Raw genomic sequence first — 56,502 nt, forward strand, 5'->3', positions numbered from 1 at the left:
GCACTCGGTCGCCTACGTGACCTTCCAGGAACTCGCCACCCGCGTCTCGCACCGCAACACCGGCAAGGTCTGCGACGATCCGATCGCCGACCGCATGCTTCAGCGCATCGCCGCCGACGAGAACCTGCACATGATCTTCTACCGCAACATCACCGGCGCGGCGATGGACATCTCGCCCGATCAGACGTTGCAGGCGGTCTCCGACATCGTGATGAACTTCGTCATGCCCGGTGCCGGTATGCCGAACTTCCGCCGCAACGGTGTCCTGATGGCCAAGCACGGCATCTACGACCTGCGTCAGCACCTCGAGGACGTCGTCTGGCCGGTGCTGCGCAAGTGGAGCGTCTTCGAGCGCAACGACTTCACCGGCCGCGGTGAGAACAAGCGCGAGGAACTCGCCGCGTTCCTCGAAGACCTCGAGCGTCAGGCCACCAAGTTCGAGGAGATGCGCGATCGCTCCTTCGCCCGCGAACGCGCGAAGGCCGAAGCCCGCGCGTCCTAGTGCCTGCGGCAGTGGTGCGGTTATGTGCCCCCAGCGGCACGTAACCCCGCCACTGCGGCGAAGCCGCATACTGGGGTGTGAACGAATTCTGGGACCGCATCTCCGCGGTGAGTCCTGATCCACCGGTGTGGATCGTCCAAGTTGCTGCTCTGGCCGCTCTCGTCATCGTGGTGCTTCCGCAGACCTGGCGGATCGCGCGCAACGTCGTGACCATCGCGCACGAGGGCGCGCACCTGTTCGTTGCGCTGATCACCGGCCGACAGTTGATGGGCCTGCGACTGCACTCCGATACCTCGGGCGTCGCGATCTCCAAGGGCAAGCCCACCGGCCTCGGCGTCATCGCGATGACCTTCGCCGGCTACGTGGGGCCGTCGCTGCTCGGTCTGGGTGCCGCGTTCGTGCTCGGCACCCAACATGCAGTCGCGGTGCTGTGGATCGGCGTCGTGTCGATTGCGTTGATGCTGTTGATGATTCGCAACATCTACGGGCTGCTCTCACTTGTCGTCGTCGGCGCCGCCCTGTTCGTCGTGTCCTGGTGGGGCGCCGGAGAGCAACAGGTCGCTGCGGCGTACTTCATCACGTTCTTCCTGCTGATCGCCGGTCCGCGTCCCGTGCTCGAACTGCAGAAATCGCGCAGCGCAGGACGGGCTCGGGACTCCGACGCCGATCAGCTGGCTCGGTTGACCTTCCTCCCCGGTATCGCCTGGGTCGGCCTGTTCCTGCTCGTCACCGTCGGCTCACTGGCATTGGGGGCGTGGAGAATTCTCGTTCCGGTGCAGTGACGGCGGGCGGCCTGGGCACCTCGACTGTCCGGTCATGGATTTTCCGTCAACATCCCGACCAGTCGCGCTACGCGGTCTGCGCGGGTCTGCTCTCGCGCAGCGTTGTCGATGGGCATCAACAACTGACGACGCTCGCTCGGCCGCTTCCGCTCCCACGCGGATGTGCAGTGCGCCGTCTCCATTGCCTCCGCGACATCCTGCGGGACAGGTACCAGATCAGGGTCGGCCGGTTCGAATTCACACGACACCAGATCACCGGGGTGGACGCCCAATCGGCGCTGAAGGCCTGCACCGATGTAGACGAACGACCCGGGCATCACATTCGAATCTGCTTTGTTGAGACCGAGATTGAGACTCAGCCCGTCGATCGAACCGTCGATCCGGCGAGTCGGCCACCGCTCCGCCGCCTCGACCAATCGAGTCGGAACACGGATGATCGTGTACGTGTTCTTGCCCCACGTCATCGGCTCCAGCACTCCGTCGAATCGAATGCTGTCACTCACAATTGCCTCGCACCGTCGATACACCGCTGAAGGAAATGTCGCCTGAGACTGCAGCATATCGAGTGATCTCCGCGGAAAGGAGACCCGTATCGAACCCCCTCGCCGATCGAGACCCATTAGGTTCGAGTCGTGAACCTCACCGCGGTATGGACCGCGTACATGGTGACGCTTCGTGAACGTGCGCCCATCACTGCTGCGTCGATTCGGCCGCCGCGGACCGCGGGCGAGCGAGAGTCTGCGGAACGTGCGACAACGCCGTGGACCGAGGAACTGCGCGAGTTCTACGGACTGCACGACGGGCAGCACGTTCCGCAGGGTGAGGACTACGTCCCGGTCGGTTCGGTGTTTCCGGACGCGAATCTTCTCTCGCTCGACGAGGTTGTCCGTCAGCACAGGAACAATCTCGCGAACCGGCACCGCATCGATTACTTGGGCGATGATTGGCCGGCCGTCGTCCGCGCTCAGGATGCAGGTGAGACGGCCGAAATGTTTCTCCCCGCCTATGTTCCGTTCGCCGAGGGCCTCTTCGGACTGACCTACACCGACACACGCCCGGGTCGACGGCGCGGCTGCATACGGATGTTCTCGGCCGAGGCGGCGGACGGGGGCGCACCGTGGTTCGACTCCCTGACCGAATACATCGCAGCGGTCCACCGCAGCATCGAGACCGGATCGGCGATCTACGACGATCTGACTCCCACGTTCGCGGACGGTGTGCTCGAATGGCGTGACCCCGAGTTTTTCGACGGATCGATGGCAAATGCGGCGACGCTCCCCGTCATCCGAATACCTTTCGCACTCATCGACTTTCGTCCGTCGCAACTGTCGGATGACGACGACCTGATCGATCTCGACCATGTTCGTCGCACCGTCATCGAGACCGCTCGGAGGCTGCATCCGCAGGCCGTGGTCGAGGACGCCCGAGCGGTGTATCGGCAGGTGCCGCGTGTGCGTGGTGCGAACATGAATTGGTGGGTGGGGATCGACGGTGCGGAGGTCATCTTCACCGCGATCGTGACCGGAGAGGACCACGACGTCATCGTCCTGGAGCTTCCATCCGGTGGATGCGTGTTCGAAGCCGACGAGTGAGACGAGCGCTGTACTGGTGCCGACGAACGAAGGGGTACGCATGGCCGTCATGGACGACGCACCGAGGGTGCATGCCGAGACACGTGCGCAGTGGCGGACATGGCTGATCGCACATCACGATAGAGCGAAATCGGTGTGGCTGGTGTCGTGGAAGAAGGCCACCGGAAAGCCGGCGATCGGCTACGACGACGCCGTGACGGAAGCGCTCGCGGTGGGGTGGGTCGACAGCCGACCCCGCAAGCTCGACGACGAGCGCACCATGTTGTACTTCTCGCCTCGAAAACCCACGAGCGCGTGGTCCCGTCCGAACAAGATCCGTATCGAGGCCCTTCGTGAAGCGGGCCTGATGCTTCCGGCGGGGGAGCGAGCCGTCGAGGCCGCCGTCGCCAATGGAGCATGGACCGTACTCGACGAGGTCGAGGAGCTGATCGTTCCCGAGGACCTTGCGGCTGCATTCGCCGAACACGTTGATGCGGAGGACAACTGGAACCAGTTTCCACCGTCCGCGCGTCGAGGGATTCTGGAGTGGATCGTGACCGCCAAGCGGCCCGAGACCCGCGCCGCTCGAGTGCACGAGACTGCGCGGCTCGCATCGATCGGCGAGCGCGCAGCTCGCTGGCAACCCAAGCGCGATCGACAGTGACAGAGCGCGCCACCGATGACTGGGTCGAGTGTCGATCATCGGGTCACGTCTCGCCCCGCTAGAACACCACCCACAGCAGCGACGCGAGGGCGAATATCGCAAGTCCCAGTGTCGTTTCCATGACGGTCCAGGTTTTCAGTGTCGTCTTCTCGTCCATGCCGAAGAAGCGGCTGACGAGCCAGAATCCGGAATCGTTGACGTGGGAGAGAACGGTCGCTCCGGCGGCCAGTGCGAACACCAACAGCGCGATCTTGAAGTTGCTCAGATCCAACTCGGCCACCTGCACCGAGATCAGCCCGGCGGTGGTGGTGAGAGCCACGGTGGCCGAACCCTGCGCGACGCGTAGCGCGGTGGCGATCAGGAAGGCCTGGAGCAGAATCGGCAGCCCGATGTCGGACAGCGAGGAGGTGAGCGACTGCCCGATGCCGCTGGCCCGCAGCACTCCACCGAACATGCCTCCGGCACCGGTGATCAGGATGATCGAGCAGATGGGTCCGAGGGCTTGATCCATGTACTTGGCACCGTCGGCGACGGGGAAGCGTCCCGGCGCGAGAATGAACAGAGCCAGGAGCAGGGTGATGAGCAGCGCGATGGGCGTCTGACCGACGAGTGTCAGCGCTGCTGCCCAGGTCTCGTCTCCGGTCAGCACACCCGAGGTGGTCAGAGTGTTGACCACGGTGTTGAGGGAGATCAGTACCAGCGGCGTCAGCAGGATGAGCAGCACCGCACCGAACTTCGGCGCAGGGTCTCGGAGGCCTGCCATCTCCTTGTCGTGTTCTTCGGAGCTGGCTGCGCCGTCGGCGAAGAGATCGGCAGGCATGGTGACGAATCGTTTGCCGAGCTGGGTACCGACGAGGTAGGAGCCGACGAACCAGGAGACGATGGCGACGGGAACGCCGACGAGAAGGACCGATCCGATGTCGCCGCCGAGCAGTTCGGTGGCAGCGACCGGGCCGGGGTGCGGCGGGACGATGGCGTGCATCGCGGCGAATGCGCCTGCCGTCGGAAGGGCGTACAGCAGCACCGATCCGCCGAATCGCTTGGCGACGGTGAAGATGATCGGCAGGAAGACGACGAGGCCGGCGTCGAAGAAGATCGGAAAGCCGAAGATGAGCGCGGCGACACCGAGCGCGAGCGGCGCGCGTTTGGCACCGAAGCGGTTGATCAGAGTATCCGCCAATACCTGAGCGCCACCGGTGATTTCGAGCAGTCTGCCGACCATCACGCCCAAGGCGACGAGTAGTGCAACCGATCCGAGCGTGGAACTGAAGCCCGAGAGCAGGGCCGACGGCACGTCTGCCAGCGGGATTCCCGCCGCGACAGCGGTGACCGCGCTGACCAGGACGAGTGAGACGAAGGCGTGCAGCTTCACCTTCATGATGAGGAACAGCAAGATTGCTACGGCGGCGGCTGCGATCAGCAGCAATGCAGTCGTTCCGTATGCCGGTTCGATCGGATCCATGGGGGTTACCTCGTTCGTTCGGCTCGAATTTCGACCATATCGGACAGTCTGCAAGCCGCGTGGGGTTACGAGCTCCGGTCGTCGGTCGACTCGGGTGCGGTGGAGTACGGTGCGAGTATGAGTGATGGGGATCACGTAGTGGGTGGGGACGGCGCCGGAGGTTCGACGGGGGAACCGACGAAGGAACAGTTGCGCGAGCAAGCGCAGCGGTACGCCGCCGCTGCGCGCATGAAGATGAAGGAGCGACGGGCGAACGCGTCCGGTGGTCTCGGAGCCGTTGTTGCCGAACGCGCGGGCGGCTGGGACCTCGACGATCAGAACACCGTCGCGATGGACCGTCAGCAGCGGCTGTGGAACGGGGTGATGGATCGGTACTTCCGAATGGAGATCGACGGTTGGGAGACCATCCCCGAGTCTCCGGTGCTGGTCGTGGGCGTTCACTCGGGTGCGCCGTTCGTGTGGGACGCGTGGACCGTCGGCGCGCAATGGTGGCGACACTTCGGCGAGAAGCGGATTCTCCACGGCACCGCGCACGATGCACTGATGGCGTTCCCCCTGATCGGCAAAGTCTTTCGATCCATGGGCGTGCTGCCCGCGGCACCGGACTCGATGTCGACGGCGTTGGCCGAGGGACGGGACGTCATCGTGTGGCCGGGCGGCGAGGTCGATTCGTTGCGGCCCTGGAGCAAGCGAGACGAGGCGACGCTGGGTGGTCGAACCGGTTTCATCAAGCTCGCGATTCGGACGGGCGTACCCATCGTGCCGGTGGCGACCGTGGGTGGGGCCGACGCGATGCCGGTGCTGATCCGCGGTGACAAGCTGGCGAAGGTGCTCAAGCTCGACAAGATTGCACGGTTGAAGGTTTTTCCGATCGCGATCTCGCTTCCGTGGATCATCGCGCCCGCAGCGCTGCCACAGATTCCGTTGCCCGCCAAGATCCGTACCCGATTCATGCCGCCGGTCGAACTGGACCACGACCCGGCTCGGTGCGAGGACGAGGCGTACGTCGAAGCAAAATACGACGAGGTGCGCGCGAGCATTCAGTCCGGGATGGACGCCCTCGCCAGCAAGAGAAAGTTTCCCGTCTTCGGCTGATTTCTCGTTGCCTCGGTAACACGGACCGAAGCTGACCGCGATCGTTTCTACCGTCTCCGTCGTAGGGATTCACCGCTACGACGAGGGGCGTCACAGATGATCGAAACATCGGGACTGACAAAGACATTTCGGCAAGGCAAGAAGACCGTGGAGGCGGTGCGCGGCATCGATCTGACGATCGGTGAGGGAGAACTGGTGGCGCTGCTGGGGCCCAACGGGGCAGGCAAGTCGACCACGCTGCGCATGCTGACCACCCTGCTGTCACCGACGGCCGGCTCGGCGCGAATCGCCGGATTCGACGTGACCAAGGACCGGGATCGCGTCCGGCGCAGCCTCGGCTACGTGGGACAGGGCAACGGCGCGGGCCACAATCAACGCGTCCGTGACGAGCTCGTCGTGCAAGGCCTGTGCTACGGCATGACGCGTCCCCGATCACGCAGTCGCGCAGACGAATTGATCGAGGCGCTCGAGCTCGGCGAGCTCGCTGCCCGTACGGTCTCGACTCTCTCCGGAGGGCAGCGTCGACGGCTCGACATCGCACTGGGACTGGTGCATCGGCCGCCCCTGCTGTTTCTCGACGAGCCGACCACCGGCATGGATCCGCAGAGTCGTGCGAACCTGTGGGACCACATTCTCCGGCTCAGGCGGGAGATGGGCACCACCATCGTGCTCACCACGCACTATCTCGACGAGGCCGATTCCATGGCCGAGCGGGTGATCGTCGTCGACCGCGGCACCGTCATCGCCGACGACACCGCCACCGCGCTCAAGTCCGAACTGGCAGGCGATCTGGTGGTCCTCACCGTGTCCGACGCGTCGGCGCTGGCTCCGCTCCTGGCCGGGGTTGCCGGCATCAGGGACGTGACCGTTGCGGGTTCGAGGCTGAACATTCGGGTCGAGCGTGCCGCGTCGGTGTTACCGGAGTTGTTGCGACTCAGTGAATCTCACGGCATACGGGTACTCACGGCGGACATGACGAGACCGACTCTCGACGACGTGTTTCTCGGATTGACCGGCCGCAGTCTGCGCGAGAGCGCGGCACTCGACAGCAACCCCGATCTCGAAAATGCAGGCATGGCAGGAGAAATCCGATGAACGTTCTCTCGGGAAGCACATTGGTGATGGGTCGAGAGCTGCGGCCGATGGTCCGCGATCCGTTCACCGTCATCTTCAGTCTCGTCCAACCATTGATCCTGCTCGCACTGTTCGGCCCACTGCTCACCGATGTTCCCGGTCTCGGCGACGGAAGTGTGTGGGACTGGTTCGTTCCCGGTGTGCTCGCCATGATCACCATCTTCGGAACGTCCATGACGGGCTCGAATCTGTTGGCCGAGTTGCAGCAGGGGTCTCACGAGAGAATGTTGGTGACACCGCTGCCGCGATCTGCACTGCTCGTCGGGCGCGCGTTCAAGGAAATGGTGCCGCTGGCCGCTCAGGCCGTGCTGATCGTTCTGGTGGCATTGCCGCTCGGACTGTCCGTGAATCCGATCGGTGCCGCCGTGGGAATCGTGCTGCTCGGTGTGTTCGGCGTCGGACTCGGCGCACTGTCCTATGCATTGGCTCTGGCTGTGCGCGGGCAGGATTGGGTGTTCTGGTCCATCCAGCAGACATTGATGTTCCCGCTGCTCATCCTTTCGGGCACGATGCTGCCGCTGACGGCCGCCCCGGGGTGGATGCAGTTCCTGGTGAACATCAATCCCCTCGGATATCTCGTCGACGCCGAACGTGCACTGTTCGCCGGCGACTTCGCGAGTTCGACGGTGACGGCCGGTGTCGTCGCGGCCGCGGCCACTGCGGTGGTCGGACTTGCCGTCGGGATCCGGGCTATGGGTTCGACGCGGGTGTGAGGCTAAGCTCGCGTCATGGATCGGCCTGCGGTAATTCTCGAAAACGATGTGACCGTGTACGACTTCTACCTGCGTCACCAGCAGAATCGTCAGGTCGCGAGGTTGGCGTATGCCACCCTGGCCCGACGCTTCCGCCCGCGGGTGTCGTATCCCGACGGTGCCCGTGAGGAGCTGCGTCGTCTCGTCTACGACAACACGCGTCTGCTCATCGCTGTCAATCATCTGACCGAGAACGATCCGTACACGCTCGCAGCGGCGGCATGGGCGTCGCCGCTGCGTCCGGTCATCGGCCGCACGCGGGTACTGGCCAAGGACGAGCTGTTCCAGGAACCCAAGCAGCGCAAGCGAATCGACATGATGGGTGGTATCCCCGTCTTTCGCGGGAAGAATCACGGTATGCGGGCCGTCAGCGCGGCAGGCAGCCGCATGATGGACGTCAGCGCGGAGCGAATGAAGCGGGGCGACGACCTCGCGGTCTTCCCCGAGGGCACCTGCAATCTCGAGGATCCGACGACGGTGCAGCACGTCGGCAGCGGTATCGGACACATCGCGATGCGGGCGCGCAAGCTCGGGGTCGAGCCGGTGCTGATCTGCATCGGTCTGAGCTACGGCCCCGGTGCGCCGAAGGTCAAGCAGGCGAGCGTCTACATCGATTCACCCATCACCGAACTGCCCGAGAAGCCGATCGACATCACGCGTGTGGTGGCGCAGGGAATGCAGAAGGCGCTCGACGGTGCGGTGGCTGCGTACTGACTGCGCCGCCGGGGTTGGTAGAAACAGATGACAGGTAATTCGATTCGGCGTTCGTCAGGAGATATTCGTGAGTGATCAGATCAAGACGGCCATAGTCACCGGTAGTGCACGTGGAATCGGCGCTGCGGTTGCGAAGCGGCTGGCCAAGGACGGTTTCGGAGTCGCCGTGGTGGACCTCGACGAGGCCGCGTGCAGCGACACCGTCGGCGCAATCCAGGCTGCCGGTGGGCAGGCAGTGGCCATCGGTGCCAACGTCGCCGACGAGGAATCGGTTCAGACTGCGGTCGATCGCATCGCGAGCGAGTTCGGTGCGCCGACCGTACTGATCAACAACGCCGGCATCACCCGCGACAACCTGCTGTTCAAGATGACCGTGCAGGACTGGGATTCCGTTCTCGGCGTACACCTGCGTGGATCGTTCCTGATGACCCGCGCGGTCCAGAAGCACATGATCGACGCCAAGTGGGGCCGCATCGTCAACCTGTCGAGCACGTCCGCCCTCGGCAACCGCGGCCAGGCCAACTACTCCGCCGCAAAGGCCGGAATGCAGGGTTTCACCAAGACCCTCGCCATCGAACTGGGCAAGTTCGGTGTCACCGCCAACGCCATCGCCCCCGGGTTCATCGAGACGGAGATGACGGCGGCCACCGCAGAACGTGTCGGCATGCCGTTCGAGGACTTCAAAGCTGCTGCGGCGTCGCAGATTCCGGTCAATCGCGTCGGACATCCCGATGACATCGCGCACCTGGCGTCGTTCTTCGTCAGCGAAGGAGCGGGCTTCATCTCGGGCCAGGTCGTCTACGCCGCCGGTGGGCCGAAGGACTGACCTCTCGCGAAGGTGTGAATGGACCATTCACGAGCCCGGACGGGTGTGAATGGTCCATTCACGCCGAGCGGATGCGGACTACGGCGTCGGCATGCCGCCGTTGACGTTCAGCGTGTCTCCGGTGACGTAACCCGATTCGGCCGACGACAGGTAGACGTACGCACCGGCGATCTCGGCGGGCTGCCCAGCGCGTCCGAGCGGTGTTTCCTTGCCGAATTCCGGCAGTGCCGAGGTCGGCTGACCGCCGGCTGCCTGTAGCGGAGTCCAGAACGGTCCCGGCGCAACGACATTGACGCGAATTCCCTTGGGTGCCAGCTGCTGCGCGAGGGCCTTGCTGATGGTGTTGATGGCCATCTTCGTGGTCGCGTAATCCACCAGACCGGGTGACGGTGTGTACGCCTGGATCGAACTCGTGTTGACGATGGTGGAGCCGGCGGGCATGTGCGGCACCGCTTCCTGGATGATCCAGAACAGTGCGTAGACGTTGGTTTTGAACGTCTGATCGAATTGCTCGGACGTCAGGTCGGCCAGGTCCTCGACGAACTGCTGTTTACCGGCAACGTTGATCAGCAGGTCGAGGCCACCGAGTTCGTCGACGGTGGTGCGTACGATTCCTCGCGCGGCCTGCTCGTCGGTGATGTCTGCCGGTGCCAGGACCGCAGTTCGGCCGGCGTCGCGGATCAACTGCGCAACCTCCTGCGCGTCTTTTTCCTCCGACGGCAGGTAGTTGAGCACCACGTCGGCACCCTCGCGTGCAACGGCAATCGCTGCTGCACGTCCGATTCCGGAATCGGCACCGGTGATCAAGGCCTTGCGGCCGGTCAGGCGGCCGGATCCACGGTACGTCTGCTCACCGTGGTCGGCGAGGGGCCGAAGATCTGCCGCGAGACCGGGCGGATCCTGGTGTTGCTCGGGGAAACCGTCCTGGCTGTACTGCGTGACGGGGTTGGTGAAGGTGTACTGATCGCTCACTGGGGGAATCGTCCTTCGAGTGCAACGTACTGCGTGAGGAACCTCTGCTCGATTCCGTGTGCTCGACGCATGCCCCGATGCGGTCGGCCACAAACTGTGACCGACCGGACAGGGTTCGGAGGAAGAGCGTGTCCGGTCTCAGGGCAGGATCGAGTCGACGTAGCCGCCGTCGACTCGCAGTGCGCCGCCTGTGGTTGCGGAAGCCTGCTCCGAGCTCAGGTACACGATCATGTTGCCGATTTCCTTCGGCTCGATCAGGCGTCCGATGAGCGATTGCGGCCGGTGCTCCTTCATGAATTGTGCCTGTGCCTCGTCCCAGGGAAGTTCGTCGCCGACGAGTTCGCCGACGAACTTCTCGACACCCTCGGTGTGGGTGGGTCCGACGATGACGGAATTGACCGTAACGCCGGTTCCTGCAGCCGCTTTCGCGAATCCACGGGTCACCGCGAGCAGGGCGGTCTTGGTCATTCCGTAATGGATCATCTCCTCGGGAATGACGACCGCGGAATCGCTGCAGATGTTCTGAATTCGGCCCCAGCCTGCCTCGGTCATCGCAGGCAGATACGTGCGGATGAGTCGAATGGCCGAGAGCACATTGACCTCGAAATAACGTCGCCATTCGTCGTCGTCGATGTCGAGGGCTGGTTTGGCTCCGAAGATGCCGAGGTTGTTCACGAGAATGTCGACAACGGGGACCTTCTCGACCAGCGTCTCCACCCCGTCGGCCGTCGCCAGATCGGCAGGCACGACGATCACCCGCGCACCGGGCACGTCCTTCAGCAACCGTTCCTCGGCCGAATCGAGCGCCGACGCGCTGCGACCGTTGAGGACGACGCGTGCACCTGCGCGGGCCAATTCGGTGGCAATGGCCAGACCGATGCCTTGGCTGGAGCCGGAGATCAATGCGGTGCGGCCGTCGAGATCGATGTTCATGAAGCCTCCCAGTGTCGTGGAACGACTCCAGTGTGCGCCTTTCGGAAGACGTGAATGGTCCATTCACCGGCCCTGACGGGGGTGAATGGACCATTCACGCAGACGCGTGGGGCCTACTACGAATACGTGTAGAAACCCTTACCGGTCTTGCGACCCAGCATTCCGGCGTCCACCATGCGTTGCAGCAGCGGCGGCGGAGCGTAGTGCGGCTCGCGGAATTCCGCGTAGAGCGACTCGGCGACCGCGAGGGTGACGTCGAGGCCGACGGTGTCCGTCAGGCGCAACGGGCCCATGGGGTGTGCACAACCGTTGACCATGCCCTCGTCGATGTCCTCCGCGCTGGCGAAGCCGGACTCGAGCATGCGGATGGCCGAGACCATGTACGGGATGAGCAAGGCGTTGACGATGAATCCGGCACGATCGCCTGCGCGAATCGTCTTCTTGCCCAGCGTGTTTCCGGCGTAGTCCGTCACCGCTGCAACGGTTTCTTCGCTGGTGAGCAGGCTGACGACGATCTCGACCAACGGCAGCACCGGCACGGGGTTGAAGAAGTGCACTCCGACGACCTTGTCGGGACGCTTCGTCGCGTTGGCCATCTTGATGACCGGGATCGACGAGGTGTTGGTCGCCAGGATTCCCTCGGGCTTGACGATGGAATCGAGCTTGCCGAACAGATCGAGCTTGAGCGATTCGATCTCCGGTGCCGCCTCCACCACGAGGTCGCGGTCGGCGAAGTCGTTGATGTCGAGCGTCAATGTGATTGCCGCTCGGGCCTTCTCGGCTGCGTCGGCGTCGATACGGCCGGATTTGACGGCGCGGGCGAACGACTTGTCCAGGCGGGCCTCGGCGGCGTCGGCCGTCGCCTGGCTCGTTTCCAGAATCAGTACCGAACTGCCGGAGCGCGCGCCCATCTCGGCGATGCCGGCTCCCATGGTGCCGCCGCCGATGACGCCTACGAGGCTGATGTCGCTCATTTGAGCAGCGCCCGCGACATGACGACACGCTGAATCTGGTTGGTGCCCTCGTAGATCTGGGTGATCTTGGCGTCGCGCATCATGCGCTCGACCGGGAAGTCGGTGGTGTAGCCGGCACCGCCGAAGAGCTGCACGGCGTCGGTGGTGACCTCCATGGCCACGTCCGAGGCGAAGCACTTCGCTGCCGCGGAGATGAACCCGAGGTTCTTCTCGCCGCGCTCGGCGCGGGCTGCGGAGCTGTAGACCATCAGTCGAGCCGCTTCGACCTTCATCGCCATGTCGGCGAGCATGAACTGCACTGCCTGGAAGCTCGAGATCGAGGTACCGAACTGCTTGCGGTCCTTGGTGTACGCGATGGCCGCATCGAGGGCACCCTGTGCCAGGCCGACGGCCTGTGCGCCGATGGTGGGGCGGGTGTGATCGAGTGTCTCCAGCGCGGTCTTGAAGCCGGTACCGGGCTCGCCGATGATGCGATCGCCGGGAATCTTGCAGTTCTCGAAGTACAGCTCGGCGGTGGGTGAGCCCTTGATGCCGAGCTTCTTCTCCTTGGGTCCGACGACGAATCCCTCGTCGTCCTTGTGCACGATGAACGAGGAGATGCCGTTGGCACCCTTGTCGGGATCGGTCACGGCCATGACGGTGTACCACTCGGACTTGCCGCCGTTGGTGATCCAACACTTGGAGCCGTTGAGGATCCAGTCGTCACCGTCCGCCTTGGCGCGGGTGCGCATGCTCGCCGCGTCGGATCCCGCTTCGCGCTCGGACAGGGCGTACGACGCCATCGCGCCACCGGCCAGGGACGGAAGGACCTGCTTCTTGAGCTCCTCGGAGCCCTTGAGGATCAGCCCCATCGTGCCGAGCTTGTTGACCGCGGGGATCAGCGAGGACGAGCCGCAGACGCGGGCGACCTCTTCGATGACGATGCAGGCGGCGACGGAATCGGCACCCTGGCCGTCGTACTCCTCGGGAACGTGGATGGCGTTGAAGCCCGAGGCGTTCAGCGCTTTGAGTGCTTCCTCGGGGAAGCGGGAGTCCTCGTCGACCTCTTTGGCGTACGGAGCGATCTCCTTCTCCGAGAGCGCCCGAATGGCCGCGCGCAGTTCGTCGTGCTCTTCGGGCGATTGATACAGATCGAAGTCGGGATTTCCGGCCATGTCGGCCACGCTCCTCGGTGTGTCGGGGGGTAGCACTGCCCGGAGAGGGCACTCAGTGCCAAGGATTGCCCCAGTGTACGTCCGAATACAGACCGATTCAAGACCGGGTCTCGGGTATCCGGCACTCAGTGCCATCCGATCCGGAGGGGTCAGGCGCTTGTGTGATCGGCCAACGCGTCGACGACTTTGGTGACGGACGTGCCCCGGGGGAACGAGGCGACGACGATCTCGCCGGAGAACTGCGCGCGTACCTGGGCGAGTGCCGAACGCAGATCCTCGACGGACGTCGGTAGGCCGTCGCGAATCATCCGACGAAGGATGTAGTTGTGCGTCGCGGTCACCGTGGCCGAGAACTGCAGGATCTCCAGGTGCGGGTGATCGGGCAGAACGCGCTGCAGATACTCGACGAAGAGTCTGTCGTAGCGAAACACGGTGACGATCTCGCGGTCACGCAGGGCCGGGATCTTGTGCACCACCTGGTAGCGCAGGCGCGACATGTCCTGCCAGTCGGAGAACCGTTCGTACACCAACTGCGCGGCATCGCACACGGCCCGCCAGGGATCGCCCTCGTTCGATTCGAGGAACGCGCCTGCCTGCTCGAGCAGAATTTCGTGATCGGCGAAGACGACGTCTTCCTTGGCGCGGAACTGACGAAAGAATGTCCGACGCGAGATTCCGGCGGCACCGGCTATGTCGTCCACCGTCGTCGACTCGTAGCCCTTGACGGAGAACAGGTCGAGGGCCGCGGTGGCCACGGTGAGCCTGAAGTCGGTGGATTCTTCGGGTTCTCCGCTCATGGGAGTGAAGGTAGCCGAGTTTCGGGACGAGCAGGGAGGACGTTCTCTTCCGTCCGTTGGTTGCTAGTGTTCGCAAGTAGCCTGCTGCGCGGCGGCGGGTGCCACGGGAGGACTTTCATGGCCACGGATCAGAGCCGGCCGCTGTACAGAATGAAAGCCGACTTCTTCAAGACGTTGGCGCATCCCGCGCGCATTCGGGTGCTCGAGTTGCTCAGTGAGCGCGAGCACGCCGTGTCCGAGATGCTTCCGGAAATCGGCATCGAGCCGGCCAATCTGTCTCAGCAGTTGTCCATCCTGCGGCGCGCCGGTCTCATCGAAGGCACTCGGGAAGGCCTGTCGGTGTCCTACACGTTGACGTCGCCGAAGGTGGCCGACCTGTTGCTCGTTGCGCGGGAAATACTCACGGGAGTGGTGGCCAACCAGGCCGAGCTGCTGGAAGGCGAGTCCGGGGCGCGCACCTGACCCGACGGCTTCGGATGGTCCGGCTCACGCCGCTGTTCACCTGATTCATTACTTGCTAAACTTAGCAATCAGCTGGATCAGGATCGATGAGTTCTCGGAGAACGTCACATGTCCGAACCGACGAAACCCCACCGTAAGACCGACGCCTCGAGGGCTGTGACAGCGCTCCTGCCCAGATGGAGCGAGTGGAAACCCGCCTTCCGCGCGCCCGGTGCGGATCTACTGGCCGGTCTGATCGTGGCCCTTGTCGCGTTGCCTCTGGCGCTCGGCTTCGGCGTCAGCACCGGTCTGGGTGCAGCGGCCGGCCTGACCACGGCGATCATCGCGGGAGTCGTCGCCGCGGTGTTCGGCGGATCACGGTTCCAGGTGTCCGGTCCGACCGGTGCCATGACGGTGGTGCTCGTGCCGATCGTGGCCGAGTACGGGCCGACCGGCGTACTCGCCGTCGGGCTGATGGCCGGAGTCATACTGCTCGCACTCGCCGCCGCCGGAGTCGGTCGCGCCGTCCGGTACATGCCGGCACCCGTCATCGAAGGGTTCACTGCCGGCATCGCCGTCGTCATTGCGCTGCAACAGGTTCCGTCGGCCCTGGGTATCACCGACGCCGAGGGTGAGAAGGTGTGGCAATCCGCGTTCGATGCGGTGCGCTCGTTCGTCTCGAACGCGAGCGTTCTGACGCCCACCGTGGCCGTCACGGTCGCGATAGTCATGCTCGTCGGCGGCCGCCTGGCTCCGAAAATCCCGTTCTCGCTGGTTGCGGTCGCTGGAGCGACGGTGGTCACCCAACTGTTCGACCTCGACATCGCCCGTATCGGCACGATTCCGTCGTCGCTGTCCGCGCCGAGCCTGAGCTTCTTCCACCTCGGTGACGTGACGGCGTTGTTGGCACCGGCGTTCGCCGTCGCTGCGCTGGCGGCGCTGGAGTCGCTGCTGTCCGCGACCGCGGCGGACTCGATGGGCGTCGGCGCGCGGCACAACCCCGACCGTGAACTGTTCGGGCAAGGCCTGGCGAACATCGCCGCGCCGTTGTTCGGCGGGATTCCCGCCACCGGTGCCATCGCCCGCACCGCCGTCAACGTTCGATCCGGAGCGCGTACCAGGCTCGCAGCGCTCACTCATGCCGTGATCCTCGCCGCCATCATGTACTCCGCCGCGGGCTTGGTGGCCGACATTCCACTCGCGGCTCTGGCCGGGGTGCTCCTGGCGACGACGGTGCGCATGGTCGAAACCGCGTCCATCCGCGCAATTTCTCGCGCCGGTCGTGGGGACGCAGTGGTGATGGTGGCGACCTTCCTCGTCACGGTCGTCTTCGATCTGGTGACGGCGGTGGCGGTCGGCGTCGGGTTCGCTGCGGTGCTGGCACTACGGGCTGTTGCGCGATCCGCCAGGGTCGAGCAGGTTCCTCTGGACGCACTCGACGCGGTCTCGACGGAAGAAGAAGGCTTGCTGCGCGAGCACATCGTCGCCTACCGAATCGACGGCGCTCTGTTCTTCGGAGCCGCGCACAGCTTTCTGCTCGAGCTCGCCGATGTGTCGGACGTGAAAGTGGTGATCCTGCGCATGTCACGAGTGACGACGATCGACGCCACCGGAGCCATCGTCCTCAAGGACACGATCACCGAACTCGAACATCGCCACATCACCGTCCTCATCTCTGCGGCCAAACCCGAACACCTGCGACCGCTGACGGCGCTGGGTGTGTTCACCACCAAGGACGACGAGGCGCGCCGTGTTTTCGAGACCACGCCGCAGGCCATCGCCTACGCACGCACCGTCGTGACCGAGGCAGCCGAACCCCGCGGGTAGGGTCCAAGTCACACTTGCGTAGGAAAGGACCGGCTCATCGTGGCTCTCGTTGCAGGAATCGACTCCTCCACCCAATCGTGCAAAGTATTCGTCCGTGATGCCGAATCGGGAGAGTTGGTGCGCCAGGGGCGAGCCGCCCACCCCGACGGCACCGAGATCGACCCGCAGCGCTGGAAGGATGCGCTCGACGAGGCGGTGGCAGCAGCAGGCGGACTCGACGATGTGGACGCGGTGTCGGTCGGTGCGCAACAGCACGGCATGGTGTGTCTCGACGAGGCAGGAGCGGTGGTTCGTAAAGCCCTGCTGTGGAACGACACTCGGTCGGCGCAGGCCGCAACAGACTTGGTGTCCGAGTTGGGGAAGGAGACCGGCGTCGACGGCGGGCAGGCGTGGGCCGACGCCGTCGGGGTGGTCCCACTGGCGTCGATCACCGTCGCCAAGCTGCGATGGCTCGCCGACCACGAGCCGGAGAACGCCGATCGCACTGCGGCCGTGTGTCTTCCGCACGATTGGCTCAGCTGGCAGCTCGGCGGCGCATCCGGGCTCGATTCCCTGGCCACGGATCGGGGCGATGCCAGCGGCACCGGGTACTTCTCCGCCGCCTCGAACGAGTATCGAACCGATCTGTTGCAGTTGGGTTTTCGTGGGCGCACTCCGCAGCTTCCGCGGGTCGCAGCTCCGAACGAGACCATCGGCCGAATGCGCAGCGGTGTACTGATCGGACCGGGTACCGGAGACAATGCCGCCGCTGCCCTCGCCCTCGATGCCCAGCCCGGTGACGTGGTGGTCTCGGTGGGTACCTCCGGCGTCGTATCGGCCGTGACATCGGTTGCAGCAACCGATGGTTCGGGCCTGGTCGCCGGATTCGCCGATGCCACCGGCAGGCAGTTGCCGTTGGTGTGCACCCTCAACGCTGCCCGGGTGCTCGATGCGACGGCGCGCCTACTGGGCGTCGACCATGACGAACTGTCTCGATTGGCGCTGTCGACGACCAGCGAGGGACTGGTGTTGGTGCCCTACCTCGAGGGTGAGCGCACCCCCAACCGTCCCGATGCATCCGGCGCGATTCACGGCCTGCGACTGAACAATTCGACGCCGGGTCACCTGGCACGCGCGGCAATCGAGGGTCTGCTGTGCGGTTTGGCCGACGGTATCGACCACCTGCGAGCACAAGGGGTGGAGACGAAGCGGGTGCTGCTCATCGGCGGTGGCGCAAAATCGGCTGCACTTCGCGAGCTGGCCCCGGCGATTCTCGGCGTTCCGGTGCTCGTGCCGGAGCCGGGGGAGTACGTGGCCGACGGCGCAGCGCGCCAGGCGGCGTGGACGCTGGCCGGAACCAGCGAGCCGCCGACCTGGGCGCAGGCAGCGTCGAAGACGTACGAGGCCGACCCCACCCCGGCGGTGCGCGAACGCTACGCCGCGTATGCGGCGGAGCCGCAGTGGCGCGGTTGAGTGCCGCAGAGGGCACTTAACCGCACCACTGCCGCAGGCACTCAGGGAATCAGGCGCGCATCTCGGTAGCGCTGGATCACCGAGGCGATGGCGTCCGGGGTGGATCGGAAGCCGAGGAAGCCGGCCTTCTTGGACTTGTTCATGTCCGTCAGGCATTCCATGTCGCGGCCGAGGTCACCGTCGGTGTGCCACCACGACGCGAGGCGTGAGACGTCGCTTTCGACCAGATCGTGCTTGTCGGCGATGCGCTTCCACGCGGCGGCCGCGTCGGACATGCGGGGTTCGAGGGGACGCGGCTCGCTGTCGTAGCCCTCGGGCTCGACGCCGAAGTGCGCGGCGAACTGCGGCCACAGCCAGCGCCAGCGGAAGACGTCACCGTTGGCGATGTTGAACGCCTCGTTGTGCGCATTCTCATCGGTTGCGGCCCAGACCATCTGCTCGGCGAGCAGGTCTGCGTCGGTGAGGTCGGTGAGCCCGTTCCACTGCATCTCGGAACCGGGGAAGACGAACTTCTCGCCGAGTTCCTTGCAGATCGACGCGTACACGGACAGCGTCAACATCATGTTCATCGCGTTGCCGACCGCGAAGCCGGAGATGGTGTGTGCGCGGTGCACGCTCCAGCCGAATCCGAACTTCTCCGCACCGGCGAACAGTTCGTCTTCCTGCGCGTAGTAGAAGTTGGGGGTGTCGAGACGGTCCTCGGTTTCGTGGAACGGCGTCTCGGCCATCACGGCTTCGCCGTAGGCATCGAACGGTCCGAGGTAGTGCTTGAGTCCGGTCATCAGCGCGACGTGCTTCACCGAGTCGAGGGGGCCGAGGACGTCCAGCACGTTACGCAAGGTCGCCGAGTTGACCTCGATGTTCTCCTGCTCCGAGTCCTTCTTCATCCAGGCGGTGAAGAACACGACCTCGGGGCGGACGTCCTTCAGTGCGTTCTCCAGCGAGGCCGGGTCGAGCAGATCGGCGGCCACGGGGATGACGCCGTCGACGGGGACACTTCCGCTGCGGCTCAGTCCGTAGGTGGTCCAGCCTGCATCGAGTGCGGCGCGGCACAGGGCCTGCCCGGAAATACCGGTGGCACCGACGATCAGCGCGCGCGTGTTGTTCGTAGTCATTCGCACCGACTACCCACTGGAGCCGATGCAACACGTGACGCGTCGAGTCTCACAACAGAGTGAGAACTTGCTGGGCGACGAGCACGAGCGCGCCGACGGCGGAGACGGTGATCGCGATGATCCGCAGGCGTCGACGATCGAGAACTCGATTGACCACCCGTGACAGCAGGAAACCGAGAATGGTCGCCGGGGCCAGGAACACGAACAGCGTGGCCGTGTGGGCGTCCACAGCGCCGGCCACCGCCAGTACCGCCAGCGAGATGATCGAGCCGACGAGAAAGAAGCAGCTCATGGTGCTGCGCAGCTCGGCTCCGGTGTTGCGTTGCCACACCAGCGCCATCGGCGGCCCGCCGATGGAGGTGGCCGTTCCAAGAATTCCCGATGCGGCTCCGGCCACCACCAAATTTCGTCTGTGCGGCAACGGGACCCAGCCGAACGACGTCAATGCGACGCCGCCCAGCACCACCAGTGCCAGCAGAATCGCGAGTCCGCGTTCGGGCAACAGGACGAGCAGAAGTGCACCGACTGCCGACCCGGGTAGGCGACCGGCGAGTGCCCACCCGGCGCCCGAGAGATCGAGGGCGGTGCGATCACGAACCAGAACGAGCACACTGACGACAACGGCGAGCATGATCAGCGTCGCCGGGATGAGGCCGGGGTCGACGATCGCCACGATCGGTGCGGCGAGCATGCCCATGCCGAATCCGATGGACGCCTGCATCGCCGAGGCGAAGAAGATGGCCAGCGCGACGACGACGAAACCGGTGACGCTCAGGTGTGTCGCCATCACGTCCCGGCAGCGACGAGGCCGAGATTGCCTGCGGCGAGGGGATAGTGACATTCTGCGATGTGATCGGCCTCGTCGGCGTCGAGCGCCACCGGTGGTGCCTCACCGGCACACAGTTCGGTGGCCTTCCAACAGCGCGTGCGAAAGCGGCATCCCGACGGCGGATTCAGCGGCGACGGTACCTCGCCCTTCAGCAGGATCTTCGTCCCACGGTTCGACGCGTCGAGTGTGGGTGCAGCCGACATCAACGCCGCGGTGTACGGGTGAGCCGGTCGGTCGAATACTGCTTCGGTGGGCCCGGATTCGACGATGCGTCCGAGGTACATCACAGCGACGCGGTCGGCGACGTGCCGGACGACCGACAGATCGTGCGAGATGAACACGTACGAGATGCCGAGTTGCTTCTGCAGGTCGTTGAGCAGGTTGAGTACCTGCGCCTGCACCGAGAGATCGAGCGCCGAGACCGGCTCGTCGCAGATGATCACGTCGGGGTTCAGCGCCAGAGCTCGCGCGATGCCGAGGCGTTGGCGTTGACCGCCGGAGAATTCCTGCGGGAAGCGGTTCTCGTCGCTCGGTCGAAGGCCGACCAGATGCAGCAGCTCACGTACGCGTGCAGAGCGGTCGCGGCGAGTCTTGTACAGGCTCTTGTGGGTTCGCCATGGCTCGCCGATGATGTCCCCGGCCGTCATTCGCGAGTTGAGCGAACCGTAGGGGTCCTGGAAGACCATCTGCACCCGCCGACGCCATGCGAGCAGTTCCTTGCCGCGCAGCGCGAACGGATCCGTGCCGTCGAACGCGACGGTGCCCGAGTCGGGTCGTTCGAGCATCATCAGGGTCCGCGCGAGAGTGGACTTGCCGCAGCCGGATTCGCCCACGAGGCCGAGGGTTTCACCGCGTCGAAGATCCAGGTCGATGGCGTCGAGGGCGCGGAGCTTGCCGCGGCCGACGTCGAAGGTCTTGTTCAGGCCGCGAACGGTCAACAGTTGCTCAGACATGGCTGGATACCTCGTTCGGGAAGTGGCATGCCGACATCCGGCCGCTGCCGACGGATTCGAGCGGGGGGCGAGTGTTGATGCAGATCTCTCGGGCCAGGGGGCAGCGGGCCCGATAGACGCACCCGTCGGGGATGGAGTGAAGATCCGGTGGGGTGCCGCCGATCGACTTCAGATCCTCACCGCGGACGGCGTGTACGGGTACCGAGTCGAGCAGTCCCTTGGTGTACGGGTGCCGCGGTGCGCCGAATACCTCGGACACCGGTCCGGTCTCGACGACGTTGCCCGCGTACATGATGGCGACCCGGTCGGCCTCCTCGGCCACGAGGGCGAGGTCGTGGGTGATGAGTACGACGGCCATGTCGTGTTCGGTGCGTAGTTCCTTGAGCAGGGCCATGATCTGTGCCTGCACGGTGACGTCGAGGGCGGTGGTGGGTTCGTCGGCGAGCAGTACCGACGGACTCAGTGCGACCGCCATCGCGATCAGCAGGCGTTGGCGCATTCCGCCGGAGAACTGGTGCGGATAGGAGTCGGCGCGTGATTCGGGCTCGGGGATACCCACTCGGGCCATCAGCGCGATGGCCTCTGCCCGTGCTTGTTTGCCGGACATGCCGCGATGGATCCGAAACGGCTCGGCCAGTTGGGTTCCCACGGTGTAGACGGGATTGAGGGCGGTCAGTGCGTCCTGGAATACGATGGCCAGTTCGGTGGCGGCGATGGTGCGTCGCACCTTGGTCTTCGCCGTCACCAGGTCCACCTCACCCAGCTCGACCGAACCGCCGGTGATGTCTGCGATCGGCTCGAGCAACCCGACGATGGCCTGCGCCGTCATCGACTTGCCGCAGCCCGATTCACCCAGCAGGGCGAGGGTTTCGCCGCGACGGGCGGTGAAGGAGACGTTGTCCACGGCGCGAATGACGCCCGACGGCGTCCGCAGATCGACGGTCAGTCCTCGTACGTCCAGGGCGGCGCTTCCGGTGTCGGGTCGCTGTGGTGCAGTTGCCGGTGCGCTCATGAGACGACCTTTCGTACGGGGAGCAGGCGAGACCGCTTGGAGCGGGGGACGTTGAGTCGCCACCGCTGTGCCGGATCGGTGGCGATGCGGGCCCAGGCGGCGAGCACGGTGGCCGAGACGGTCGTCAACACGATGGCCAGGCCGGGGAAGAAGGAGAGCCACCAGGCAGTCTGCAGGTAGGTACGGCCCTGCGAGACCATCAGGCCCCACGAGACGTCTGGCGGCTGAATTCCGATGCCCAGGAAGCTCAATGACGACTCGGCGAGAATGACGAAGCAGAAGTCCAGGGTCGCGACGGTGAGCAGGGTCGGTAGCAGGATAGGGGCCACATGGCGTCTGATCACCGATCCGCTCTTCGCCCCGAAGGTTCGTGCGGCGTCGACGAACAATCGACTCTGCAACTCGGCCGACTCCGCGCGGGCCGTACGCAGGTAGATCGGGATGCGTGTGACCGTCAGGACCAGAACGATGTTGGCGGCACTGGGGGAGAACACGTAGAGCACGACGACGGCCATCAGCAGGGACGGGAAGCTGAGGATCACGTCGGCGACGCGCATCGCCGCGGTCTCGCGCCAACCGCGATGGAAGCCGGCCCACATACCGATGAACGAGCCGATGATCGCGGAGAGAATGACGGCCGGAATGGCCACCGAGAGTGTGGTTCTGCTGGCCACGATCAACCGGGCCAACATGCTGCGACCCAGTGGATCGGTGCCGAGAATGTTCATCCACCCGGTGTCGAGGGTGAACGGAGGCAGGTTGGAGCGGTCGAGATCCTGATCGGTTGCCGAGTCGCCGACCAGCATCGGCCCGAAGATCGCGGTGAGGAAGACCAGCACCAGGATCGCGGCGGCGACGGTGGCGACCCTGTCTCGTAGCAGTAGCTTCCACAGCGGAGCCGATGCCTTGCGGGCTTCCACCGGGCTCTGGGGCGGAACATCCTCGGGCTCGGACGTTTTCGGTGCTTCGAAGTCGAGTGACATCTGTTTCTCCTAGACCTTCACCTTGTCGCGAACCCGGGCGTCGAGCAGTGCGTAGCAGGCGTCGATGACGATGTTGAGCACGAAGATGGACACCGCCGTCAACAGAACAGCCGCCTGGAGGACGGCGAAGTCGCGCTGCAGGATGGCGTCGATCATCAGTTTTCCGATGCCGGGCCAGCCGAAGATGGCCTCGACGACCACCGCGCCGTTGACGAGTCCGACCATCAGGTCACCTGCGACGGTCAATGCCGGCGCGGCGGCGTTGCGCAGAGCGTGGTGGGTGACGACCCGAAGATCGCCCGCCCCTTTGCTTCTCGCCAGTCGCACGTACGGTGCCGACAGTGCCGACACCATCGCACCGCGCACCACCTGGGTCAGAACGCCGAGGGGACGAATGAGCAGGGTGGCGATCGGCAACACCCAGGAGAGCATTCCGCTGTCCACGCCCGAGGTGGGCAGCCAGCCGAACAGGATGGCAAAGACGTAGACGCCCATGATGGCGAACCAGAAGTCCGGGATGGATGCGGCCGTCATCGACAGCAGGCTCGAGATGCGATCGGCCAGCGAGTTGGGCCGGTACGCGGCCCAGCAGCCGATGATCACCGCGCCGAGGATGGCGAGGAACATCGTCGCGAACGCCAGCTGCAACGTCGCGGGGAATGCGCGCAGTGCCATTGCCGACGCGTCCTCGCCGGTGCGGAGCGACTGCCCGAAGTCGAGTTGGACGACGCCCTTGAAGTAGTCCAGCAGCTGCGTCAGCACCGGCTGATCGAAGCCGTTGGTGGCGCGGAACGCCTCGCGCTGCGCCTGGGTTGCAGACTCGGGTAGGTACAGGCTGGTGGGGTCGCCGGTGAGCCGAGCGAGGAAGAACACGCCCAGCAGAACGACGAACAGCGGGATCAGGCTGGTGTAGATCCGTCGGCGCAGGAATCTGAACATGTCAGGGCCTCTCGGTGTCGGCGCGCGTCATGGCGGCGAGATGCATTTCGTCGACCGTGGCCGAGTTGGGGGTGTAGTCGACCGAGGACGCCTTGGCGAGCACCCCGTTCATGTGCGCGATGTAGGCCATCTGCATGATGTCTTTCGGTTCGTCGGCGAACACCTGCGCGTACGCGTCCTGCCGGTCCTCGCCGGTCAGCGCGCCGGCGGCAGCTATCTCGCGGTCGAATTCCGCTGTGCCGTATGCACTCTGGAAACCGTCGCTGGTGAAGTACTGGTCGACGGTGAACGCGGAGTCGCCGGCCTGGTTGCCGTGCTGAATCACCAGCAGATACGGCCCGACGTCCGGGAACGGACGTTCCTGATATTCGGCAGTGCCTGCGGCATCCATCATTTCGATCTTCACGTTCATACCGATCTTGGACAGCGAGTTCTGGATGACCTCGACCGTCTCGTTGATCTTCGGGAACTGCCCGGTGCGTCCGATCAGGAGGATCTCGGTGTCGACGGGTACGCCGTCGGCGCGGGCCTCGTCGATCAATGCGCGGGCCTCGTCCATGTCGTACGGCCATGGGGTCAACTCCTCGTTGAATCCCACGACACCCTCGGAAATCAGTTGAGCTGCAGGCGAGCCGAGTCCGCGGAAGAGTGCCTTTACGATGCCGTCGCGATTGATCGCGTAGTTGATGGCCTGCCGCACCCGCATGTCGTCCAGCGGCGGCTGCGCGGCCTGGATGCGGAGCGCCGTGGTCTCGTTGTTGGGGTATGCGACGCCCAGGTCGCCGGCCCCGTCCTCCGGGCCGACCGACGTTGCGATCTCGGCCTCACCGTTGGTCACCATCGATGCGCGGACGCTTCCCTCGCTGCGCCACTGGTATTCGGCCCTGGCGTATTCGGGCTCCGGACCCCAATAGCTCTCGTTGCGTACGAGCGAGAGCTTCTGGCCGTAGTCCCAGCGTTCGATCGCGAACGGTCCCGTTCCGATCGGTTCACGCACGCGCTCGGTGTAGCTCGTCGTGCGCGGGACCATCTCGACGAACGACAGACGAAGCGGCAGGATGGGGTCGGGTTCGGGGGACTCGACCGTCAATGTCAGAGGATCGACCGCTCTCACCACCAGGTTCGCGTCGCCGAATACGTAGCCCTCGACGTTGCAGCCCAGCTCCGAGTTGACCGTTCGGTCGATGGAGAACGCAGCGTCCTCGGCCTCGAATGGGCTGCCGTCGCTGAAGGTCACGCCGGGGTGGATCGCGAACGTCCACTCGGTATCGGAGGTCTGTTCCCACGAGTCGGCCAGCTTCGGTTCGAGATCGCCGGTGCTGGGGTTGCGCTCCATCAGTGGCTCGGTGATGTTCGAGCGGGTGACGACCCCGACCGACGTGAGCGAGACGTCGCAGGCCTCGAGGGTGGGCGGTTCCTGCGGCAGAACGATGCGGAGGGTGTCGGCGCGACTCGGTCCGCCGTTGTTGGAGTTGGCGACGGTGCAGCCGCTTGCGATCAGTGAAAGTGACAGTGCGCCAACAGCTATTGCGGCGACGCGATGGTTCCGTCCCTGCTGCACGAAGAGTGCAGGGCTCATGGTGGCCTCCAGTGGGAAAAGGATCCGCGTCTGCATGTCGCAGCCGAATCTGTGACGGTAGACACACGGTAGGAGCGCGTGATCTGCGACGTCAACCGGGCGAAATCGGCTTTTCGAGCAGTTTTGTGGATCACATCGGGTCCTTTGTTGGGGCTCAGGTCACAGTAGTGGGGTACTGACCAGGCCCGATGCCGGACGGGATGGTCGACGCGGCATCGCCAATGCGTCGTTCATGCCGTTTGGGTATCGGTCCATGTTATTTCCGTGTTGGACAGGTATTCGAGAAGCGGCATACCGTACAGGAAACGCGCACGTTCCACCATCTCGCGAGGAGAACAATGGTCACCGTCAGTTCAGAGGAATCGTCTGTGTCGCAGCAGGATTCGCGCGGGAACGGGCGTGTGCTCCGAGTGGGGCCACTCAAACCGTCGTTGATGGACACTCTGGTGGCCGAGTACGACGCGCTGGTTCTCCCCGAGGGCGACGAGCGCGAGGACTTCCTGGCCGCACACGGCAGCTCGATCACCGCGGTCGTCACCTCCGGCCGGACCGGAGTCGATGCTGCGCTGATGGACCGGTTGCCGCAGCTCGGTGCCGTCGTCAACTTCGGCGTCGGATACGACACCACCGACGTCGACGCCGCAGCCGGCCGAGGCATCGCCGTCAGCAACACCCCGGACGTACTGACCGATTGCGTGGCCGACCTGGCCGTGGGCTTGCTGATCGATACCGTGCGCGGGCTCTCGTCCGCCGAGCGTTTCGTGCGCGCCGGCCGTTGGCCCGCCGAGGGCAACACGCCACTGACGCGTCAGGTCACCGGCACGCGCGTCGGAATCATCGGACTCGGGCGCATCGGTTCGGCAATTGCCGATCGGCTCAACGGGTTTCGCTGTGAGATCTCGTACCACAATCGCAACGAGATCGATGGTTCGCCCTACGTCTACGCTGCCAGCCCGAGAGCGCTTGCAGAGAGCGTCGACGTGCTGGTCATCGCCGCGTCGGGTGGCTCGGGAACTGCGCATCTGGTCGATCGCGCGGTGCTCGAAGCGCTGGGGCCGCAGGGACATCTGATCAACGTGGCCCGCGGAAGCGTCGTGGACGAGGAGGCGCTGATCGAGTTGCTTGCAGCGGGGCAGCTCGCCGGTGCCGGCCTGGACGTCTTCGCCCATGAACCGAACGTGCCCGACGCCCTGCTGGCGATGGATAACGTGGTGCTGCTGCCGCACGTGGGCAGCGCAACGGTGGAGACCCGTGCTGCGATGGAAGCGCTCACTCTCGAGAACCTCGATCGCTTCCTGGCCGACGGCACCCTCGTCACCCCGGTGGCACGATGACCGTCGTCGTCGGCTACTCGCCGACCGTCGAAGGAAAAGGCGCACTGCCCTTCGCATTTCGCGAGGCCCACATGCGCGGAACGGACTTGCTCATCGTGGCCGAGGGCGGCAGCGCAGGCGACGCGGACTTCGCTGCCACCGTAGAATCGGCTCGCGAGGAGGCGTCGGCGCTCGGTGTCACGACGAAGATTCACGACAACGAAGCAGGCCGCTCGCATGCCGACAACCTGATCGACCTCTCGTTCGACGAGCAGGCTCAGCTCGTCGTCATCGGCATTCGGCGTCGATCACCCGTCGGAAAGTTGTTCATGGGCAGCATCTCTCAGCGTGTACTGCTCGAGGCGCACTGCCCGGTGACGGCCGTCAAGCCGCCGGTGGGGTTGCCGCGCTGAGTGCGCGTCATCGGCGGGTCCTGCCGTGTCGAATCAACACGGCGATGCCCAGTCCGATCAGGGTCAGGATCAGTGGTGCGACTATCGCCATGTTCGAGCCGATCGCAGTGAACAGGACGAACGCTGCGAGAGCTGCGAGGAAGTACACAGCAGCGAAACGTGGTGTCCAGAAAACGGTGGTCACGCGCTCCCCCTGGGTCGAAGCCGGATGCGGCAGCGCCGGCGATCTTCCCGGCGCCCGGCAAATCATAAGGGAAAGTAACGACTACGCGCCACCCACATCACGGAGACGGGTCCCGAGTCGCGCTCGGTGGATACGCTGAACCGTGTCGAAGATCGGGCGGTGCGACGCGTCGCTCACGGCGGTTGTCGGACCATCGATCACGCTCCTTGCCGACAAATTATTCATCTGCCCACCGTCGAAGGTGGGCATCTGGACAATAGATCGGCAAACGGGGACCTCACACCGCTTTTACCGACTGCGCGCCCCCGCTATGACGTGATCGGGGGCGCGCAGTCGGTAAAAAGGGCGCTCACTTGCGGTTTCGGGCACGCTCTCGATCAGCGGCGCGTCACGACCACTCACGTGTCGGCAGCACATCGGTCATGAAGCGGTGCAACGCCGGGTTGTCGTTGTCCACCCGCCAGGCGGCGTCGAGTTCCACGGGTCGTTCTTTCACTGTCCGAACCGGCCGGAACACAACACCTTTCGGACGCATGGTCGACGCGGACTCCGGTACCAATGCCAGTCCGATCCCGGAGCGAACGAGCACCAGCATCGTGTGCACCTGGGTCACGTACTGCACGTAACGCGGGGTCACGCCGACGATGGTGAAGGTGCTGATGAGCAACTCGTGGAAGTACCGCGCATCGACGGGTGAATACATGATGATCGGCTGCTCGTCGAAGTCCTCCACCGACAGTTCGTCCTTCTCGGCCAGCGGATGAGTGTCGGGCATCGCTGCGATCAAGGATTCGTGCAGCACCGGCCTGGACGCGATGCCCGGTCGCTTGAGCGGCGGCCTGGCCAACCCGAGATCGATATCGCCGACGGCCAAAGATTCCATCTGGACCGCCGAGACCATCTCGCGCAGAACGAGTTTCACATCCGGAAGCTTGTCACGCGCAGCGTCGAGCAACTGCGGCAGCACCGCATGGGCCGATGCGCCGGTGAATCCGACGACCACGGTGCCCAGGTCTCCGGTGGGGACGCGTCGTACGGTCAGCAATGCGCCCTCGGCGAGGTCGAGGATGCGTCGAGCCTCGGGAAGGAAGGCCAGGCCCGCGGCCGTCAAGGTCACCGACCGGCTCGTCCGGTCGATCAGCTGAACGCCGACTTCACTTTCGAGCTGTTGGATTTGCCTGCTCAGTGGCGGCTGCGTCATGTGCAGCCGCTCGGCAGCGCGGCCGAAGTGCAGCTCCTCGGCGACGGCGATGAAGCAGGAGAGCCTGTTGAGCGAAAACATCGATTCATTCCTTGCATCGCGCGGGGAGTTTCGGCGTGCCTTTGCGTATAAAGCTAGCGTACGAGCCCGATCCCGACGATTGGTAACCTTCCCTCCGGTAAGAGTAGAGTTCCCGCGCAGCACCCCCCTTGCACCCATCGAATGGAGCCGTCGTGTCTCGAGCTGCCCAGGTGCCTGCCACCTCCGTCGAAGACGTCTCGGTGCTGGGTGCGTTGCGCTCACCGAAGCGACTCAAGACCGAAGTGCTCGCAGGCTTGGTCGTGGCACTGGCGCTCATTCCGGAAGCGATTTCGTTCTCGATCATCGCCGGGGTCGATCCGCGCGTCGGGCTGTTCGCGTCGTTCACGATGGCGGTCACGATCTCCATCGTCGGTGGCCGTCCGGCCATGATCTCCGCTGCGACCGGTGCCATTGCGCTGGTCGTAGCCCCGCTGGCACGGGATTACGGCCTCGATTACCTCATCGCAGCCGTGATCCTCGGCGGAATCCTGCAGGTCCTGCTCAGCGTCCTTGGCGTCGCCAAACTGATGCGGTTCATCCCACGCAGCGTCATGGTCGGGTTCGTCAACGCGCTGGCGATTCTGATCTTCTCCTCGCAGATTCCGTACCTGATCGGTGTGCCGTGGTTGGTCTACCCGATGGTCGCCGTGGGCCTGGCCATCATGTTCATCCTGCCCAAGCTCACCACCATCGTGCCGGCACCACTGATCGCGATCGTGATACTGACCGGCGTCACACTCGTCTTCGCGCTGGCCGTGCCCGACGTCGGCGACGAAGGCGAACTGCCGTCCTCGCTGCCGTCGTTCCTGATCCCGAATGTGCCGTTCACCGTCGACACGTTGTCGATCGTCGCGCCGTTCGCGTTGGCCATTGCGCTGGTCGGTCTTCTCGAATCACTGATGACGGCCAAGCTCGTCGACGACATCACCGATTCGCATTCCAACAAGACCCGCGAGGGCTGGGGCCAGGGTGTGGCCAACCTCGTCACCGGGTTCACCGGCGGCATGGGCGGTTGCGCGATGATCGGTCAGACCATGATCAACGTCAAGGTCTCCGGTGCGCGCACTCGGATCTCGACGTTCCTCGCGGGCGTCTTCCTGCTGATTCTGGTGGTCGGTCTCGGCGACATCGTCGCGCTGATCCCGATGGCAGCGCTCGTCGCCGTCATGATCATGGTCTCGATCGGCACCTTCGACTGGCACAGCATCAACCCGAAGACGTTGCGGCGCATGCCCAAGAGCGAAACCCTCGTGATGGTCGCGACTGTGGCGGTCACCGTGATCACCCACAACCTCGCATACGGCGTGCTCGTCGGAGTGATCACCGCGATGGTGCTGTTCGCCAGGCGGGTTGCGCACCTGACCGAGGTGGTCGATGTGGCTCATCCCGACGAGGACACTCGCGTCTACGCGGTGAAGGGCGAGCTGTTCTTCGCGTCGAGCAACGACCTGATCTATCAGTTCGATTATGTGGGCGATCCGAAGAACGTCGTCATCGACATGTCGGAGTCGCACATCTGGGACGCATCGACCGTTGCGACGCTGGACGCCATCACCACCAAGTACGCCGCGAAGGGCAAGACGGTGGAGATCGTCGGTATGAACGCGCCGTCGGTCGAGCGGCACGATCGTCTCAGTGGAAACCTGGGCGGCGAGCACTGACTAGGGTGGACGCTCGGGCGAGGAGAGGCGGCACATGACGGACGACGGCACACACATGCAGATCGGACAGGTGGCTCAACGCACCGAGCTGTCCATCCGCACGGTTCGTCATTACGACGACGTAGGTCTGGTCACGCCCTCTGCTCGGACCGTCGGGGGCTTCCGGCTCTACACCGAGACCGACGTCGAACGCCTGCTCGTCATTCGCCGGATGAAGCCACTCGACTTCACGTTGGCCGAGATGAAACAGCTACTGGAATCTCTCGACATTCTCGGAGACGAGAACGCGACGGACGACGCCAGGTCGTCGGCCGCGGCCTTCGTTCGTGAATGTCACACCAAGGCCGAGGACAGCTGCCGCACGTTGCGGCGGCAGCTCGCCTACGCAGAAGAGCTCACCGAGGTGTTGTCGACTCGCGGAGCAGCAGCCCGGAGCGAGTAGGTTCGGCTCTAGCGGCCGAAGCTACTGCATCCGGGTCGAACCGGAACTCCCGCGAGGCGGTCGTCCAACCACGCGAACGCACCGGGAGCTCCGCTGCCGGCAACGATGCTGTGCTCACCCAGGTATTCCTCGAGGCGGACGTCGGCTCCGCGTGAACACCACTTGTCGAACACGGCCTCGGGACCTTCCTTCGGAATCCAGAACTCTTGCTGTCCGTGATACAGGAACACCGGTGCCGTCGGGGTTCCGCTGTCTCCCAATCGATTCTGATCGGCTACCGCGAGCGCCAGCGGCGAATTGAACGCATCGGGAGTGATGGACAGTGACTCGATGCGGATCGGAGCAACGATTCCGAACGGTGCAATCCCGATGATGCACAGGTCCTTCGACGCCTGTGCGAGCCGCCACCCGTCGTCGTTGTAGAGCGACAGCATCTCCGGGTACTCGCGCGCGACGCCCATCGCTGCCGCGAGGAACACCGCCGACGCCGCGTTGCCGTTCATGGACTGACGTAGCAGTGCGAAGTCGGTGGGCGTTCCGCCGAACGCTGCGCCGACGATGTTCAGTTCGGGGGCGTAGGTCGGAGCCTCCTGCACGGCCCAGCCCGATGCGATCGCCCCGCCCGAGTAGCCCGTAATGCCCAGGGGCGCAGTCGGATCGAGGCCGACCGCGGCGGTCGTGACCGCGCCGCGCAGACCGTCGAGTACGGCGTGCGCCGCCATCGGTCCGACGGCGTACGCATGGCGTGGCCCCTGGTGGTCGGTGACGACGACGGCGTAGCCCCGCGCCAGAAGCAGCTGCACGGGTGCCATTTCCGTAGCGATGCCGCGTTGCATGGTCCACGATGGCTCACACGTGGCGCCGAGCGAATCGATGGCCATGTTGTAGGCAACAACAGGGCGCGGACCGGGCGAGCTCCAGGGCGCGGTCGGGACGATGACGCTGGTGACGATGGCAGCGGGGCGGTCCTTCGCGTCGGTCGAGGCAACCAGCAGTTGGGTGGTGGTGACCGGGGTGACAAGTGGTCCGACGGTGACGCTGCGGGTCCGTAGAACTGTTCCGGGAGCGGCTGTTTCGTATCCGGGCGGCGGAACGACCCACGGATCGTCGAGCGGTGTCGCGGCGATCGATTCGGCGGTGCGCGGCGGATTCTGGAAATCGCCGAGTGGATCGGCACCCGCCGACCATTGCCCGCCCGACACCACCAGCGAAACCGCAGCGACCACCGTCGCACACCGACGGCCGAACTTCGCGTACTTCCCCATCGAGACCCCCCGGTCGAAGTTCCGGATCGTTACCGGAGCTTTCCAAACGACTCTAGGGGCCGGAATCATCTACGGGGGCCGAACGCAAAATTTGCTCGGATCGGGCGGGGACTGGCGACCCGGAACCGTTCTACGCGCGGCTTCTTGTGGTCACCGACCTCGCCGCTGAGAAGACATGCTCTAGCCGTCGACGACAACCGGAACGATGAGGGGCTGACGGCCCAGGGTCTGCTTGGCCCACCGGGCCGATTCCTGCACGATGCGCTTTTCGATGTTCTCGCGGGAGGCGACCTTCACGTCGCTCTCGCGGGTGAGGGTCTTGCCGATCGCCTTGGCCAGTGAGTCGAAAGCGTTGGCCTCGTGCGCGAATCCGCGCCCGATGAAGTCGACGTCGTCGACGAGCAGTCCGGTGTCGGGGTCCACGATCGCGATGACGGTCAGGACGCCCTCGTTCGCGAGCAGGCGCCGTTCGGCCAGCGAATCCTCCGTCACGCCGCCGACGGCACTGCCGTCGACATAGATCAGCTCGATGGGTACGGAGCCGGTGATCTGTGCGACGCCGTCGAACAGGTCGATGACGCTTCCGTTCTCGGCGATCAGGACGCGATCGCGAGGGACGCCGGTTCTGATCGCGAGATCGGCATTGGCGCGCAGGTGCCGCGACTCACCGTGTACGGGAAGCACATTCGCAGGTTCGAGGATGTTGTAGCAGTAGACCAACTCGCCCGCGCTGGCGTGGCCCGAGACGTGCACCTTGGCATTTCCCTTGTGCACCACGCGCGCACCCTTGTCGACGAGACCGTTGATGACGCGGTAGATCGCGTTCTCGTTTCCGGGGATCAGGCTGCTGGCCATCAGCACGGTGTCGCCGTCACCGACCTTGATCTGATGCTCACCCGACGCCATCCGCGACAGCGCGGCCAGCGGCTCGCCCTGCGATCCGGTGCAGATCAAGGTGATCTTGTTCGCCGGAAGTCGGTTGAGCTTCGGCAGATCGACCACGAGCCCGTCGGGCACATCGAGGTAATTCAGATCGGTCGCAATCTTCATGTTGCGCACCATCGATCGCCCGACGAAGGCAACCTTGCGGCCCTGCGCGTGCGCGGCGTCGAGGACCTGCTGGATGCGGTGTACGTGACTGGCGAAGCTCGAGACGATCACGCGTCCCGTGGTTTCGCGGAACACCTTCTCGATGGCCGGGACCAGATCGCGTTCGGAGACCATGAACCCGGGAACTTCGGCATTGGTCGAGTCGACCAGGAGTAGATCGAGCCCTTCCTCGCCGAGGCGTGCGAAGCTGCGGAGGTCGGTGATCCGCCCATCGAGCGGGAACTGGTCCATCTTGAAATCGCCGGTGTGCAGCACAAGTCCGGCGTCGGTGCGAATGGCGATGGCCAGACCGTCGGGAATCGAGTGGTTGACGGCAATGAACTCGAGCTCGAACGGGCCTTCCTGACGGGTCTGCCCCGCCTCGACCTCGATCAGCTTTGTCGAGACCTTGAACTCTTCGAATTTGGCAGCCAGGAAGTGCAGTGTCAGCCGCGACGAGATGACGGGAATGTCGCCGCGTTCGCGCAGCAGGTACGGCACGCCACCGATGTGGTCCTCGTGTCCGTGGGTGAGGACGATCGCGACGACGTCGTCGAGACGATCCCGGATGCAACTCCAGTCGGGGAGGATGACGTCGACACCGGGCTGATGTTCCTCGGGGAAGAGCACGCCGCAGTCGACGATGAGCAGTTTTCCGTCGAACTCGAACACGGTCATGTTCCGGCCGATCTCACCGAGACCGCCGGTCGCGATCACGCGAAGGTGCCCGGCCGAAAGCGCGGAAGAGGATCGCTTTCTCGATGCGGCGGGGGATCTGCGGTTGCGTGGTGATCTCGACATGCCTCTTACGCTACGGGGGGCCTCCGACCTGGTGTCGACCCCGGTCCGAAGACCGTTGATTTGCGTCAACTCTACTATTGCGTAAGAGTAGGGATCAGTTTCCGGACTGTTCCTCCCCCACCCGATATGTGCGGGACGCGTGAGATGCCCATCGGGCTCCACGAACAAAGCCTTCGGGCGCAGCGATGTGCCCACCCCATGGACGAGAGCGGCCGTTCGTCGGCACGTGCGGTCCATCGATCACGAATGGAGAGATATGACCGACTCCGCCGAGCGGATTCCGACCGTCATGGGTGCCCTGCGGTCCCCACGGATGCTGAAGACCGAGGTTCTGGCCGGCCTCGTCGTCGCGTTGGCGCTGATTCCCGAGGCCATCGCCTTCTCGATCATTGCCGGCGTCGATCCGCGAGTGGGCCTGTTCGCGTCCTTCACGATGGCGGTGTCGATTGCGTTCCTCGGTGGTCGCCCTGCGATGATCTCCGCGGCCACCGGTGCCATCGCCCTGGTCATCGCCCCGGTGGCCAAGCAATACGGTCTCGACTACTTCATCGCCACCGTCATCCTCGCCGGCGTTCTCCAAGTGATTTTCGGGGTCCTCGGGGTTGCCGAGTTGATGCGCTTCATCCCTCGCAGCGTCATGGTCGGCTTCGTCGATGCACTGGCCATTCTGATATTCACCTCGCAATTTCCTGCTCTGATAGGTGTGCCATGGCTGGTCTACCCGCTGGTGGCCGTCGGTCTGCTGATCATGTTCTTGCTACCCAGGATCACGTCGCTCGTGCCCGCACCGCTCGTCGCCATCGTGCTGCTGACCGTCGCCGTCGTGGTGTTCACGCTGAACGTCCCCGACGTCGGCGATGAGGGCGAACTGCCGTCGAGCCTGCCCGCGCTGCTGATCCCCGACGTCCCGCTGAACCTCGAGACGCTGAGCATCATCGCTCCGTACGCCCTCGCCATGGCCATCGTCGGATTGCTCGAATCGCTGCTGACGGCAAAACTCGTCGACGACGTCACCGACAGTCACTCGAACAAGACCCGGGAGAGTTGGGGTCAGGGCGCAGCGAACGTCATCACCGGATTCTTCGGTGGCATGGGTGGGTGCGCGATGGTCGGCCAGACGATGATCAACGTCGAGACCTCGGGTGCCCGGACTCGCATCTCCACGTTCCTGGCCGGGGTGTTCTTGTTGATACTCGTGGTCGGACTGGGCGACGTCGTGGCGCTGATCCCGATGGCCGCACTCGCCGCCGTCATGATCATGGTTGCGATCGGCACGATGGATTGGCACAGCATCAGCCCGAAGACGTTGCGGCGCATGCCCAAGAGCGAAACGGCAGTCATGCTGGCAACCGTTGTGGTCACCGTCGCCACCCACAACCTCGCATACGGCGTGCTCGTCGGAGTGTCTACCGCGATGGTGCTGTTCGCGCGGCGGGTTGCACACCTGACCGAGGTGGTCGACGTAGCGCATCCCGACGAGGACACCCGCGTCTACGCAGTGAGGGGGGAGCTGTTCTTCGCGTCGAGCAACGATCTGGTCCATCGGTTCGACTACACGGGAGATCCGAAGAACGTCGTCATCGATCTCAGTGGTGCCCACATCTGGGACGCGTCCACCGTCGCCACGCTCGATGCCATCACCACGAAGTACGAGGCTAAGGGCAAGCATGCCGAGATCGTGGGTCTCGACGCGTCCTCTGCGCAGCGACATGTGCGGCTGACCGGCCGGCTGTCGGGCGGTCACTGACGAGCGCTCGCCGATTGCCCCGAAACCATTGCGGAATCGCGCGTCATCACTTTAAAGTGATGACGCGCGTCATCGGATGCCGCGCTCGTGGGAAGGGTCCTTTGAGGATGCATACGCACAAAGTGGTCATCATCGGCAGCGGCTTCGGTGGCCAATGCGCAGCCAAAGCTCTGCTCGACCGTGGGATCGACGACTTCGTCATCCTCGAGAGGCGTCCCTTCCTCGGCGGCACGTGGAAGCAGAACCGGTATCCGGGCGCAGCCGTCGACGTGCAGAGCCCGCTGTACTCGATCGCGTCCGAACCGTTCGAGTGGTCGCGCATGTTCGCCGAACGCGAGGAACTCGAGCGGTACACCGACCACGTGCTCGAATCGAACGGTCTGCCGGCTCGTACCCGTGTCGACACCGACGTCCAGAAGATCGAATGGGCAGGCGATCACTGGGCGATCTCCACCTCGCGCGGCGACTACGCGGCCACGTTCGTCGTGAACGCATCGGGTCCGCTCAGCACGCCGGTGATTCCGCCGTTTCCGGGCCGAGACACGTTTCGCGGCAGACAGTTTCACACCAACGACTGGGACACCGAATACGACCACGCCGGTAAGCGGGTGGCGATCGTCGGCAGCGGTGCCAGCGCCGCACAGGTGATCCCCGCGATCCAACCCGACGTGGAGCATCTGCACGTCTTTCAGCGCACCCCGCACTGGGTGATGCCGCGCCACGATCGTGAATTCACGGCGCTCCAGCGAAAGCTGCTGCGTATGGAACCGATTCGAAGGGCGGTTCGCGCCGGCATCTACTGGACCCTCGAGACCCGCATCATCGGGTTCAAGTACTCGCGTCGAATGCTCAAAGCCGTAGCACAGCGAACTGCTCTGAAACACATCGAGTCTCAGGTTCCGGATACGGAGCTTCGAGCGAAGGTCACCCCGGACTTCACCATCGGCTGTAAGCGAGTGCTGCTGTCCAACACGCTGTATCCGGCGCTGGGGCAATCGAACGTCACCCTGCACGACAGGAACGACGGTATTGCCGAGATCACCGAAACCGGAATCGTCACCACCACGGGCGAGCACGTCGACGTCGATCTCCTGGTGTGGTCCACCGGATACGACGCCACCGACGGCGTCATCTCGTACCCGGTGATCGGCCGAGACGGCCGCGCCTTGTCCGACGTCTGGGATCCGTACCCGCGCGCGTACCTCGGCACCACGATTCCCGGGTTCCCCAACCTCTTCGTCGTCACCGGGCCCAACACCGGAATCGGGCACACCTCTGCGATCTTCCTCATCGAGGCGCAGATGGAGTACATCGTGCGGGCCGTCGACGCCGTTCGACAGAGCGGGGCACTGGCGATCGAGGTCACTGCAGATGCCGAACAGGCCTACACCGACAAGATTCACCGCGAGATGGAGGGCACCGTCTGGAAGGACGGCGGCTGCCACAGCTGGTACCAGTCGAAATCCGGGCACGTGGTGGCCATGTTCCCCGGCTTCAGCTTCACGTTCCGCCGGTGGGCCAGGCGATTTCGACCGCAGGAACACCACATCCACTTCTCGCCCACCGAGGCGACCGCGAAGGACGAGGTGTCGGCATGAAGGATCATTCGGGCCAGGTAGCGCTCATCACCGGCGCGGCAGGCGGTATCGGTTCCGCCGTCGCGTCGGCGCTGCATCGACGCGGTGCGTCGGTCGTCCTCGTCGACATGAGATCGACCGACCTCGAGTCCGTGGCGGCGAAACTGGGCAACCAGCGCGTGGCGATCGCCTACGCCGACGTCACGGTGCGGGAGCAACTCGACGCGGCCGTCGCCACTGCGATCGAGACCTTCGGCACGCTCGACATCGTGATGGCCAACGCCGGAATCTCCAGCGGTGCACAGGCATCGACCATCCGGTCCATCGAGGACGGTGTCTTCGAGCGGGTCATCGGCGTCAACCTCGTCGGGGTGTGGAACACGGTGCGCGCCGCCCTTCCGCACATCGTCGAATCCGGCGGCTATGTATTGATCACCTCGTCTACGTATGCGTACCTCAACGGCCTGGCGAACGCGCCGTACGCGGCATCGAAGGCGGCCGTCGAACAGCTCGGTCGGGCGTTGCGCTCGGAGCTGGCGGGCACGAAAGCGACAGCGGGAGTGCTGTATCCGGGGTGGGTGGCAACGCCGATCGCCGAGGTCGCGTTCGGCGGCGACTCCGTCGCGACGGCCATGATCGCGCGCGCATTCCCAGGACCGCTGCTTCGCCCGATCACACCGGACAAGCTCGCCCGTGTGGCCGTTCGAGGGATCGGACGCAGAGCTCCGCGCATCGCCGTACCCGGCCGGTGGATTCCGATCTCGATACTGCGCGGCATCGTCAACCCGATCCTGGACGCCAAGATGGAACGCGACGCCGAATTGATCCGCCTGACAGCAGAACTCGACGCTCGGCACCCATGAGTGAAGTCGAGACCTCGGGTCGGGCGTACGGCGGTGAGAGTGCCGCTGATCGCGACGACCGCCGCCGCAGGCAATTGCTCGACGCGGGACTGCGGGTGTTCGGCAGCGTCGGGTACCGAGCCGCCACCGTTCGCGGATTGTGTCGCGAGGCCAAGATCGCCGACCGGCACTTCTATCAGTACTTCGACAAGACCGAGGATCTCCTGCTCGCCGTCTACGCCGAATGCATTGCACACCTGACGAACTCGGTGTCCGAAACGGTGGCGGAGATGAATTCCGACGGTGACGTCAGGGCCGCCGCCGCGCAGTTGCTCGATCCCTTCTTCCGAGTCGTCGAGGACCCGCACCTGGCCCGAGTGGTATGGATGGAGGTGCTCGGTGTCAGCCCTCGTGTGGAGCAGACGTACCTGACGGTGATGCAGCAATTCGGGACGCTCTTGCTGGGCTACCTCCGCACGTTCGCCGGCGACGTACCGTCGGGACCCGATCTGGATGTCGACCTGCTCGCCACCGCCGCGATCGGCGGAATCAGCCATACCGCCATGACCTGGTATCAGAGTGGCTACACCGCCGAACGACGCATCGTCGTCGCCACCATCGCGACCATGCTCGCCAACATCGTTGCGCCGTTGACGAACGAAAGTCCTGCCGAACGACAGTTCTGAGCGGTGTGCTGTTCCGCGAGGTCGGCGTCTCGCGCCGACCTACTCGTGGACGGTCGTGCGGTTTCGGCCGAGTCTCTTCGACGCGTACAGAGCGCGGTCGGCGCGCTCGAGGGTGGTACGCGCCGATTCGCCGCCCTGCCTGCCCGCCACACCCACCGATATCGTCAGGTCCGCAGGCAGTTGTTGCCGGACGCGATCGACGGAGTCGCGCAGTTCGACGGCCGAGCCCGTCGTACACAGCACCGTGAATTCGTCGCCGCCCGAGCGGCTCAGCAGATACTGCTGGGGCAGGCAGGTACGCAATGCGGACGAGACGATCTCGAGTGCGCGATCACCGGCCGCATGACCGTGGTCGTCGTTGATCACCTTGAAGCGATCGATGTCCACCACTGCGATGGCGTCGATCTTCCCGCTCGCCACCGTTCCCGGACGAGCGTCCAACTCGCGGGTGAGGCGTCGTAGGTTCGCGAGTTGGGTGAGATGGTCGATCTCGGAGGTCGACGCCACGCTTTGGACCCAGGCCGCCGAGATCGCGATGGCGAAAAGCACGAGCTGGGCGTTGATCACCAGCACGGGATGGACATCGCCCACGACGGCACCCAGATACGCGACGTACACGGCGTTGAGAACCGTCGTCCGCCAGGCGATTCGGTTGGGGAGCACGATGAATGCGGGCGTCACCAGGAGTATCTGGAGAAAGATGCCCGACATGGCCGGTATCTGTCCGCCCGCCGCGGTACAGACGAGAGCGATGCTCGTCAGACCGGACAGGTGCATCGCCAGGTAGAGGCGACGAGAGAGAACCGGTGCTGCCGCGAGCATGTAGATGCCCAGCGCGCACCACGCCACCGCCAGAACGAGCAACACCGTTGCCGCCCGGGGCGACGCCCCGACGACAGTGACGACGCCCACCAAACCGCTCACGAGGCAGTTGACCCCGGACGTTCGGGCGACCGGCGCAGGAGAATATTGCCAACCGCTGTTCACACGACGAACCTCTCGCACAGATCCCCACGACCTGTCGGCGAGCTTATCCCGCTACCAGCGTGGGCATGTGTTCTCGAAGCTCGGGTCGATGCTCTGCATGTATCCGGTGTCGTCGCGGTCCCGGATTCCGCAGTCGAGGTACTGCTGATGCAAGGCCGCCAGGGCGTCCTCGTCGATCTCGATCCCCAGACCGGGCCCGGTGGGAACGGCTACCGCGCCGTCCACGAAATTCAACACCCCGGGTACGACGACGTCCTCGCTCTTCCACGGCCAGTGAGTGTCGCAGGCGTAGGTGAGGTTGGGTGTTGCCGCAGCGAGGTGCACCATGGCGGCCAGGCTGATGCCGAGGTGGCTGTTCGAGTGCATCGACAGGCCCATCTCGAAGGTCTCGCAGATTCCGGCGAGCAGCCTCGAGCGCTGCAGACCTCCCCAGTAGTGGTGGTCGGACAGCACCACCTGAACCGAGTCCTTCACCACGGCAGGCTTCAGGTGATCGAACGCGACGACGCACATGTTGGTCGCCAGTGGCATCTTCGCCTCCCGCGCGACTTCTGCCATACCGTCGAGACCCGGAGTGGGGTCTTCCAGGTACTCCACGATGCCGTCGAGCTCGGCGGCGACGCGGATGGACGTGTCGACCGTCCATGCCGCGTTGGGGTCGAGCCGAAGCGGCAGCTCGGGGAATGCTTCCCGGAGCGCTTTGATTCCGGCTATCTCCTCGTCGGGAGGAAAGACACCACCCTTGACCTTGATGGCCTCGAAGCCGTACTCGTCGATCATCTTTCGCGCTTGCCGCACCAGACCGGCCGGGTCGACTGCCTCACCCCAAGAATCCGGTCGTCCGCCGGGATGCGCTGCCCACTTGTAGAACAGGTACGCACTGAACGGAACCGAATCGCGAACCTTGCCGCCGAGCAGATCCGACACCGGTCGCCCCAGCACCTTGCCCTGAACATCCAGGCAGGCGATCTCGAACGGCGAGAACACACGATCGGTCGTACTGGCCGTGGTGATCATTCCGGCGACGCCGTCTCCGCCGGTGATCGACAGCGTCCCAAGCACGGTGTCGACAGCATCTCGAATGGCGTTGAGTGCGAACACATCCAGGCCGGTGATGGCCTGGGCTGCCGCGTCGAGTCGCGCGAGATGCGCAGTATCGGCGTAGGTCTCACCGAGTCCGACGACACCTGCATCGGTGTCGAGCTGGATGATCGCGCGCAGTGCGTAGGGCTGATGCACGCCGACCGTGTTGAGCAACGGCGGGTCGACGAAGGCGATCGGGGTGATTCGAGCGCCGGTGATCAGGACCGGATCCTGCATCAGTGCACCGCGAGCTCGTCGGCCAACACGGCCCGGCCGGCGGCGACGATCGCGGTCAGTTCCTCGAGGTGCGGCGCACTGATGTCCACCAGCGGCGGACGCACGGGGCCTGCCTCGATCCCTTCCATCGTCACGCCCGCCTTGATGAGCGAGACGGCGTAGCCGGGAACCCTGTCGCGCAGACGAACCAGCGGGTGGAAGAACTCGCGAAGCAAGGCGGCAGTGAGCTTGTCGTTGCCGCTGTCGAGCGAACGGTAGAACGCCAGGGCCAGCTCGGGTGCGAAGGCGAACGTCGCGGACGAGTACAGCGTGACACCGATCGCGCGGTAGGCCTGCTGCGAGACCTCCGCGGTGGGCAGACCGTTGAAGAACTGGAAGGACTTGCCCGACGGTTCCAGGGCGTCCAGCACCGCGCGGACGATGCGGCCGACCTGGTCGAGATCTCCTGTGCCGTCCTTGAATCCGACGACGGTGGGCAGCTGTGCCACCTCGACGGCCGAGTCCTCGGTGAAGCGGGCGTTGCCGCGGTTGTAGACGATCAACGGCAGATCCGATGCACCGGCAACGGCCTTGGTGTAGTTGACCAGACCGGCCTGCGGCATCGTCACCAGGTAGGGCGGCAACAGCAGGATGCCGTCGGCGCCGTTCGACTTCGCGCTCGCCGCGAATGCCTTTGCCTGGGCGACGGATCCGCCTGCGCCGGCGTACACCGGCACGCGGCCCGCGACGACGTCGACTGCGGTGCGCACGATCTTGCCGAACTCCTCGGTTTCGAGGGCGTGGAATTCGCCGGTGCCGCAGGCGATGAACACTCCACCGGGTCCGGCGTCGACACCCTTCGCGATATGCGCGGCCAGCAGGTCGTAATCGACCTCGCCGGAGGCGGTGAACGGGGTGACGGGGAAGAACAGGACTCCGTCGAGCATGGTGGTCTCCTCGAGAATTGGGTGGGGTGTGTCAGTCTTGGGTGAGCTGGCCGTCGATGCGGCGGAAGATCCCGTCGGGATTACCGTCGGCAATTGCGCTGGGCAGCAGGGAAGTCGGCACGTCCTGGTAGGAAACAGGACGCAGGAAGCGTTCGATGGCGAGCGATCCGACCGATGTCGTGCGGGAATTGGACGTAGCGGGGAAGGGGCCGCCGTGCACCATCGCGTGTCCGACCTCGACGCCGGTGGGCCATCCGTCGAACAGGATGCGCCCGGCCTTGAGTTCGAGAACCGAGAGGAGCTTGCCTGCCTCGGCGTGATCGGACTCGTCGGCGTGGACGGTGGCGGTCAACTGGCCTTCGAGCAGCGCGGCGACGTCACGAACCTGCTGAGGGTCGGTGCAGCGAACGATGAGACTCGAGGCACCGAACACCTCGGCCTGCGCTGCCTCGGAGGTGAGGAACGTATCGGCATCGGTATCGAACAATGCTGCGCGGCAGGCATTCGGAGCGTCCGTTTCGGTACCGCGGGCGATCTCGGTGACCGAGTCGGACAGCGTGGCGACACCCTCGGCGTAGCTCGACGCGATGTTCGGGGTCAGCATCGTGGTGGGCGAGGACTGCTGTACGGCGGCGGTGGCCGCCTCGGTGAAGGACTGCAGGCCCGGGCCGTCGACAGCGATCACGAGACCGGGGTTGGTGCAGAACTGGCCCGAGCCCATCGTCAGTGATGCCACGAAGGCGCGACCGAGATCGGCCCCGCGGGAGGCGAGTGCGCCGTCCATCACGAACACGGGGTTGATGGAGCTCATCTCCGCGTACACCGGGATCGGCTCACGACGACCGGCTGCCGCAGCGACGAGAGCCGTTCCACCCGAACGTGATCCGGTGAAGCCGACGGCCTTGATGCGAGGGTCGGTCACGAGGGCGGTACCGAGTCCGCGGCCGGAACCGAACAGAAGTGAGAATGTGCCCGAGGGCATTCCGGTGGAGGACACCGCGTCGGCGATCGCTCGAGCGACCAGCTCGGACGTTCCCGGATGGGCATCGTGTGCCTTGACCACCACGGGGCATCCGGCCGCGAGGGCAGAAGCGGTGTCGCCGCCGGCGACGGAGAAGGCGAGCGGGAAGTTGCTGGCTCCGAACACTGCAACCGGGCCCAACGGAATCTGCCGCTGGCGGATGTCGGCGCGGGGCAGTGGCGTGCGCTCGGGCTGTGCCGGGTCGATGCGGGCACCGTTCCAACTACCCTCGCGCAGAACAGAAGCGAACAGGCGCAGCTGTCCGGTGGTGCGGCCGACCTCGCCGGTGATGCGGGCCAACGGCAGTCCCGACTCGGCGACGGTGCGCTCGATCAGAGTGTCGCCGAGAGCGGCGATGTTGTCGGCGATGGTCTCGAGGAACTGAGCTCGGGTTTCGGACGAGGTGGCGCGGTAGTCGGCGAACGCCTCGGCCGCTGCGGCACAGGCCCTCTCGACGTCGGCGTTGTCTCCGTGTCCGTAGGCGGGTTCGAGCTGCTCGCCGGTGCTGGGGTCGATTCCGTGAATCTGCGTGCCGGCACCGAAGACCGGGACGCCGGCGATGATCATCCGGCCGGTGAGGTTGGTGGACTGTATCGTCGACGCTGTCATGGGGTGACTCCTAGGGCTGTGGTGCGGTACGTGCGCTGACGCCAGGTCGTGATCTGGCTCATAGGTCACCACGCTAGAAGGCCGATCGATACATGTCCAAGTCGAAAAAAGTCGCATTTGATTCAGTCTCGGTATCGATGTGACTGCCAGGCCCGATGAGCACCGCCTGTCGTCGCCGATACCGCTACTGCATCGGTCGATGCGTAGATGGTCTTGGACATGCATCGATCTGCAGTCCTACTGTTTCCTGTGAGCAGAGTCACCGGAAGTATGTGAGGAAAGGTCGGACATGAGCGTCCACACCAGCACCCCCGTCGTCAGCGAGATGCGCGTCGTACCCATCGCGGGTCACGACGACATGCTGCTCAATCTCAGCGGTGCGCATGCTCCGTACTTCACTCGCAATCTGGTGGTGCTCACCGACTCGGACGGGCGCATCGGTGTCGGCGAAGTGCCCGGAGGAGAGGCGATTCGGCAAACTCTCGAGGATGCGCGTGTGCTCGTCGAGGGCCAGGGAGTTGGCCGCTACAACGCGATTCTCGCCGCGATGCGTCGCGCTTTCGCCGATCGTGATTCCGGAGGTCGCGGGGCGCAGACGTTCGATCTGCGGGTCGCGATCCACGCGGTGACCGCAGTGGAATCGGCACTGTTGGATCTGCTCGGCCAGCACCTCGGTGTCAGTGTCGCAGCACTGTTGGGTGACGGCCAGCAGCGCGAGAAGGTGCAGGCTCTGGGCTACCTGTTCTTCGTCGCCGACCGGAACAAGACCGACCTCGCCTACCGCGGTGCGGACGACGAGGCCGCCGGAGCCGACGACTGGATGCGCATCAGGCACGACGAAGCCATGGATCCCGAGTCGATCGTGCGCCTCGCCGAGGCTGCGCAGGCGCGCTACGGATTCCAGGATTTCAAACTCAAGGGCGGTGCGCTGCCCGCCGCCGACGAGGCCGCTGCGGTACGTGCCCTGGCCGAGCGGTTCCCGCAGGCGCGAATCACGTTGGATCCCAACGCTGGCTGGTTGCTCGCCGATGCGATCGAGACCTGCCGTGGACTGCGCGATGTGCTCGCCTACGCCGAGGATCCCGTCGGGCCCGAGGGCGGCTTCTCCGGACGTGAGGTGATGACGGAGTTCAAGCGCGCCACCGGATTGCAGACCGCGACCAACATGATCGCCACCGACTGGCGCGAGATGGGCCACACCATCCGATCCGGTGCCGTGGACATCCCGCTGGCCGACCCGCACTTCTGGACGATGGCCGGTTCGGTGCGCGTCGCTCAGCTGTGCGACGCCTGGGGACTGACGTGGGGTTCGCACTCCAACAACCACTTCGACGTCTCGCTGGCCATGTTCACCCATGTCGCTGCCGCGGCTCCGGGCAAGATCACCGCCATCGACACTCACTGGATCTGGCAGGACGGGCAACGAGTCACCAAGGAGCCGTTCACCATCGAGGATGGTTACCTCACCGTGCCCGACAAGCCCGGCCTCGGAGTGGAACTCGACTTCGAACGGATCGACGCGGCGCACGAGCTGTACCAGAAGGAGGGCCTCGGTGCCCGCGACGACGCCATCGGCATGCAGTACCTGATCGAGGGATGGACGTTCGACAGCAAGCGACCGGCCCTGGTCCGCTGATGAAGATCGTCGTCGGCGATCGAAATGTGCTGCCGCATCGTGAGCAGTTCGAGGCCGGGCTACCCGTCGACACCGAGGTCGTCTGGTGTGTTCCGTTCGACGCGAGTCGAGTCGTCGAGGAGCTTGCCGATGCGGACGTGTACGTCGGCGGCAAGTTCAGTGCGGCCATGGGTGCCGCTGCACCGAAACTGCGGATGGTGCACGTTGCCGGCGCGGGAACGGACAACGTCGACCGCTCCGGATTGGGTCCTGATATTCAGGTGTGCAATACCTTTCACCACGAACAGTCGATCGCCGAGTACGTCGTGGCGTCGACGGTGATGCTGCGCCGGAAGTTTCTGCAACAGGACCGCGCACTCCGCTCGGGAGTGTTCGCCACGTCGGTCTACGACCCGAGCATCCCCCAACCGCTCTCGCTGAGCGGTGCTCGCATCGGATTCGTCGGCTTCGGGCATATCGGTAGGCAGACGTGGCAGTTGTTCCAGGCCTACGGGGCGGTGGGGGCTGCGGTCACCGGGAGTGGGCGGGTTCCGGCCGATGGCCTCGAATGGGTCTCGGATACAGCCGATCTGGGAACTCTTGCGGACTTCGCCGATGTACTGGTGGTCTCCGCACCGCTGAACGAGCACACTCGCGGCATGATCGGTGCCGACGAACTGGGCCGGCTCGGCACCGGCGGGGTACTCGTCAATGTCGGTCGCGGTCCCCTCGTGCAGGAACAGCCGCTGTTCGACGCGTTGTCGCGCAAACAGATTGCCGCGGCCGCGATCGATGTCTGGTACCGCTACCCCGGGCCGGACGGCGTGGGAGAGCCGAGCGTGTTGCCGTTTCGCGATCTCGACAATGTGCTGATGACTCCGCACTCGTCGGGCGTCACGCATCACACGTTCGTGGGCCGCGTCGCGGATATCGCGTCGAACATCGATGCGTTGGCGGCATCGATGCGCCGGTAAAAGGTGTTGGACGTGTATCGCTTGTCGAAATAGGCTGTGAAGCAACATAATCGACGATTTCAGGAGTCACGGATGACCATCGGCACCGACACACCGACCAGCGGACTCTCTGCCCCGAATGCAGCGATCATGGCGCTGGCCTCCGGGGCGGCGAGCATCGACCGCATCGTCGAGGTGACGCTGTCCTCGATCGTGCTACCGCTGAAGAATCCGATCAGCGACGCCAAGGTGCTCACCGGCAGGCAGAAGGCGATGACCGAGGTGGTCTTCCTGTTCGCCGAGATTCGTACCGAACAGGGCCATGAGGGAATCGGTTTCGGATATTCCAAGCGCGCGGGCGGACCCGCCCAGTTTGCGCATGCCCAGGAGATCGCCCCGGTTCTCATCGGAGAAGATCCTAACGACATCGGCAAGATCTGGACCAAGCTGGTGTGGGCCGGTGCCTCGGTGGGCCGCAGCGGCGTTGCCACGCAGGCGATTGCCGCGATCGACATCGCGCTGTGGGATCTCAAAGCCAAGCGCGCCGGGTTGCCGCTGGCCAAGCTGATCGGGTCGTCACGAGATTCGGTGCAGACGTACAACACCTCGGGCGGGTTCCTGCACACTCCCATCGAGGAGGTCATGGAGAACGCTGCCATGTCGCTGGCGAACGGCATCGGGGGTATCAAACTGAAGGTGGGACAGCCGGATTGGCGTACCGACATTGCCCGCGTCACTGCGGTGCGTGAGTTTCTCGGCGACGACGTCCCACTGATGGTCGACGCCAACCAGCAATGGGATCGGCCGACGGCGCAGCGGATGGGCCGCATACTCGAACAGTTCGATCTCGTCTGGATCGAGGAGCCCCTCGACGCCTACGACGCCGAGGGGCACGCACAGCTCGCTCGCAGCCTCGACACCTCCATCGCCACCGGAGAGATGTTGGCCAGCGTCGGCGAGCACGTCCGCCTCATCGAGGCCGGTTCGGTGGACATCCTGCAGCCCGACGCTCCGCGCATCGGGGGCATCACACAGTTCCTGAAATTGGCGGCGCTGGCCGAGCACCACAACCTGCAACTGGCACCGCACTTCGCGATGGAGATCCACCTGCACCTCGCGGCGGTGTACCCCCTGCAGACCTGGGTGGAGCACTTCGACTGGCTCGACCCGCTGTTCGACGAACACCTCGAGACACGAGATGGACGCATGCATCTGTCCGCGCGCCCGGGATTGGGCTTCACGCTCAGCGAGCAGGGTCGTGCGTGGACCGTCGCGAAGGCAGTGCTGCGCTGACGCGTGGAGCGCTGACGCGCACGTGAGCGGAAATTCGTAGCCTGCTACGAAGTTTCACTCACATGGCGCGAAGCGGCTCGTCCCACCGGTACTGTCTCTCGAGTGACAGACGCTCACCAGGCATCGCGTTGGTCCGCGATCTTCCGGCTCACCCCGGTCCGGGTCATGGCCACGGGATTCGCGCTCGCCATCGTGATAGGTGCAGGCGTGCTGGCGCTACCGGTGGCCACTGTGCCCGGCAGCGAGACCGGGTTTCTGCAGGCGTTGTTCACCTCCACCTCCGCCGTCAGCCTGACGGGTCTGATCGTGGTGGACACCCCGGTGTACTGGACGGGTTTCGGTCAGGGCGCGATCCTCGCCCTGATTCAGATCGGCGGGTTCGGGATCATGACGATCGCGTCCCTGGTCGGATTGTTCCTGGCCGACCGAATAGGGCTTCGCGGCAGGCTCAATGCCGCAGCAGAAGTTCGGACATCAGGGCTGGGCGACGTTCGAAGCGTCGTCATCGGGGTGTTCCGTACCAGTCTGATCATCGAGAGTGTCGTCGCGATCGCCCTGGCGGCGCGCTTCTTTCTCGGATACGACGAGCCCTTCGGTCGCGCCCTCTGGCTGGGGACCTTCCATGCGGTCTCCGCGTTCAACAACGCCGGCTTCGCCCTGTTCAGCGACAACATGATCGGGTTCGCCACCGATCCGTGGATCTGTATCCCACTGTTGATTGCGGTGGTGTTGGGCGGCATCGGATTTCCGGTTCTCTTCGAGATCGCCCGTCGAGTTCGGTCTCGCGCCAAGGGGCGTCGGTCGCCTCAGCGTTGGTCGTTGCACACTCGCCTGACGCTGACCGTCACCGGAATTCTGTTGGTTCTCGGCCCGACGGTCGTGCTGCTGTTCGAGTGGTCCAGAACCCTGGGCGAATTCGGGCTCTGGGACAAGATGCTGGTCGCGACTTTCCAGGGCGTCATGCCTCGCACCGCAGGGTTCAACAGTGTCGACTACGCCGACGTCGACAACGCGACCTTGCTCGTCACCGACGTCCTGATGTTCATCGGCGGTGGCAGCGGCGGCACCGCAGGTGGCATCAAGGTCACCACGTTCGCCCTGCTGCTGTTCGTCATCCTGGCCGAGATCCGCGGTGATCGTGAGGTGACGGTGTTCGACCGTCGGATCGACGCGCGAGTGCAGCGGCAGGCATTGACCGTCGCGCTGATCGGGGTCGCGCTGGTCATGCTCCCGGTCGTGGCACTCCTGGCCGGCACGGACTTCGACCTCGACGTCCTGTTGTTCGAGGTCGTGTCGGCGTTCGCGACGGTAGGCCTGTCCACCGGAATCACCGCACAGTTGCCCGGCTGGGGTCAGGTGATTCTGATCGTCCTGATGTACCTGGGTCGCATCGGTTCCATCACTCTGGTCAGCGCCCTTGCCGCCCGCGACCGCGGCCGGCGATACACGCTCCCCACGGAAAGGCCGTTCATTGGCTAGGAAACCGTCCTCCGATGTCGTCGTCGTCCTCGGTCTCGGCCGCTTCGGCAAGTCCCTGGCACTGGAACTGATGGGCCAGGGCGTCGAGGTCCTCGGCGTCGACAGTGACGACGCCGTTGTACAACGCGTGGCAGACCGTTTGACTCACGCTGTGGTGGCCGATACCACCGACGAGGAGTCTCTTCGGCAGTTGTCGGTGCACGAGTACGACCGTGCCGTCGTGGGCATCGGGTCCAATCTCGAAGCCAGCCTGCTCACCGCATCGGCACTGGTGAATCTGTCGCTGCCGACCATCTGGGCCAAAGCGCTCAGCAACGCGCACGCCAAGATTCTCACCCAGATCGGCGTGCACCATGTGGTCAGGCCCGAGCACGACATGGGCAAGCGTGTCGCCCACCTGGTCCGCGGCCGGATGATGGACTACATCGAATTCGACGACGGTTTCGCCATGATCAAAACCTCTCCGCCCGCCTCCATCATCGGAAAGAAATTGGGCGAAAGCGCAATACGCACCAAGCACCGTGTCACCGTCGTCGCGGTCAAGCGTCAGGGCGAGGGATTCACCTACGCCACGGCAGACACGGTGATCGGGGCAGGCGATACCGTCATCGTCTCCGGTCAGGTTCGAGACGCCGAACGATTCAGTGAGTCGACCTGAGTGATTCCAGTGTCGCTCGCGCGCCCTGCTCCTGCAGAGACGCCAGTTGTTTCGTGTACTCGGCGACGAAGCATTCGTTGTCGATCAGATCCCCGAACACCGCGCGGTTCGCGATGAACGCCGTTGGATTCTCGCGCTGACTCTGCGCGATCGGCACCAGTGAGTCCTTCAGCTGGTCGACGATTTCGATGGGCTCACCGGACTCGTCGACGGCCTCGGCGTAGCGAGCCCAGCTGGCCACCACTGCGGTGGAGCGGGCGATCTCACCGCCGGTCTCGAGGTTCTTGCGGATGACAGGCAAGAGCCACTTGGGAATTCGGTCCGAGGACTCGGCACACAGGCGGGCGACGGTATCGCGGATCTCGGGATTGGAGAACCGCTCGATCAGCGTTCGCTTGTAGTCGGTCAGATCGATGCCGGGGACCGGCTGCAGCGTCGGGGTTGCCTCCTCGTCCATGTAGGCAAGCAGGAACTCCGAGAACAGCGAATCCTGGCACACCTCGTGGACGAGCCGATAGCCACTGAGGTAACCGAAGTACGCGAGCGCCTGGTGACTGGCATTGAGCAACCGCAGCTTCATCAGCTCGTAGGGGGTGACGTCCTCGACCACCTGCACGCCCACGTCTTCCAGCGGCGGACGGCCGAGGGTGAAGTTGTCCTCGAGCACCCACTGCGTGAACGGCTCGCCCGCGACGGGCCACTGATCGTCGATGGCATAGCGCAGCGAAAGCTGTTCGGTCACTTCCGGTGTCGTGACCGGCGTGATGCGATCGACCATCGAATTGGGGAACGCGCCTTCTGCCTGGATCCAGTCGGCCAACGCCGGATCCTTCAGGCGCGCGAACGTCGTGAACGTCGACTGCGCCATATGGCCGTTGCCCTCGATGTTGTCGCAGGACATGATGGTGAACGGGGCCATGCCGCGGTCCTTGCGTCGCGCCAACGCCTCGGTGACGAGACCGAATGTCGTTGCGGGAACAGCGCCGTCGGCAAGGTCGGCAACGATTGCGGGATTGTCCGCGTCGAACTCGCCCGTCGTCGCGGAGAAGTTGTAGCCACCCTCGGTGATGGTGAGCGAGACGATCTTCGTCGTGTCGGCGGCCATCTTCTCGATCACGGCCTCGGCGTCGTCCGGCGCGAAGAGATACTCGACGATGGAACCGATGACACGGGTATCCCACGTGCCGTCGGAATGCTTGAGCGCCAACGTGTACAGGCAGTCCTGTGCGTGCATGACGTCGTTCATTCGTCGGTCACCGGGCAGTACCCCGACGCCGCAGATTCCCCAGTCCAGCGCCTGTCCCTGCTGCAGCAGGCGGTCGACGTACATCGCCTGGTGCGCTCGATGGAAGCCACCGACACCGAAATGCACGATGCCCACCGTCACCTCGGACCGGTCGTACGTCGGGACAGCGACGTCCTCGATGAAGTCGGCGAGGTTCTGCGAGTTCAACTTCATGCGTTGGTCTCCTTCGAAAGTCCTGGAATCACTACGGCTTTGATGCTTCCGGGTTGCCTGTCGGCGTTCAATGCATCCTCGACGCCATCGAGTCCGAACCTCGCCGTCACCATCGCGTCGAGATCCACCATGCCCGACGCCACCAGCGCGCGTGCGATCGGCCATGTGTTGGCGTAGCGAAAGACGCCGGTGAGCAGCAGTTCTCGGTTCTGGATCCGCGAGATCGGCAGCGGGTAGTCCGACCCGCCCATGCCGACGAGGACGACCGTGCCTGCGGGTCGTACGGCGTGGATGCCGTCGACCACGGCTCGGGCCGCACCGGATGCGTCGATGAAAGCGTCGACCGTCAGTGCGCGCACGTCCTCGGCGGCGGGGTCGAGTACGCGCGTCGCGCCGAACCTCTCCGCGTTGGCGCGGCGCGAAGCGTCGATGTCGGTGACGATGACCTCGGTGGCACCGAATGCGCGCGCGACCTGTGCGGTGACGAGCCCGACGGGACCCGCGCCCGCGATGAGCACGCTCGAGCCCGCGGAGATGCGTGCCTTCTGGGCCGAGGCGATGCCGACCGACAGTGGCTCGAAGAGAGCTGCGGCCTCGTCGGAGATGTCGTCGGGGACGTCGTGGGCGAAGGTCGATTGGATCAGCACGTACTCCGCGAGCGCGCCGTCGATGGGCGGCGTCGCGAAGAACTCCATGGCCGGGCACAGGTTGTAGCGGCCTGCGCGGGACGGTGCGCTCGTGGGATCGGGGCGCTGTGGCTCGATGGACACGCGCTGCCCGACGCGGGTGTCGGAGACCTCGGAGCCCACGGCAACGACGACGCCCGCCGCTTCGTGTCCGAGCACGAGCGGACCGTCGACGACGTAATCGCCGATGTGTCCCTCGCGGTAGTAATGCGCGTCGGAACCACAGACCCCGACTGCCGTGACCTGCACGAGGACCTCGTCGTGCGCGGGCGTGGGGACGGGCCGTTCTTCGAGTCGTATCTCCTGCACTCCGGTCAGGACGCTGGCCTGCATGGACTGTGGCACGGGTCGCTGGTGGCGAGGGGGTGTTGTGTAGATCACACCTTAATGTTAGCTTAGTGAGCAGATGAACACGAGTTGAGCATTTGCTCACTACTCAGGGAGGGTCGACATGGACGGATCGACGTCCGGCACCGGGGGAGCAAAGCCTGCGCGGTCCGGTGAGGATCTGCGCCTGGCTCTGCGCGCCGCAACCATGTACCACCTCGAAGGCGCGACTCAGGCCGAGATCGCCGTGAAGCTCGGCGTCTCGCGCCCGACGGCCGGCCGTCTCGTCGCTCGGGCCCGCACCCAGGGTCTGGTGACGATCGAGATCAATGTTCCCGACGATCTTCAGGGCACCGTCCATGCCGACCTCGAGCGCGAACTCGAGGCGCAGTTCGGGTTGACCGAGGTGCTCGTCGTCTCGGACGTCATCGACGGCACGGACGCCGGCTACGGATCTCTCGGTCGGGCGGCGGCAACGCTGCTCTCCCGTCGGCTCCAGGATCGGGATGTTCTCGGCTTCACCTGGGGACCCGAGACGGTGTCGGTTGCGAGCTCTCTCAAGACTCGATCCACCAAATGTGCCGCGGTGGTGCAACTCGACGGTTCCATCACCTCGGCCGACTACCAGACCGGCGTCGAGTACACGCTCGGACGGTGCGCGGCGTACCTGCAGGCGACACCCATCAGGCTCAACGCGCCGCTGTATGCCGATCAGGCGACAGTTGTTGCGTTGGAGCAGGATTCCGTGATCTCGCGCGCCCTCAAGGCCGGGACCGATGCCGATGTGATGATGTACGGCATCGGTCCCGTTTCCACGTCCACCACGTTGTTCGAGGGCAGCTTCATCGACCTCGAGGTGCTCGACGAACTCCGCCGACTCGGTGCGGTCGGTGAGATCGGCGGCCGGTTCTACGACGCCGACGGCAAGGACACCGGAGGATCGCTCCCAGGCCGAACCGTGTCGGTGGGACTCGACGCCATCAGGGCCTGCGATCGGGCCGTGCTCGTCACCGGTGGAAAACGAAAACACGAAGCGCTGCTCGGTGCACTGCGCGGTGGTCTGGCGTCGATCCTGGTCACCGACATCGAAAGTGCGCGTTGGCTCGTCGATCGATCCACAACAGCGTCGAATGGAAAGGTATCTCAGTGAAAGTTCTACCGAAAGTGGTTGTCGCGACCTCGCTCGCGACGACCTTGGTGGTGTCCGGATGTGCCGGTGCCGGCTCGTTCGGTGGTGACGGTGACGGGACGACGATCACCGTCGCGATCGTCTCGAATTCGCAGATGTCCGATGCCATCTCGCTGGCTCCCGAGTTCGAGGCGGAGAACCCTGGCATCAACCTGAAGTTCGTGTCGCTGTCGGAGAACGAGGCCCGTGCCAAGATCACGGCCTCGGTCGCGACCGGCGGCGGCGAGTTCGACGTGGTGATGATCAGCAACTTCGAGACTCCGCAGTGGGCCGAGAACGGTTGGTTGACCAACCTTTCCGAGTATGCGGACGCCACGCCGGGGTACGACGAGGACGACTTCATTCCGACGTTGAAGGAGTCGCTGTCGTACGAGGGCAGCATGTACTCGGTGCCGTTCTACGGCGAGTCGTCGTTCCTGATGTACCGCAAGGATCTGATGGAGGCCGCAGGCATCACGATGCCGGAGGAGCCGACGTGGCAGCAGGTGGCCGATGCCGCCGCGGCACTGGACAGCCCCGGTCTCTCCGGAATCTGCCTGCGCGGCAAGCCCGGTTGGGGTGAGGTGCTCGCGCCGCTCAACACCGTCATCAACGCATTCGGCGGCCGCTGGTACGACGAGAACTGGAACGCTCAGTTGAACAGTCCCGAGGTACGCGAAGCCGTGCAGTTCTACGTCGACACCGTGCGTGAGCACGGTCAGGCCGGCGCGGCCACCAGTGGCTTCAGCGAGTGCGGAACGCAACTCTCGCAGGGCAACACCGCAATGTGGTACGACGCGACCTCGGCCGTCTCGGTGCTGGAGGATCCGTCGTCGAGCAACGTCGTCGGGCAGATCGGTTACGCCAAGGCCCCGTCGGCGGCCAAGGGCGACAACGGCTGGCTGTACTCCTGGGCACTGGGCATCCCCAAGACCAGCGAGGCCCCCGACGACGCGTGGAAGTTCGTCTCGTGGATGACCAGCAAGGAGTACCTGAACAAGGTCGGAAACGAACTCGGTTGGGAGCGTGTGCCTCCCGGAAGTCGTCTCTCGACCTACGAGATTCCCGAGTACGCGGAGGCGTCGGCCGCCTACGGTCAGCTGACCCTCGACTCCATCGACAGTGCCGACCCGAACGACCCCACCGTGGATCCGGTTCCGTACACCGGAGTCCAGTTCCTGACCATTCCGGAGTTCCAGGACCTCGGTACCCGGGTCAGCCAACAGATCAGTGCCGCGATCGCCGGACAGATCAGCGTCGACGACGCGCTCGACCAAGCGCAGCAGTACGCCGAAGTGGTCGGCAAGACGTATCAGGAGGACCAGGGATGACCACCACCGAAGAACGGACGGCTCCGGCCGAACCGGAGAAGTTCGTACCGAGACCGAGAACGATCTCCAAGGCCGAGGGGTGGCGTCGACGCGGACCGCTGTTGCCGGCGTTGGTGTTCGCCATCATCGTCACCCAGATTCCGTTCCTGTTCACGCTGTACTACTCGACGCAGTCCTGGAACCTCGTTCGTCCGGGTTCGCGTGAGTTCAACGGCCTGAACAACTACATCGACGTCTTCCGCGACAGTCAGTTCCGCGAGGTCGCGATGAACACCGTGATCATGATCGTCGGAACGGTGATCATTTCGGTGGTCCTCGGTCTGGCCCTCGCTCTGCTGCTCGATCGAAAGTTCATCGGACGCAGCCTCATTCGTACCCTGTTGATCACCCCGTTCCTCGTCACGCCGGTCGCCGGTGCGCTGATCTGGAAGACGACGATGTTCGATCCCGTCTTCGGTCTGATCAACTTCGCGCTGAGCCCGTTCGGGGTCGGTGAGATCGACTGGGTCTCGCGGTTCCCACTGGCCGCGGTCATGACGAACCTGGTGTGGCAGTGGACGCCGTTCATGATGCTGCTGATCCTCGCCGGATTGCAGTCGATGCCCAAGGACATCGCCGAGGCCGCACGCGTCGACGGGGCAGGCCCGTTCAAACTCTTCCGTGAGTTGACGTTGCCGCACCTGCGCCGGTTCATCGAACTGGGCACCGTCCTCGGTGCGATCTACCTCGTCAACACTTTCGACGCCGTGTACATGATGACCTCCGGTGGACCGGGAGTCGCGTCGGCGAACCTGCCGTTCTACATCTACCAACGTGCCTTCCTCGGCTTCGACATCGGTCAGGCCGCGGCCATGGGTGTCGTCACCGTGGTGGCGACCATCGTCCTCAGCACCCTGGCGCTGAGATTGATCTTCAAGAGCTTCAGCGCAAACGAGGAGGCGGCGTGATGAGCACGGCAACCACGAGCAAGAAGAAGGCCGTCCCGCAGACCTCCGACGGCCAGGACATTCGCAAGAAGAGCAAGTGGGGCCCGGGTACGGTCTGGTCGTTCGTCGCCTGGGTGGCAGGCATCGCCTTCTTCTTCCCGGTGCTCTGGATGGTCATCACCGGCTTCAAGCAGGAGGCCGACGCCTACTCCAACCCGCCGAAGCTGATCTTCACCCCAACCCTCGATCAGTACCGAGGGGTCCTCGAGAGCGGCATCGGGACCACCCTGCTGAACTCGGCGTTCGCGACGATCGTCTCGACGATTCTCGTTCTGCTGCTGGGTGTTCCGGCGGCGTTTGCACTGTCACTGCGGCCGGTGAAGAAGACCCAGGACGTGCTGTTCTTCTTCATCTCCACCAAGATGCTGCCCGTCGTGGCCGTCATCGTTCCGCTGTACGTCATCGTCGGTGACATCGGCATGCTCGACAACATCTGGGCGTTGGTGATTCTCTACACCGCGATGAACCTTCCGATCGCCGTGTGGATGATGCGCTCGTTCTTCATGGAGGTGCCGTCGGAGCTGCTCGAGGCCGCCAGCATGGACGGTGCATCGCTGTGGACCTCGGTACGCGAGGTGATCCTGCCGCTCGTGTCTCCCGGCATCGCGGCGACGTCGTTGATCTGCGTGATCTTCTCGTGGAACGAGTTCTTCTTCGCCGTCAACCTCACTGCCGTTCAGGCTCAGACGATTCCGGTGTACCTCGTCGGATTCATCACCGGCCAGGGCCTGTACTGGGCCCAGCTGTCCGCCGCTGCGACGTTCGCAGCACTCCCCGTCGTCCTTGCCGGATGGTTCGCGCAGAACAAGCTCGTGCGCGGCCTGTCCTTCGGCGCCATCAAATAGGAGAAAGTCTCATGGCTGCAATCACGTACAAGAAGGCATCCTGCGTCTACGAAGGTGCCGATTCGCTCGCCGTCG

General features: G+C 64.6%; 54 protein-coding genes (1 of these 54 only partly in view). 30 read left to right on the top strand and 24 right to left on the bottom strand.

Annotated features, from left to right (window positions below):
- A partial coding sequence (locus CH251_RS23690; RefSeq protein ID WP_179273421.1) for an acyl-ACP desaturase occupies positions 1-502 on the top strand: 502 nt, incomplete at its 5' end.
- Positions 503-579: 77 nt separating this feature from the next.
- The gene (locus CH251_RS23695) at positions 580-1,284 is read left to right on the top strand and encodes a M50 family metallopeptidase (RefSeq protein ID WP_094615368.1); all 705 of its coding nucleotides are present in this window, start codon (positions 580-582) and stop codon (positions 1,282-1,284) included.
- A gap of 32 nt (positions 1,285-1,316) precedes the next feature.
- Here CH251_RS23695 and CH251_RS27630 read toward each other — a convergent pair whose 3' ends face one another.
- Positions 1,317-1,787 (bottom strand): YdeI/OmpD-associated family protein, encoded by a 471-nt coding sequence (locus CH251_RS27630; RefSeq protein ID WP_179273422.1) that lies wholly within the window; start codon positions 1,785-1,787, stop codon positions 1,317-1,319.
- Between the two features lie 129 nt (positions 1,788-1,916).
- Here CH251_RS27630 and CH251_RS27635 point away from each other — a divergent pair, with 129 nt between their 5' ends.
- Positions 1,917-2,876 (top strand): hypothetical protein, encoded by a 960-nt coding sequence (locus tag CH251_RS27635; protein WP_179273423.1) that lies wholly within the window; start codon positions 1,917-1,919, stop codon positions 2,874-2,876.
- A 40-nt stretch (positions 2,877-2,916) separates the two neighbouring features.
- Positions 2,917-3,519, top strand: coding sequence for a YdeI family protein (locus CH251_RS23705; RefSeq protein WP_094615370.1), 603 nt, complete (start codon positions 2,917-2,919; stop codon positions 3,517-3,519).
- A 58-nt stretch (positions 3,520-3,577) separates the two neighbouring features.
- Here CH251_RS23705 and CH251_RS23710 read toward each other — a convergent pair whose 3' ends face one another.
- Entirely contained in the window at positions 3,578-4,981 is a 1,404-nt protein-coding gene (locus CH251_RS23710) for a GntP family permease (protein ID WP_094615371.1), read from the bottom strand.
- 228 nt (positions 4,982-5,209) lie between these two features.
- Between CH251_RS23710 and CH251_RS23715 the strand changes: the two genes are divergently transcribed.
- From CH251_RS23715 to CH251_RS23735, 5 genes are all read left to right on the top strand, one after another.
- Positions 5,210-6,076: a lysophospholipid acyltransferase family protein gene (locus tag CH251_RS23715; RefSeq protein ID WP_256979281.1), complete on the top strand. Its 867-nt coding sequence runs from the start codon at positions 5,210-5,212 to the stop codon at positions 6,074-6,076.
- A 96-nt stretch (positions 6,077-6,172) separates the two neighbouring features.
- Positions 6,173-7,171 carry an ATP-binding cassette domain-containing protein gene (locus CH251_RS23720; protein ID WP_094615372.1) on the top strand — a complete coding sequence of 333 codons (999 nt, stop codon included), beginning with the start codon at positions 6,173-6,175 and terminating at the stop codon, positions 7,169-7,171.
- Positions 7,168-7,923: an ABC transporter permease gene (locus CH251_RS23725; RefSeq protein WP_094615373.1), complete on the top strand. Its 756-nt coding sequence runs from the start codon at positions 7,168-7,170 to the stop codon at positions 7,921-7,923. Before CH251_RS23720 ends, CH251_RS23725 begins: the two co-directional genes overlap by 4 nt.
- A gap of 15 nt (positions 7,924-7,938) precedes the next feature.
- A complete protein-coding gene (locus CH251_RS23730) occupies positions 7,939-8,676 on the top strand; it encodes a 1-acyl-sn-glycerol-3-phosphate acyltransferase (RefSeq protein WP_094615374.1) in 738 nt (245 codons plus the stop codon).
- A gap of 67 nt (positions 8,677-8,743) precedes the next feature.
- Entirely contained in the window at positions 8,744-9,502 is a 759-nt protein-coding gene (locus tag CH251_RS23735; RefSeq protein WP_032396725.1) for an SDR family oxidoreductase, read from the top strand.
- Between the two features lie 78 nt (positions 9,503-9,580).
- Here the strand turns inward: CH251_RS23735 and CH251_RS23740 are convergent, their stop codons facing one another.
- The 5 genes from CH251_RS23740 to CH251_RS23760 all read right to left on the bottom strand — a co-directional run bounded on the left by CH251_RS23740 (position 9,581) and on the right by CH251_RS23760 (position 14,332).
- Positions 9,581-10,474 (bottom strand): glucose 1-dehydrogenase, encoded by an 894-nt coding sequence (locus CH251_RS23740; protein WP_094615375.1) that lies wholly within the window; start codon positions 10,472-10,474, stop codon positions 9,581-9,583.
- A 138-nt stretch (positions 10,475-10,612) separates the two neighbouring features.
- A complete protein-coding gene (locus CH251_RS23745) occupies positions 10,613-11,407 on the bottom strand; it encodes an SDR family NAD(P)-dependent oxidoreductase (protein ID WP_094615376.1) in 795 nt (264 codons plus the stop codon).
- A 116-nt stretch (positions 11,408-11,523) separates the two neighbouring features.
- Entirely contained in the window at positions 11,524-12,372 is an 849-nt protein-coding gene (locus tag CH251_RS23750; RefSeq protein ID WP_306436822.1) for a 3-hydroxybutyryl-CoA dehydrogenase, read from the bottom strand.
- A gap of 5 nt (positions 12,373-12,377) precedes the next feature.
- Entirely contained in the window at positions 12,378-13,535 is a 1,158-nt protein-coding gene (locus CH251_RS23755; protein ID WP_032396722.1) for an acyl-CoA dehydrogenase, read from the bottom strand.
- Positions 13,536-13,684: 149 nt separating this feature from the next.
- On the bottom strand, positions 13,685-14,332 hold the full coding sequence (locus CH251_RS23760; RefSeq protein WP_094615378.1) for a TetR family transcriptional regulator: 648 nt from the start codon (positions 14,330-14,332) through the stop codon (positions 13,685-13,687).
- Between the two features lie 117 nt (positions 14,333-14,449).
- Here CH251_RS23760 and CH251_RS23765 point away from each other — a divergent pair, with 117 nt between their 5' ends.
- From CH251_RS23765 to CH251_RS23775, 3 genes are all read left to right on the top strand, one after another.
- Positions 14,450-14,794 (top strand): helix-turn-helix transcriptional regulator, encoded by a 345-nt coding sequence (locus CH251_RS23765; RefSeq protein WP_094615379.1) that lies wholly within the window; start codon positions 14,450-14,452, stop codon positions 14,792-14,794.
- 108 nt (positions 14,795-14,902) lie between these two features.
- Positions 14,903-16,600 (top strand): SulP family inorganic anion transporter, encoded by a 1,698-nt coding sequence (locus CH251_RS23770; protein ID WP_094615380.1) that lies wholly within the window; start codon positions 14,903-14,905, stop codon positions 16,598-16,600.
- A 39-nt stretch (positions 16,601-16,639) separates the two neighbouring features.
- Complete coding sequence (locus CH251_RS23775; RefSeq protein ID WP_094615381.1) at positions 16,640-18,052, top strand: xylulokinase; 1,413 nt, start codon at positions 16,640-16,642, stop codon at positions 18,050-18,052.
- A 41-nt stretch (positions 18,053-18,093) separates the two neighbouring features.
- Here CH251_RS23775 and CH251_RS23780 read toward each other — a convergent pair whose 3' ends face one another.
- Genes CH251_RS23780 through CH251_RS23810 form a run of 7 tightly spaced genes read right to left on the bottom strand, consistent with a single transcriptional unit; the run spans position 18,094 to position 25,462 of the window.
- On the bottom strand, positions 18,094-19,167 hold the full coding sequence (locus CH251_RS23780; protein WP_094615382.1) for an SDR family oxidoreductase: 1,074 nt from the start codon (positions 19,165-19,167) through the stop codon (positions 18,094-18,096).
- A gap of 49 nt (positions 19,168-19,216) precedes the next feature.
- Positions 19,217-19,954, bottom strand: a complete 738-nt coding sequence (locus CH251_RS23785; RefSeq protein WP_094615383.1) for a sulfite exporter TauE/SafE family protein — start codon at positions 19,952-19,954, stop codon at positions 19,217-19,219.
- Positions 19,954-20,949 carry an ABC transporter ATP-binding protein gene (locus CH251_RS23790; RefSeq protein WP_094615384.1) on the bottom strand — a complete coding sequence of 332 codons (996 nt, stop codon included), beginning with the start codon at positions 20,947-20,949 and terminating at the stop codon, positions 19,954-19,956. Before CH251_RS23790 ends, CH251_RS23785 begins: the two co-directional genes overlap by 1 nt.
- The gene (locus CH251_RS23795; protein WP_094615385.1) at positions 20,942-21,961 is read right to left on the bottom strand and encodes an ABC transporter ATP-binding protein; all 1,020 of its coding nucleotides are present in this window, start codon (positions 21,959-21,961) and stop codon (positions 20,942-20,944) included. The genes CH251_RS23790 and CH251_RS23795 overlap by 8 nt, the downstream gene beginning before the upstream one ends.
- A complete protein-coding gene (locus CH251_RS23800; RefSeq protein ID WP_094615386.1) occupies positions 21,958-22,944 on the bottom strand; it encodes an ABC transporter permease in 987 nt (328 codons plus the stop codon). The genes CH251_RS23795 and CH251_RS23800 overlap by 4 nt, the downstream gene beginning before the upstream one ends.
- 9 nt (positions 22,945-22,953) lie before the next feature.
- A complete protein-coding gene (locus CH251_RS23805; RefSeq protein WP_027495305.1) occupies positions 22,954-23,883 on the bottom strand; it encodes an ABC transporter permease in 930 nt (309 codons plus the stop codon).
- A 1-nt stretch (position 23,884) separates the two neighbouring features.
- Positions 23,885-25,462 carry an ABC transporter substrate-binding protein gene (locus CH251_RS23810; protein WP_094615445.1) on the bottom strand — a complete coding sequence of 526 codons (1,578 nt, stop codon included), beginning with the start codon at positions 25,460-25,462 and terminating at the stop codon, positions 23,885-23,887.
- 338 nt (positions 25,463-25,800) lie between these two features.
- On the opposite strand from CH251_RS23810, the gene CH251_RS23815 reads away from it, so the two are divergent.
- Together CH251_RS23815 and CH251_RS23820 are read left to right on the top strand one after the other, a co-directional pair.
- On the top strand, positions 25,801-26,796 hold the full coding sequence (locus tag CH251_RS23815) for a 2-hydroxyacid dehydrogenase (protein ID WP_179273425.1): 996 nt from the start codon (positions 25,801-25,803) through the stop codon (positions 26,794-26,796).
- Positions 26,793-27,188, top strand: a complete 396-nt coding sequence (locus CH251_RS23820) for a universal stress protein (protein ID WP_094615387.1) — start codon at positions 26,793-26,795, stop codon at positions 27,186-27,188. Before CH251_RS23815 ends, CH251_RS23820 begins: the two co-directional genes overlap by 4 nt.
- A 7-nt stretch (positions 27,189-27,195) precedes the next feature.
- Here the strand turns inward: CH251_RS23820 and CH251_RS27640 are convergent, their stop codons facing one another.
- Together CH251_RS27640 and CH251_RS23825 are read right to left on the bottom strand one after the other, a co-directional pair.
- Positions 27,196-27,372, bottom strand: coding sequence for a hypothetical protein (locus CH251_RS27640; protein WP_179272143.1), 177 nt, complete (start codon positions 27,370-27,372; stop codon positions 27,196-27,198).
- 388 nt (positions 27,373-27,760) lie between these two features.
- Entirely contained in the window at positions 27,761-28,654 is an 894-nt protein-coding gene (locus tag CH251_RS23825; RefSeq protein WP_094615388.1) for a LysR substrate-binding domain-containing protein, read from the bottom strand.
- Positions 28,655-28,806: 152 nt separating this feature from the next.
- Here CH251_RS23825 and CH251_RS23830 point away from each other — a divergent pair, with 152 nt between their 5' ends.
- Together CH251_RS23830 and CH251_RS23835 are read left to right on the top strand one after the other, a co-directional pair.
- Positions 28,807-30,315, top strand: a complete 1,509-nt coding sequence (locus CH251_RS23830; RefSeq protein ID WP_256979277.1) for a SulP family inorganic anion transporter — start codon at positions 28,807-28,809, stop codon at positions 30,313-30,315.
- A 34-nt stretch (positions 30,316-30,349) separates the two neighbouring features.
- Positions 30,350-30,757, top strand: coding sequence for a MerR family transcriptional regulator (locus CH251_RS23835; protein WP_094615389.1), 408 nt, complete (start codon positions 30,350-30,352; stop codon positions 30,755-30,757).
- A gap of 8 nt (positions 30,758-30,765) precedes the next feature.
- Here the strand turns inward: CH251_RS23835 and CH251_RS23840 are convergent, their stop codons facing one another.
- Together CH251_RS23840 and CH251_RS23845 are read right to left on the bottom strand one after the other, a co-directional pair.
- Positions 30,766-32,022, bottom strand: coding sequence for a lipase family protein (locus tag CH251_RS23840; protein WP_094615390.1), 1,257 nt, complete (start codon positions 32,020-32,022; stop codon positions 30,766-30,768).
- Between the two features lie 180 nt (positions 32,023-32,202).
- Complete coding sequence (locus CH251_RS23845) at positions 32,203-33,912, bottom strand: ribonuclease J (RefSeq protein ID WP_256979278.1); 1,710 nt, start codon at positions 33,910-33,912, stop codon at positions 32,203-32,205.
- A 256-nt stretch (positions 33,913-34,168) separates the two neighbouring features.
- Here CH251_RS23845 and CH251_RS23850 point away from each other — a divergent pair, with 256 nt between their 5' ends.
- From CH251_RS23850 to CH251_RS23865, 4 genes are all read left to right on the top strand, one after another.
- The gene (locus CH251_RS23850; protein WP_094615392.1) at positions 34,169-35,659 is read left to right on the top strand and encodes a SulP family inorganic anion transporter; all 1,491 of its coding nucleotides are present in this window, start codon (positions 34,169-34,171) and stop codon (positions 35,657-35,659) included.
- Between the two features lie 107 nt (positions 35,660-35,766).
- Entirely contained in the window at positions 35,767-37,257 is a 1,491-nt protein-coding gene (locus CH251_RS23855; protein WP_094615393.1) for an NAD(P)/FAD-dependent oxidoreductase, read from the top strand.
- Positions 37,254-38,099 carry an SDR family NAD(P)-dependent oxidoreductase gene (locus CH251_RS23860; RefSeq protein WP_094615394.1) on the top strand — a complete coding sequence of 282 codons (846 nt, stop codon included), beginning with the start codon at positions 37,254-37,256 and terminating at the stop codon, positions 38,097-38,099. The genes CH251_RS23855 and CH251_RS23860 overlap by 4 nt, the downstream gene beginning before the upstream one ends.
- The gene (locus CH251_RS23865; RefSeq protein ID WP_094615395.1) at positions 38,096-38,764 is read left to right on the top strand and encodes a TetR/AcrR family transcriptional regulator; all 669 of its coding nucleotides are present in this window, start codon (positions 38,096-38,098) and stop codon (positions 38,762-38,764) included. Before CH251_RS23860 ends, CH251_RS23865 begins: the two co-directional genes overlap by 4 nt.
- A 39-nt stretch (positions 38,765-38,803) precedes the next feature.
- Here CH251_RS23865 and CH251_RS23870 read toward each other — a convergent pair whose 3' ends face one another.
- The 4 genes from CH251_RS23870 to CH251_RS23885 form a co-directional block, all read right to left on the bottom strand.
- Positions 38,804-39,688 carry a GGDEF domain-containing protein gene (locus CH251_RS23870; protein ID WP_143537816.1) on the bottom strand — a complete coding sequence of 295 codons (885 nt, stop codon included), beginning with the start codon at positions 39,686-39,688 and terminating at the stop codon, positions 38,804-38,806.
- A 114-nt stretch (positions 39,689-39,802) separates the two neighbouring features.
- Complete coding sequence (locus tag CH251_RS23875) at positions 39,803-41,071, bottom strand: glucarate dehydratase family protein (RefSeq protein WP_094615397.1); 1,269 nt, start codon at positions 41,069-41,071, stop codon at positions 39,803-39,805.
- The gene (locus CH251_RS23880; RefSeq protein ID WP_094615398.1) at positions 41,071-41,997 is read right to left on the bottom strand and encodes a 5-dehydro-4-deoxyglucarate dehydratase; all 927 of its coding nucleotides are present in this window, start codon (positions 41,995-41,997) and stop codon (positions 41,071-41,073) included. Before CH251_RS23880 ends, CH251_RS23875 begins: the two co-directional genes overlap by 1 nt.
- 31 nt (positions 41,998-42,028) lie before the next feature.
- Entirely contained in the window at positions 42,029-43,627 is a 1,599-nt protein-coding gene (locus CH251_RS23885) for an aldehyde dehydrogenase (NADP(+)) (protein ID WP_094615399.1), read from the bottom strand.
- Between the two features lie 289 nt (positions 43,628-43,916).
- Here CH251_RS23885 and CH251_RS23890 point away from each other — a divergent pair, with 289 nt between their 5' ends.
- The 5 genes from CH251_RS23890 (at position 43,917) to CH251_RS23910 (ending at position 49,625) form a co-directional block, all read left to right on the top strand.
- Positions 43,917-45,263 (top strand): enolase C-terminal domain-like protein, encoded by a 1,347-nt coding sequence (locus CH251_RS23890; protein WP_094615400.1) that lies wholly within the window; start codon positions 43,917-43,919, stop codon positions 45,261-45,263.
- On the top strand, positions 45,263-46,216 hold the full coding sequence (locus CH251_RS23895) for a 2-hydroxyacid dehydrogenase (protein ID WP_094615401.1): 954 nt from the start codon (positions 45,263-45,265) through the stop codon (positions 46,214-46,216). Before CH251_RS23890 ends, CH251_RS23895 begins: the two co-directional genes overlap by 1 nt.
- A 129-nt stretch (positions 46,217-46,345) precedes the next feature.
- On the top strand, positions 46,346-47,488 hold the full coding sequence (locus CH251_RS23900; RefSeq protein WP_256979282.1) for a mandelate racemase/muconate lactonizing enzyme family protein: 1,143 nt from the start codon (positions 46,346-46,348) through the stop codon (positions 47,486-47,488).
- A gap of 165 nt (positions 47,489-47,653) precedes the next feature.
- Entirely contained in the window at positions 47,654-48,967 is a 1,314-nt protein-coding gene (locus tag CH251_RS23905) for a TrkH family potassium uptake protein (protein ID WP_094615448.1), read from the top strand.
- Positions 48,960-49,625 carry a TrkA family potassium uptake protein gene (locus CH251_RS23910; RefSeq protein ID WP_094615403.1) on the top strand — a complete coding sequence of 222 codons (666 nt, stop codon included), beginning with the start codon at positions 48,960-48,962 and terminating at the stop codon, positions 49,623-49,625. The genes CH251_RS23905 and CH251_RS23910 overlap by 8 nt, the downstream gene beginning before the upstream one ends.
- On the opposite strand, the gene CH251_RS23915 is transcribed toward CH251_RS23910, so the two are convergent.
- Together CH251_RS23915 and CH251_RS23920 are read right to left on the bottom strand one after the other, a co-directional pair.
- Complete coding sequence (locus tag CH251_RS23915; protein WP_094615404.1) at positions 49,609-51,084, bottom strand: mannitol dehydrogenase family protein; 1,476 nt, start codon at positions 51,082-51,084, stop codon at positions 49,609-49,611. The two genes, CH251_RS23910 and CH251_RS23915, sit on opposite strands and share 17 nt — an antisense overlap.
- Positions 51,081-52,103, bottom strand: a complete 1,023-nt coding sequence (locus CH251_RS23920) for an NAD(P)-dependent alcohol dehydrogenase (RefSeq protein ID WP_094615405.1) — start codon at positions 52,101-52,103, stop codon at positions 51,081-51,083. Before CH251_RS23920 ends, CH251_RS23915 begins: the two co-directional genes overlap by 4 nt.
- A gap of 118 nt (positions 52,104-52,221) precedes the next feature.
- Here CH251_RS23920 and CH251_RS23925 point away from each other — a divergent pair, with 118 nt between their 5' ends.
- The 5 genes in view from CH251_RS23925 to CH251_RS23945 are tightly spaced (at most 14 nt apart) and all read left to right on the top strand, a layout consistent with a single transcriptional unit that may run on beyond the window.
- The gene (locus CH251_RS23925; protein ID WP_094615406.1) at positions 52,222-53,247 is read left to right on the top strand and encodes a sugar-binding transcriptional regulator; all 1,026 of its coding nucleotides are present in this window, start codon (positions 52,222-52,224) and stop codon (positions 53,245-53,247) included.
- Between the two features lie 14 nt (positions 53,248-53,261).
- Entirely contained in the window at positions 53,262-54,596 is a 1,335-nt protein-coding gene (locus tag CH251_RS23930; protein WP_094615449.1) for a sugar ABC transporter substrate-binding protein, read from the top strand.
- The gene (locus tag CH251_RS23935) at positions 54,593-55,543 is read left to right on the top strand and encodes a carbohydrate ABC transporter permease (RefSeq protein WP_037196012.1); all 951 of its coding nucleotides are present in this window, start codon (positions 54,593-54,595) and stop codon (positions 55,541-55,543) included. The genes CH251_RS23930 and CH251_RS23935 overlap by 4 nt, the downstream gene beginning before the upstream one ends.
- The gene (locus CH251_RS23940; protein WP_094615407.1) at positions 55,543-56,427 is read left to right on the top strand and encodes a carbohydrate ABC transporter permease; all 885 of its coding nucleotides are present in this window, start codon (positions 55,543-55,545) and stop codon (positions 56,425-56,427) included. The genes CH251_RS23935 and CH251_RS23940 overlap by 1 nt, the downstream gene beginning before the upstream one ends.
- A gap of 11 nt (positions 56,428-56,438) precedes the next feature.
- Positions 56,439-56,502, top strand: the 5' end (the start) of a protein-coding gene (locus CH251_RS23945; RefSeq protein WP_094615408.1) for an ABC transporter ATP-binding protein. 1,043 nt of this gene lie beyond the right edge of the window; only the first 64 of its 1,107 coding nucleotides appear in the window; it begins with the start codon at positions 56,439-56,441; the stop codon falls past the right edge of the window.

The organism is Rhodococcus sp. 06-462-5, assembly GCF_002258315.1.
In the GTDB taxonomy this organism is placed as follows: Bacteria; Actinomycetota; Actinomycetes; order Mycobacteriales; family Mycobacteriaceae; genus Rhodococcoides.

What these genes read in the sequence shown, in the direction of transcription:
- CH251_RS23935 (WP_037196012.1), top strand. Translation starts at nt 54,593, where the DNA reads ATGACCACCACCGAAGAACGGACGGCTCCGGCCGAACCGGAGAAGTTC.
- CH251_RS23940 (WP_094615407.1), top strand. Translation starts at nt 55,543, where the DNA reads ATGAGCACGGCAACCACGAGCAAGAAGAAGGCCGTCCCGCAGACCTCC.
- CH251_RS23885 (WP_094615399.1), bottom strand. Translation starts at nt 43,627, where the DNA reads ATGACAGCGTCGACGATACAGTCCACCAACCTCACCGGCCGGATGATC.
- CH251_RS23880 (WP_094615398.1), bottom strand. Translation starts at nt 41,997, where the DNA reads ATGCTCGACGGAGTCCTGTTCTTCCCCGTCACCCCGTTCACCGCCTCC.
- CH251_RS23765 (WP_094615379.1), top strand. Translation starts at nt 14,450, where the DNA reads ATGGCCACGGATCAGAGCCGGCCGCTGTACAGAATGAAAGCCGACTTC.
- CH251_RS23915 (WP_094615404.1), bottom strand. Translation starts at nt 51,084, where the DNA reads ATGAAGTTGAACTCGCAGAACCTCGCCGACTTCATCGAGGACGTCGCT.
- CH251_RS23920 (WP_094615405.1), bottom strand. Translation starts at nt 52,103, where the DNA reads ATGCAGGCCAGCGTCCTGACCGGAGTGCAGGAGATACGACTCGAAGAA.
- CH251_RS23715 (WP_256979281.1), top strand. Translation starts at nt 5,210, where the DNA reads ATGAAGATGAAGGAGCGACGGGCGAACGCGTCCGGTGGTCTCGGAGCC.
- CH251_RS23900 (WP_256979282.1), top strand. Translation starts at nt 46,346, where the DNA reads ATGGCGCTGGCCTCCGGGGCGGCGAGCATCGACCGCATCGTCGAGGTG.
- CH251_RS23720 (WP_094615372.1), top strand. Translation starts at nt 6,173, where the DNA reads ATGATCGAAACATCGGGACTGACAAAGACATTTCGGCAAGGCAAGAAG.
- CH251_RS23855 (WP_094615393.1), top strand. Translation starts at nt 35,767, where the DNA reads ATGCATACGCACAAAGTGGTCATCATCGGCAGCGGCTTCGGTGGCCAA.
- CH251_RS23835 (WP_094615389.1), top strand. Translation starts at nt 30,350, where the DNA reads ATGACGGACGACGGCACACACATGCAGATCGGACAGGTGGCTCAACGC.
- CH251_RS23780 (WP_094615382.1), bottom strand. Translation starts at nt 19,167, where the DNA reads ATGACTACGAACAACACGCGCGCGCTGATCGTCGGTGCCACCGGTATT.
- CH251_RS23850 (WP_094615392.1), top strand. Translation starts at nt 34,169, where the DNA reads ATGACCGACTCCGCCGAGCGGATTCCGACCGTCATGGGTGCCCTGCGG.
- CH251_RS23840 (WP_094615390.1), bottom strand. Translation starts at nt 32,022, where the DNA reads ATGGGGAAGTACGCGAAGTTCGGCCGTCGGTGTGCGACGGTGGTCGCT.
- CH251_RS23730 (WP_094615374.1), top strand. Translation starts at nt 7,939, where the DNA reads ATGGATCGGCCTGCGGTAATTCTCGAAAACGATGTGACCGTGTACGAC.
- CH251_RS23890 (WP_094615400.1), top strand. Translation starts at nt 43,917, where the DNA reads ATGAGCGTCCACACCAGCACCCCCGTCGTCAGCGAGATGCGCGTCGTA.
- CH251_RS23710 (WP_094615371.1), bottom strand. Translation starts at nt 4,981, where the DNA reads ATGGATCCGATCGAACCGGCATACGGAACGACTGCATTGCTGCTGATC.
- CH251_RS23725 (WP_094615373.1), top strand. Translation starts at nt 7,168, where the DNA reads ATGAACGTTCTCTCGGGAAGCACATTGGTGATGGGTCGAGAGCTGCGG.
- CH251_RS23805 (WP_027495305.1), bottom strand. Translation starts at nt 23,883, where the DNA reads ATGTTCAGATTCCTGCGCCGACGGATCTACACCAGCCTGATCCCGCTG.
- CH251_RS23875 (WP_094615397.1), bottom strand. Translation starts at nt 41,071, where the DNA reads ATGCAGGATCCGGTCCTGATCACCGGCGCTCGAATCACCCCGATCGCC.
- CH251_RS23810 (WP_094615445.1), bottom strand. Translation starts at nt 25,462, where the DNA reads ATGAGCCCTGCACTCTTCGTGCAGCAGGGACGGAACCATCGCGTCGCC.
- CH251_RS23825 (WP_094615388.1), bottom strand. Translation starts at nt 28,654, where the DNA reads ATGTTTTCGCTCAACAGGCTCTCCTGCTTCATCGCCGTCGCCGAGGAG.
- CH251_RS23745 (WP_094615376.1), bottom strand. Translation starts at nt 11,407, where the DNA reads ATGAACATCGATCTCGACGGCCGCACCGCATTGATCTCCGGCTCCAGC.
- CH251_RS23865 (WP_094615395.1), top strand. Translation starts at nt 38,096, where the DNA reads ATGAGTGAAGTCGAGACCTCGGGTCGGGCGTACGGCGGTGAGAGTGCC.
- CH251_RS23785 (WP_094615383.1), bottom strand. Translation starts at nt 19,954, where the DNA reads ATGGCGACACACCTGAGCGTCACCGGTTTCGTCGTCGTCGCGCTGGCC.
- CH251_RS23895 (WP_094615401.1), top strand. Translation starts at nt 45,263, where the DNA reads ATGAAGATCGTCGTCGGCGATCGAAATGTGCTGCCGCATCGTGAGCAG.
- CH251_RS23860 (WP_094615394.1), top strand. Translation starts at nt 37,254, where the DNA reads ATGAAGGATCATTCGGGCCAGGTAGCGCTCATCACCGGCGCGGCAGGC.
- CH251_RS23845 (WP_256979278.1), bottom strand. Translation starts at nt 33,912, where the DNA reads ATGTCGAGATCACCACGCAACCGCAGATCCCCCGCCGCATCGAGAAAG.
- CH251_RS23705 (WP_094615370.1), top strand. Translation starts at nt 2,917, where the DNA reads ATGGCCGTCATGGACGACGCACCGAGGGTGCATGCCGAGACACGTGCG.
- CH251_RS23770 (WP_094615380.1), top strand. Translation starts at nt 14,903, where the DNA reads ATGTCCGAACCGACGAAACCCCACCGTAAGACCGACGCCTCGAGGGCT.
- CH251_RS23800 (WP_094615386.1), bottom strand. Translation starts at nt 22,944, where the DNA reads ATGTCACTCGACTTCGAAGCACCGAAAACGTCCGAGCCCGAGGATGTT.
- CH251_RS23795 (WP_094615385.1), bottom strand. Translation starts at nt 21,961, where the DNA reads ATGAGCGCACCGGCAACTGCACCACAGCGACCCGACACCGGAAGCGCC.
- CH251_RS23820 (WP_094615387.1), top strand. Translation starts at nt 26,793, where the DNA reads ATGACCGTCGTCGTCGGCTACTCGCCGACCGTCGAAGGAAAAGGCGCA.
- CH251_RS23760 (WP_094615378.1), bottom strand. Translation starts at nt 14,332, where the DNA reads ATGAGCGGAGAACCCGAAGAATCCACCGACTTCAGGCTCACCGTGGCC.
- CH251_RS23905 (WP_094615448.1), top strand. Translation starts at nt 47,654, where the DNA reads ATGGCCACGGGATTCGCGCTCGCCATCGTGATAGGTGCAGGCGTGCTG.
- CH251_RS23790 (WP_094615384.1), bottom strand. Translation starts at nt 20,949, where the DNA reads ATGTCTGAGCAACTGTTGACCGTTCGCGGCCTGAACAAGACCTTCGAC.
- CH251_RS23755 (WP_032396722.1), bottom strand. Translation starts at nt 13,535, where the DNA reads ATGGCCGGAAATCCCGACTTCGATCTGTATCAATCGCCCGAAGAGCAC.
- CH251_RS23925 (WP_094615406.1), top strand. Translation starts at nt 52,222, where the DNA reads ATGGACGGATCGACGTCCGGCACCGGGGGAGCAAAGCCTGCGCGGTCC.
- CH251_RS23815 (WP_179273425.1), top strand. Translation starts at nt 25,801, where the DNA reads ATGGTCACCGTCAGTTCAGAGGAATCGTCTGTGTCGCAGCAGGATTCG.